The following is a 54,463-nucleotide window of genomic DNA, read 5'->3' as shown; positions in this document are numbered from 1 at the left end:
GTCCTCGATCTTCTTGATCAGCCCCTCGTTGCGGCGGGAAAGCTCCGCAAGGCGCTCGGTCACCGTCTCGTAGGCTTCGGGATTGATATAGCGGAAGGACAGGTCCTCCAGCTCCTCGCGCATGTCCTGCATGCCCATGCGGCCGGCGAGCGGCGCATAGATCTCCATCGTTTCTTCGGAGATGCGGGCGCGCTTCTCGGGCTTCATGTGCTCGAGCGTGCGCATGTTGTGCAGGCGGTCGGCGAGCTTGACGAGCAGCACGCGCACGTCGTCGGAAATCGCCAGCAGGAGCTTGCGGAGGTTTTCCGCCTGTTTGGCCTTCTTGGTGACGAGGTCGAGCTTCTTGAGTTTGGTCAGCCCCTCGACCAGCCGGCCGATGTCCTCGCCGAAGAGCTCGTCGATCTCGGCGCGGGTCGCCGTCGTGTCCTCGATCGTGTCATGCAGCAGGGCGACGGCGATCGTGGATTCGTCGAGACGCATCTCGGTGAGGATCGCGGCGACTTCGAGAGGATGGGAGATATAGGGGTCGCCGCTCGCACGGGTCTGCTTTCCGTGCTTCTGCATCGCATAGACGTAGGCTTTGTTCAGCAGCGCTTCATTGGCATCGGGCTTGTATTTCTGAACCCGCTCCACGAGCTCGTATTGCCGCATCATCCAAAGCCACTCCAACAAACGAAAAGCGCGCCAACCCGTGGGGTCGGCGCACACGAATACATTGTCGTCGGCACAGACTAGGCCGAGATTGCTTGACGATTAGTAATCGTCGCTCTTTTCCGGCGGAACGAGGCCTTCGATGCCGGCCAGAAGATCTTCTTCCGACATCTGGTCGAAGGTCACGGTTTCCGGCATCTCTTCCTCTTCCTCGCTGCGAACCGCGGCGGTGGCAAGAAGTGCGCTTGCATCCTGCTCCGGTTCATCGACTTCGACATGCTTCTGCAGCGAATGGATGAGGTCTTCCTTGAGGTCGCCCGGAGAAAGGGTCTCGTCAGCGATCTCGCGCAGGGCGACGACCGGATTCTTGTCATTGTCGCGATCGACGGTGATCTGCGAACCCTGCGAGATCTGCCGTGCACGATGGCTGGCGAGCAGAACGAGCTCGAAGCGGTTATCTACTTTGTCGATGCAATCTTCAACGGTGACACGGGCCATAGCCTGTCCTTTACGGTCATGATCTTTCGGGATTAACACGCCCGATACAATCAATGGGCGCCGAATTCAAGTTTTTCCTTGATCGCAGCGTGACATTGCACCGCAATCCATGCTGCAATCGACGTGGAAATTTTCACGCCTCAATCAAAACGTGCTTGGAATGTGGTCCGCCGTGGACTACATGATTCTTATATGAACAGTTCATAATTTTATGGAATCGTTCATACATCAAAGGCAACTTCCTGACTTTGCATAGTTTTTCCGCTGTGCTCGTTTAGATCCAAAGGGATATTGCGCATGTTTGATCCACGCGAAAAGCTCGCACTCTTCATCGACGGCGCGAATCTCTACGCGGCCTCCAAGAGTCTCGGCTTCGATATCGACTACCGCAAGCTGTTGAAGGCCTTCCAGAAGCGCGGCTACCTGCTGCGCGCCTACTATTATACGGCGTTGATCGAAGACCAGGAATATTCGTCGATCCGCCCGCTGATCGACTGGCTCGACTATAACGGTTACAAGGTCGTTACAAAGCCTGCGAAGGAGTTCACCGATTCCATGGGCCGCCGCAAGGTCAAGGGCAACATGGACATCGAGCTTGCCATCGACGCGATGGAGCAGGCGGAAACGGCCGATCATCTGGTGATCTTTTCCGGCGACGGCGATTTCACCACGCTGGTCGAGGCGCTGCAGCGAAAGGGCCGCAAGGTCTCCGTGGTATCCACCATGGCCACGCAGCCGCCGATGATCGCCGACGACCTGCGGCGGCAGTCCGACCATTTCATCGATCTCGTCAGCCTCAAGGCGGAGATCGGCCGCGATCCGAGCGAGCGCATGGCCCGTGCGCCGGTCGAACCGGACGCCGGCGAAGACATCGAGGAATAGAGGCTTCGGCTGCTCCGTCAGCCTCCCGAGCCCGGCACCGCGACGTGCCGGGAATTTTGGCGTTTGCACCTTTTTTGGGCATGGAGCCGCGGCACCGATGCTTAGCTCTCACTATATTTATTTGTTTCTTAAGTATTTGAGCGGAGGATCATGTACGGAAGAATGGCTTCCGCTATTCGCCTCGCGGCTCCCCACCGCACGGCATGACAGACAGCAGTGCAGCAATGACCAGTTCCTACCGGACCCGTTCCGACCTCACAGATCGCCTCTCGTTTCTAAAATTTGATAAAGCGCAAATTGAAACGCTGATTGCCCTTCAACCCGTAATCAACACCTCCGTCGGTCCGGCACTCGACGCCTTTTACGCGGCAGCGAAGGCCAACCCCGAAACAGCTCGCCTTTTTTCGAGCGACGCCCACATTTCGCACGCCAAGGACAGGCAGCGCAGTCACTGGTCGCTAATCACCTCCGGCCGGTTCGACGACCAGTATGTGAATGCGGTGACCGCCATCGGCCGCACCCATGCCCGGCTCGGACTCGAACCGCGATGGTATATCGGCGGCTACGCGCTGGTACTCGAAGGCCTGCTCGACGCCGTCGTGAAGAGTGAACTGAAGGGCATGCTTCAGGCAAAGAAGGCAAAGCGCATTTCCGACGGTATCAGCGCGGTCCTGAAGGCCGCCATGCTCGACATGGACTATTCGATCTCCGTCTACCTTGAGGCACTCGCCGAAGAGCGCGAGACGGCAGAGCGGGAGCGCGAAAGACTGGAAGCCGAGCAGGAGGATGCGCTGGCCGCGATCGACCGGGCACTCGACGCTCTGAGAACGGGCGACCTTTCCGTCCGCATCGAAGAGCCGCTTTCGCCGCGCTTCGTGCGCCTGCGCGAGAACTACAACCAGGCGCTTGAAGCCTTGGGGACCGCGTTTGCAGCGATCGTCGACGAGACGCGCCGCGTATCGGGAAGCACACGCGAGCTTACAGCCGCGACCGACAACATGGCGCAACGTACCGAGCAGCAGGCGGCTGCGCTCGAAGAAACGGCCGCCGCGCTCGATGAAATCACGGCCGTCTCGCGACAGGCCACCCAGCGCACCCAGGAGGCGATGACCGCCGTCCACGCCTCGGCGCAGGAAGCCGTGCGTTCCGGAGAGATCGTCGAAGAAGCGATCAACGCGATGGGCGAGATAGAGCAATCGTCGCGCAGGATCACCCAGATCATCAGCGTCATCGACGAGATTTCGTTCCAGACCAATCTGCTGGCGCTCAATGCCGGCGTGGAAGCGGCCCGCGCGGGGGAAAGCGGGCGCGGCTTTGCCGTCGTCGCGCAGGAAGTCCGCGAGCTCGCACAACGCTCCGCCTCGGCAGCAGGCGAAATCAAGAGCCTGATCGACCGTGCGTCGCAGGACGTCGCTCGCGGTGTCTCGCTCGTCAATCGCACCGGCGAGGCCCTGCGCACGATCGGCGGGCAGGTGCACGCGATCAACGAGCACATCACGGCGATCGCCACCTCGTCGCAGGAGCAGTCCTCCGGCATCGGCGAGATCAACAAGGCGATCAACAGCATGGATCAGATGACCCAGCAGAACGCCGCGATGGTCGAGGAAACCAATGCCGCGACGCACGAGCTCAACCAGATCGCCGGGCAGCTGAATGCCCAGCTGTCGCGCTTCAATGTCTCGCGTTCGCAGGTCCACACGCCGGCACCGAGCCAGTATCGCCCGTCCTACGCCGCTTGACGTCACGAACCACGAACCGCCGGAAAAGAGAATCCATGCTCTTTTTCCGGCGGCATTCGTTCTCCGTCCGGGGTAAAACAGATGCATGCTGTTCAACCGCCCCACAGACGACACCCTTTACGATGCGCTCCTGAAGCGCGACGCGGCCTATGAAGGCTTCGCCTATGTCTGCGTCACCACGACGCGGATCTTCTGCCGGCTGACCTGCCCGGCCCGCAAGCCCAAGCGCGAGAACTGCGTCTTTGAAGAGAGCATCGCCGCCTGCCTCGAAGCGGGCTACCGCCCCTGCCTGCGTTGCCGGCCGATGCTGCGCTACAAGGACAACGACCCGACCGTCACTTCGCTTCTCGAAGCGCTGGAGCGCGAGCCGGAGCGGCGCTGGCGGGAGAGCGACCTTCTCGGGATGGGGCTCGATCTTTCCACCGTGAGGCGCGCCTTCAAGCGGCAGTTCGGCATGAGTTTCCTCGAAATCGCGCGCCTGCGCCGCGTCGGACTCGCCGCGGAAACGCTGGCCGAAGGCGCACCGGTCATCGAGGCGCAGCTCGACGCCGGCTTCGAATCCGGCAGCGGCTTTCGCGCCGCGATCAACCAGCTCATCGGCAGCGCGCCGCGTCACCTGCGCGGCAAGGGCCTTCTCAAGGCCGCCTGGATCGAAACGCCGATCGGCCCGATGATGGCGATCGCCGACGAGCACGCGCTGCATCTCCTCGAATTCGCCGACCGCCCTGCCCTGCCGACCGAAATCCGGCGCATCCGGGAAAGGACCGGTTGCGGCATCGTGCTCGGGCGCGCGGCACCGATCGAGATCGTGGAGCAGGAGCTGAACCGGTATTTCGACGGCGACGGTGCTGATTTCCAGGTGCGGATCGCCGGTCACGGCACGCCGTTCGAACGCGAGGTCTGGGACGCGCTTCGCCAGATCCCGCCCGGCACGTCGCAAAGCTACGGCGTGCTCGCCGCCGCGATGGGCAGACCCGGTTCCGTCCGCGCGGTCGGGCGCGCCAACGGCGCCAACCAGATCGCGATCGTCATCCCCTGCCACCGGGTGATCGGCGCCGACGGCGGGTTGACCGGCTACGGCGGCGGACTGTGGCGGAAACGCTGGCTTCTCGAACACGAGCGGCGCATGGCCGCCGGTCAGCGGACGGCCGAAGCCGCCGAGTAGCGACGACGCAGGTTACGCCGAAAGTGCCTCGAACGTGATGGCTTGAGCGCCCTGCCAGAGCACCATGCGGCCCATGGCTTCCAGATGCTCGCGGCCCTCGACCACCGTCAGGAAGTGGTTTCCCGCGAGCACGCCCATCTTGCTCGCGAAATGCGAGCTGCCATAGGCGAAGAGCAGCTCCGTCTCGCTGAACCCGCCCGGATAGAGCAGGATGTCGCCACGCGAGGGGTGGCTCGTATGGTTTTCAAAGCCGGCGCCGAACGCGAAATCGCCGAGCGGCACCCAGACCGCCTCGCCGCTCCAGCGCGAATGGATCGTCTGGTTGCGGAACGGCAGGAAGCTCTTGAAGATACGGCAGGTTTCCGGCGCCTTTTCGGTCTCGAAACGGGCGACGAAGGTGAAGGGACCGACAGTCACCTTCAAGAGTTCGGCAGGTGCTGCGCTCATCAGCCGGCCTTCAGGAGGCGGCTCTTCTGGCGGTTCCAGTCGCGCTCCTTCTCCGTCTCGCGCTTGTCGTGCAGCTTCTTGCCCTTGGCGAGCGCGAGTTCGAGCTTGGCGCGGCCCTTTTCGTTGAAATAGACCTTGAGCGGGACCAGCGTCATGCCCTCTCGGTTGACGGCGGCGCGCAGGCGGTTGATCTCGCGCTTCGACAGCAAGAGCTTGCGACGGCGGCGCGGCTCGTGGTTGAAGCGGTTCGCCTGCAGGTATTCCGGCAGATAGGCATTGATCAGCCAGATCTCGTCGCCCTCGTCGGAGGCATAGGATTCGGCGATGTTGGCCTTGCCTTCGCGCAACGACTTGACCTCGGTGCCGGTCAGGACCAGCCCCGCTTCATAGGTGTCGATGATCTCGTAATTGAAGCGGGCCTTGCGGTTCTCCGCGACAATCTTGTTGACCGTGCGCTGGCTGCCTTTGGGGGCCATAATCTCATCTTCCAATCTGCCCGGACCGTTCTTCTCTTAACCGGCGACGGGCACCCGCCGGCTCTTGTCGCATGGATGTAGTACAGAGCGGCGGGGAAATAAAGGCGGGGGCGTACACACTGATCCCGACGCTGCCATGGAACGTCCTCCGTCAGGAAAGCCACCCCCGAAACTCACGATTGGCGTCATGGCGTCGGCTTCGCGTCACGAGCGGACCTGTGCGGCGTCTTTTAGGACTTTTCCCGCACCTCATCTGTGATCCAGCGACGGAACGCCCGAACCTTCGGATGATCCTGACTTCCCGCCCGGTAAACGAGGTCATAGCCTCACTCGACGTCCAGCCTCGCCTTCGGGAACGGCGCCAAGAGACGGCCTTGGGCAAGGTCTTCGGCGACCAGCACACTTCGTCCCAACGCCACGCCTTCACCTCGGATGGCAGCTTCGATGGACATGCTGCCATGGCTGTAACCCGCGCCACGTGTTTTCGAAAAGGGTAGCCCCACCAGCGCGAACCACCGCTCCCACGTCGCAGTCATGCCGATCTCATGGATGAGCTGACATTTCTCCAGATCGGCTGGGTCGGAAAGGCCGCCGACCCGCTCCAGGTATTGCGGAGCGCATACTGGCGAAACCGTCTCGTTCATGATGCGCTCGGCTGTCGCCGCCGGATAGGAGCCCCCTCCGTAACGAAGCGCAACATCGACCTGGCTTTTTGTGAAGTCCACCCACGTGTCTGTAACTTCGAGATGCACGTCGAGGTCCGGATACTGCGCCATCAACCTGTGGAGACGGGGTGTCAGCCACTTGCTGGCGAACGAGATGCCGGAGCTGATGACGAGGCGCGTCGTATCATTGCGGCTTCGGATCGCCTCTGCCTCGCGGCCAAGCTCGGACAGAAGCCTCGTCACTGTACCGAAGAAGGACGCTCCGGCTTCGGTCAACTCGATCTTTCTTGTCAGCCGACGGAAGAGAGGGACGCCCAGATGGCCCTCCAGCATCTTGATCTGTCGGCTGACGGCGCCGTGCGTCAGATGCAGTTCCTCTGCCGCTCCGGTCATGGAGAGCCGTCGTGCGCTCGCCTCGAAGGCGCGGAGGGTCTGCAGCGGGGGAAGTTGATCGGGCATGGTTCTTATGTGTGATATTTCCTCACGCATTCTGTGAGGAACAATCGTTTGTCATCAGGAGGAAACCTACCATATGGATGACATTAATGCACGCTTATCCCAACGATTGAACGGCCTTTTATGAACCAGAACGTCGCCACTGCCGTCAAAGCGTCAGCCTCGACACGAAACGTTGCGGCGATGCTCCTGCTTGCCGTCATGTGGGGTCTCTCGATCCCGATAACGAAGCTTGGCCTGGAGACTGTCCCGCCGCTGATGTTCACCGCGATGCGTTTCCTGGTCGCGGTTCCCTTGCTGCTTATCCTGGCCGCGGGCCAACTTCGGGTGCCGCTCCGGGCGGTGCCAAGCATCATCACGCTCGGGGTGATGGGCATCACTTTGGGCAATGTCGCCCAGTCGTTCGGCGTGCAGGGAACATCGGCATCCGTCGGCACGATCGTGTCGGCGACGATCCCCATCTTTGTCGTAATCTTTGCCGCACTGCGCCTTGGTCAGTCGGTGGCAGGAAGGCATTGGGTCGGCCTTTTCCTGGCTTTCGGGGGCATCGCGCTGGTGGCGGTCGGAAGCGGATCGGGCGTCGACGACCTGTCGAAGACGACGGTGACGGGGGTCGCCTGGATGCTGGTCTCGGCGGTGGCAATCGCCTTCTATTACATTTGGAGCGCGGAACTGACGGAGAAATACGGCACGTTGCCGGTTGCCGCCTGGAACGCACTGGCGGGTCTGATCGCGATCTTGCCGCTGGCGGGTGTCGAGATGGCAAACACGCCATATCAGGTGACTGTTCAGGCGCTTTGGACAGCAGTCTACCTCGGCACAATGGTGACGGTCGCCGGCCTTCTACTCTGGCTCTATATCCTTCGCGCCGTTCCGGCCCGCGTTGCCGCGAGTGTCCAATATCTTCAGCCCGTATTCGGGATCACCGCCGCGTCGCTCATGTTCGGTGATCGACTCGGTGCCTTGTTCATTGCAGGCGTGATCGTGATCCTGGTGGGCCTGGCTCTCGCAGTCTCCAACAAACGACCCGTTCCGGAACAGGTGGTCACGCACGAGTAGTCTCATATCCCCCCGCTCCGTTACTCCCGGAGCGGCTTTGCCTGCCCCTCGGGGCGGGCCTTTTTTATGTGGCCGCGCCGACCGGATAGGCAAAATCGCCAGCAGGCCGGGCACTCACACCCGGCCTTCAGACTTTCCGGTTTCGGATACTCAGCCCAGCAGACCCGCGTGCTTCAGCGCAGCGTCGATGGCCGCTTCGGTGGCGGGTTCGAGCGTCGGCAGGAGCGGCAGGCGCACCGTGCGGCTCATCCGGCCGAGCTTGGAGAGCGCGTATTTGACGCCGCAGAGGCCGGGCTCGATGAAGATCGCCTTGTGGAGCGGCATCAGCCGGTCCTGGTATTCGAGCGCCTTCTTGTAGTCGCCGGCGAGCGTCGCCGCCTGGAATTCGGCGCAGAGCCGCGGGGCGGCGTTCGCCGTCACCGAGATGCAACCGACGCCGCCATGGGCGTTGAAGCCGAGCGCAGTCGCATCCTCGCCGGAGAGCTGGATGAAGTCCGTGCCACAGGTGATCCGCTGCTCGGAGACGCGCTCGATCTTGCCGGTCGCGTCCTTCACGCCGACGATGTTCTTGTGCGCCTTCGCGAGCTTGCCCATGGTTTCCGGGCTCATGTCGATCACCGAGCGGCCGGGGATGTTGTAGATGAAGATCGGCAGCTTCACCGCATCGGCGACCGCCGCGAAATGGGCGAAGAGGCCCTTCTGGGTCGGCTTGTTGTAATAGGGCGTGACGACGAGAAGCGCGTCTGCGCCGACGGCCTCGGCGTGCTGCGCGAGCTCGATCGCCTCGTTCGTGTTGTTGGAGCCGGCGCCGGCGATCACCGGGACCCGCTTCTTCGCCGCCTCGACGCACAGTTCCACGACCCGTTTGTGCTCCGCATGGGAAAGGGTCGGCGATTCACCCGTCGTGCCGACCGGCACGAGGCCGCTCGAGCCTTCGGCGATCTGCCATTCCACATGCGCTGCAAAGGCTGCCTCATCGACCGCACCGGTTTCGGTGAACGGCGTCACGAGAGCAGGAATGGATCCCTGGAACATGCATAAAACTCCTCACGGCCGGCATTCATGCTTCGGCCGCATTCCTCGGTTACGAACGCGCGCAGCTTATTGCGGCCTCCTGGCCGCGGCAAGCGCACCGGGCGCGGTTTTATGACAGTTTCAGGCGGCGTAAAAGCGGGAAAATCTGGCGCAGCGGTAAGGTTTCGTTAATATGCTCAGCAGCTAATGGAGATATTCCACATCTGCCATCGGGTACGGGGATGAAAAGAGCGCTTCTGCTGACCTCCGCCTTCGGTTTCGGGCTGGCGGCGACTGCCGCCATGGCCGGCCCGCCGGACGGCGGCACCGTACCCTTGCCTCTGTCGAAGCCCGCCACGCGCCCCGTGGAGGCTGCCCTGATGCCAACCTTCGAGATCACCGGCGCAATTCCGCGGATGGGGCGCCTGCCGGTCGCCGATCCGCTGCTGAAGGAAGGGCTCGACGCGCTCTCCAACAAGGACGGTGCCGAGGCGCTCGCCATCCGCGACCGGATGACGGCCTCGCTCGACCGGCACATGCTCACCTGGTCGATCGCCATGTCCGGCCTGCCGGGCATTCCCTCGTCCGCCATCGCCGCCGCGCAACGCGAGCTCGACGGCTGGCCGAGACTTTCCGCCTTCCGGGCCAATTCCGAACGCGCGCTCTATCGGGAAAATCCGCCGGCCGACGCCGTGCTATCCGCCTTCGGCGCGACAAAACCGGAAACGCCGGAGGGCGCGGTGATCCTGGCGCGGGCAGAGCTTGCCACCGGCAACCAGGCTGCGGCCGCCCGCACGCTTCGCGCCGTCTGGCGCGGGGAGGCGCTCGACAAGGCGATGGAAGACAGGATCCTCAAGGAATTTTCGGGGCTTCTCACCACCGCGGACCACAAAGCGCGGATGGACTACCTTCTCTATCGCGGGCGGGTGACGCAGGCCAAACGCTTCTCCACCCTCGGCGAGGCGCAGTCGCTCTACAATGCCTGGACCGCCGTGCTCAACCGCTCGTCGAAGGCTCCGCAACTCTTCAAGGCAGTCGATCCGCGCTGGGCGAAGGATCCGGCCCTGCTCTTCGCGCGGATCGAACATCTCCGCCGCCAGGACAAATATGAGGAAGCCGCGAGCCTGCTGGCGAAGGCACCGCGCGATGCCGCCGCACTCGTCAACACCACCGAATGGTGGAACGAACAGCGCATCGTCGCCCGCGGTCTCGCCGACCAGGGCGACTTCAGGGCAGCCTACCGCGTCACATCGCGCCATACCGCGAGCGAATCGAGCGACATCGTCGATGCCGAGTTCCATGCCGGCTGGTATGCACTGCGCGGGCTCGGCGACGCCGAGACCGCCGCGGGCCATTTCCGCAAGATCCTCACCGTGTCGCAGAAACCGCTTTCGGTTTCGCGCGCCTGGTACTGGCTCGGGCGCGCCGCCGAGGCGAGTGGCAAGGCGGAGGCGAAGGACTTCTTCCTGAAGGCCGCGCGCTATCCGAGCACCTTCTACGGCCAGCTTGCCGCGGCGCGGCTCAAATCGCCGGGGCTCGCCATCCCCTATCCCGCGCCGACGCCCGAGGAGCGGCAGACCTTCGCCAATCGCGAGGCGGTGCAGGCGATCGCGCGCTTCGAAGCGGCAGGCCACGGCTGGCGGGCGGAAAGCCTCTACCGGGCGCTCGCACAACAGCTCGACAGCCCCGGCGAATTGGCTCTTCTCGCCGCCAAGGCCGAGAAGGGCGTCGGCCACCAGCTCTCCTTGCAGATCGGCAAGACCGCCTATTCCCGCGGCATCGACGTGCCGGCGCTCGCCTTCCCGATCGGCGTCATTCCGAGTTCCGCCAATATCGCCGGTTCCGGCAAGGCGCTGGCCTACGCGATCGCGCGGCAGGAAAGCGCCTTCAATCCGGCCGCCGTATCGCCAGCGGACGCCCGCGGGCTCCTGCAACTAATGCCGGGGACCGCGAAGGGCGTCGCCGGACGCTACGGTCTTGCCTATTCGCCGGAAAAGCTCACCTCCGACGCCGGCTACAATGCGACGCTCGGCGCACACTATCTCGGCGAGCAGATCGACAGGTTCGGCGGCTCCTACGTGCTCACCTTCGTCGCCTACAATGCCGGGCCGAAGCGGGTGCCGGAATGGATCGCCCGCTACGGCGACCCACGCGGCAAGCCGATCGACGAGGTCGTCGACTGGATCGAGCGCATCCCCTTCCCCGAGACACGCAACTACGTGCAGCGGGTGATGGAGAACTACCAGATCTACAAGACCCGCCTCGGACAGACGGCTGACATCGTCCACGACCTGCGCTACGGGCGCTAGTATCGCCTGTCGACAACCCTTTGCTTTCGTGTGACTTTTAGACATGGCGGCATCTTGCCGCCGTGCAGGGAAGGCCGGGAGGATGGCATGGTAGCAGACGGAACCGAGGATTTCGCAGTGTTCGAGGTAACGGTTCCCGACGGCCTGACGCTGCGCGGCCGCATCTTCGGAGAGGCGGTCGGCGGAACGCCGGTCGTCTGCCTCGCCGGGCTCACCCGCAACGGCCGCGACTTCGCGCCGCTCGCCCGCTGGCTGGCGAACCATCCCGAGCGTCCCCTCAAGGTAGTGACAATCGATTCGCGCGGCCGCGGTGCATCCGGTCGCGATCCCGACCCGAGCCGCTACACCGTTCCGGTCGAAGCCGGTGATGTGATCGCTGTCTGCGAGACGCTCGGCATCGCCCGCGCCGCCTTCATCGGCACCTCGCGCGGTGGCCTCATCCTCCACATCCTCGCCGCACTCAAACCCGATCTACTCGCGGCCGTCATCCTGAACGATATCGGCCCAGTCATCGAGGCGGAGGGGTTGCGGCACATACAATCCTATCTCGGCCGGACCGTCCGGCTTTCGGGCTTCGCGCAGGCGGCGGAGCATCTGCGGGCCGTGCACGGTTCGCATTTCCCGGCACTCGGCGACGACGACTGGCAGGAGATGGCACGCGCCATCTACCACGATCGGGACGGGGTGATCGAGGCGGACTGCGACCCGGCGATTGCCGCGGCGATGGTCGCTGCGGATGTAAGTGCTCCGCTGCCGGACCTCTGGCCGCAGTTCGAAGCCTTCGCCGCCCTGCCGCTGATGGTGGTCCGCGGCGAGCGCTCGACGCTTCTGTCCGAGGAGACGGTTAGGCAGATGGCGCGGCGGCACCCGGCCCTCAGGTGGTCGACAGCGCACGGTCAAGGACACCCCCCGCTCCTGCATTTCGACGGGCTGCCGCAGGAGATCCACGACTTTCTCGCGGGAAGCGTCGGCTGAGCGGCATTGCCGTCGCAACTCACGAGCGAAGCCTCATCTCCGCCTTTACAAACGAAAAAGCCCGGCACGAATGCCGGGCTTTCCCTATAAGATCGGGTGATCTTATTAGAACGAACGCTGCAGGCGGAAGAAACCACCCCATGCGCCTTCGTCGCCAGCGGCGTCGGAGTCGCCATACTGAACCGAAACCTTGGCAGCGAGACCTTCGGCGATTGCGTAGTCGAGGGTTACGCCAGCCTTCCAAGCGTCGACGTCAACAAAGTCAACGTTCCACCAGTACTGGGCACCGGGGGTCAGGGTCAGCTTGTCGGTGAGCTTTGCAGCGTACGAAGCAGCAACGGTCCATTCAGACGCGCTGTAGTACTGGTTGACGCCGGTCGAGTAGATGGCGGCGACGCCGAGCGTGCCCGGGCCGACTTCAGCTTCTACGATACCACGGACTGCGCCTTCTTCGCGAGCGAAGTCATAGGCGCCGAGCAGGTAGGCGGTAACCGGACCGAAGGTGGCCGAAACCTGACCTTCGATACCGACGCCGTCGGTTTCGCCAGCAGCCGAAGCGTGCAGTTCGTCAACGAAAACGCCGACCTTGAAGGCGTCAGCAGCATATTCGTAACCGATCGAGTTGATCAGGTTCGAGCCGAGTTCGTCGGTTTCGCCAGCGAGACCGGAATCCCAGTAGTTGTAGAAGTAACCAACCTTGAAGCCGCCGACGGAGATCGAAGCTTCGTCGAGCTGGAAGGCGCTGTTGGTGCCGTCTTCTTCACCCCAAGCGTAGAAAACGATCGTCGAGCTGATCGTGCCGACTTCCGAGTCGTTCTTGGCGTCGAACTGAACGAGACCGCGGGTGCGGGCATCCCAGTCGCTGTCGTCGGTGTTGTTGTCATAGCCCCAGTTCAGCTGAGCGCGAACCGAACCGCTGATCTTGAGGCAGGTTTCGGTGCCGGGGATGTAGAAGTAGCCGGTGCCGAAAGCGTCGCAAACGCGAACGTATTCCATCGGCTCGGGCTCGGCAGCAACGATAGCGTCGGCAGCCTGAGCGCCGGAAACTACTGCGAGAGCAGCAGCGGAGCCGAGAAGAAGGCTCTTGATGTTCATATTGACCTCCAGTCAATTTTAAGGGGAGGTCATGATTGATGGAGCGTGATTATGTTTTAAATCAATAGGTTATGGAGATCGACACCTTCCCCTTGTGTAGAAGAGGCATCGTTCGGCGCAGTTTTCGATGACGTCAGAAGCCTGGAATGCGCAGCTTCATGGTCGCTCGAGACAGTGCTCGGCGAGCGTTGCGGTCAAAGGAAAGCGGTGAAGATGAAATGTGCCGTGTGGGGCATCGGGTCGATGGTGTCGACGCAGACATAGTGGCGGAGAGGAAGGGATTCGAACCCTCGATACGCTTTTGACGTATACTCCCTTAGCAGGGGAGCGCCTTCGACCACTCGGCCACCTCTCCGGTGCGGCCTGATTATTTGCATAAGGGTCCGATTGCAAGGCCTTTTCGCCGGATTTCACATTTTCCCCATCGTCCGGTGCCGCCGAGCTGCCCGGGCAGCGAATCGTCCGCCCGAGGGGCACGGCGATTCGGTGCCGATGGTCCGGGACGGCGGATTCGAGCCCCCGGACCAGGTCGTCCGCGTGTCAACTTGGGACACCCGACCACCTACCCCGCGCGTCGCCCGGCCGGAAAACCCCCTGTCCCCAGGCAAGAGAGAAGCAGAATCGGAGAGATCCCCAAGCGGGTCCGCCCGTTGCAAAGCTTCGTTAAGTGCCGCATAAGAAAGGACTTTCTTAACAAAGAGTAAAGAAGATGGCCGGTCCGCTGGCCGGTTTGTGTCCTTTCGGCAACAGCCCGGTGGGAAGGGGCACGCGATCTCTTCCTTTCGGCTGTTTGGTGATTGCATGACCGGTCGCGTTTTGTATTTTCAATCTCGGAAGCGAGGCGGTGGATCGTCCGTCTTCTGAAACCGACGGGGATGGGGCAGGGAATGCTGTCCTTCAGCCAAAGAACCCAGACCCATACGAAACTTGACTGGAGGTCAATATGAACATCAAGAGCCTTCTTCTCGGCTCCGCTGCTGCTCTCGCAGTAGTTTCCGGCGCTCAGGCTGCCGACGCTATCGTTGCTGCCGAGCCCGAGCCGATGGAATACGTTCGCGTTTGCGACGCTTTCGGCACCGGCTACTTCTACATCCCCGGCACCGAAACCTGCCTCAAGATCGGTGGCTACGTCCGCGCTCAGCTGGATTGGATTGATGATCCGAACGTTCCGGCCGGCGTTGACGAGTTCGAGATGGACGCCCGTACCCGCGCCTATCTCTCGGTCGAAGCCAAGAACGATTCCGAAATCGGCACCATCGGCTCCTTCATCGCCCTGCGTACCTGGGCTGAAGAAGACTACAACGGTGGCGCCTTCGAAATCGACGAAGCCTACATCACGGCTGGCGGCTTCAAGGTCGGCTACATGTACAACTACTGGGATGCCGGTCTCGAAGGCGAAACCGACGATCTCGGCTCGAACCGCATCAACGCGATCGGCTACGAGTATGCTTCCGACGCCTTCAAGGTCGGCTTCTTCGTAGACGAACTGTCCGACAGCTACACGGGCTTCCCGATCGACTACAGCGGCACGGACGGCGTCGGTATCGAAGCCCAGGTTTCGGCCACCTTCGGTCCGGTCACCGGCTACCTGCTCGGCGGCTACGACTTCGCAGCTGAAAACGGTGCGATCCGCGGTATCCTCGAAGCTGAAGTCGGCCCGGGCACGCTCGGCCTCGCTGCCATCTGGTCGTCCGGCGCGAATGCCTACTACGACATCTCGGAATGGACCGTTGCCGCTTCGTACTCGGCCAAGCTCACCGACAAGCTGAGCCTGACCCCCGGCTTCCAGTACTGGTGGAACACTGGCCTGATCACTGCAGACGAGTTCTCGAACGACGACGCATGGCGCGCCGGCGTGACCCTCGACTACGCGATCGCGGAAGGCCTGAGCACCAAGGTTTCGGTTCAGTACACCGATGCCGACGGCGTAGACGGCGTCTGGGACGGCTTCTTCCGCCTGGAACGCTCCTTCTGATCGTCAGGCGATCACGTGAAATTGAGGTCCGGCTTTCGAGCCGGACCTTTCCCGATCGTGGGAGGCGTCGGGGCTGAAGATCTTTCCTTTGTTCACAACGATTTTGATATCCGAAAGAAAGAGGGAGGTTTGCAAGAGTCCACAGTCTGCACTGGCATGGAATGACTAACCCGCGCATTTGCATGGTTGTTGAAGATAGATTTTAGGCATAGCTTTATGAGCCCGCCCTTGTGCGGGACGTAGGTTTTTTGCGTTTTTTTGAGGGATTTGAGCGTGAGCAAGGCGGAGACGAAGGCACTCGATTTCGATCAGCAGGTCGAACTACCGTCCTATCTTGTTCATTACCAGTATCGCCTCAACACTCCGATGGAGGTGAAGGAGACCTCGCTACGGGCCATGTTCGGCAAGTACGGCGATCTCCTCTGGCTCAACGGCAGCCATAAATACAATGTCACCAATTTCATTAATGAGCTTCACGATCTTCTGGATACTCCGAGCTTTTCCTCCTTCTCCCAGGAAATGCTCGACCAACTGATTGGTAAGTTGCGCAAGCGCGGTAACAGCAATGCCACCATCAACCGCAAGATGGCGGCCTTAAGCAAACTACTGCGAAAGGCGTACAAGATGGGCGACATACACAGTCTGCCGGAGTTCAAACGGCAGAAAGAAAAGGCCGGACGCATCCGTTTCCTCGACGGAGAGGAAGAAGTTGCGCTGTTCAGCGAGATCCGGGCGCATTCCGAACTCTACTATCGATTCTGCCTCTTCCTCGTCGATACCGGTGCGCGCCTGAGCGAGGGCCTCGACCTGCGCTGGGGCGACATCACCGAAAGCCGCGTCACCTTCTGGGTCACCAAGTCTGGACGCAGCCGCTCGGTCCCCCTCACCCATCGCGCGGCGAAGGCGATCGCTGCTTCCGACAAGCGCAAGCCGGGGCCGTTCAGCGACATCGACCAGCAGCGCTTCCGCATCGCCTGGCACCAGGCGAAGGACGCGATCGGCCTCGGAGACGACAAGGATGTCGTTCCGCACATCCTGCGCCATACCTGCGCCTCGCGCCTCGTGCAGGGCGGCATCGACATCCGCCGCGTCCAGATGTGGCTCGGCCACCAGACCCTGCAGATGACCATGCGCTATGCGCACCTCGCCTCGCATGATCTCGACATGTGCGTTCCGATCCTGGAGCGCGCGGCTTCCGCCAAGTAATCGCCGCGCCCTCTTCCGCAGCGTCGTCCTCCGCCCGTCCGGGCATCGCCCTTCCCAAATTCGCAGATATCTCGAAAGAAGCGCCGCGGTGGTGCCTCGGACGTCGCCTCCCCTGCGGCGTGACCCATGCTGCCGCGTCAATACCCAGCGCGGGTGGCCACGTCGGGGCCCGACTCACCGTCGCGATAGCGCGACCGCAGACTTCGCAGTGCGTCGGAGAATTCTGTGACGTCCGCGCCGACCGCGATGAAGCTCGCGCCGAGTGCGAGATAGCGACGGTTGAGCTCCTCGTTGAAGGTCAGGATGCCGGCGGCCTTGCCGGCCTTCACGATCGTGGCGATCGCGTTTTCGATCACCGACTGGACCTCCGGCGCTTCCATCCGGCCAAGGAAACCCATGTCGGCAGCGAGATCGGCCGGGCCGATGAAGACGCCGTCGACCCCGTCGACTGCGGCGATGTTCTCAAGATCGGCGATCGCCGCCCTGCTTTCCGCCTGCACGAGAAGGCAGATGCCGTCTGAAGCCGTGTCGACATAATCGGGAATGGTGCTGAAGGCCGAGGCGCGAGCGACGGCAGCACCGACACCGCGCACGCCATGCGGCGGGTAACGGACCGCCCGCACCAGCTCACGCGCCTGTTCGGCCGAACCGACCATCGGGATCAGCAGCGTCCGCGCACCGATATCGAGCAATTGCTTGATCACCCATGTCTCGCCAACCGGCGCGCGCACCACCGGCTCGGCGGTCGACGACGAGAGCGCCTGAAGCTGGGCGAGAATGCTGCGCAGGTCGTTCGGCCCGTGCTCCCCGTCAATCACCAGCCAGTCGAAACCGGCGTGACCGGCGATCTCGGCGGCGAGCGCATCGGCCATGTCGAGCCAGAGGCCGATCTGCGGCCGACCTTCTCGGATCGCTTTCTTGAACAGGTTTTCGCGGGCAGCCATCGGTTCACCTCAGGAAAGCAGCGTCTTGAGATCGAAGGCGGGGTCGGCGACCGCCGCCTTGTCGGCGTTGCGGCCGAGTTCCAGCAGCTTCTTGCCGGTCACGTAGGCCTTGGCGTCGTTGATAGCATCCACCGCGACCAACTGTCTTTTTTTATAATACCAGACCGAGAGGCTCTCCTCGCGGGCACCGGGCCGCACCACGGTTTCGTCATAGCCGAGATTGAAGCCGGCGATCTGCAGCTTGACGTCATACTGGTCGGACCAGAACCACGGCTTCGGATCATAGGGATCGTCGCCGCCGGCGATGACCGCGGCAGCCGCCTCCGCCTGATCGACTGCGTTCTGCACCGATTCGAGCCGAACCTGCGCGCCCTTCCAGGTGAAGACCGTGCAGTCGCCGGCCGCGTAGATCGACGGATCGGAGGTACGGGCAAACGCATCGACGACGATGCCGCCGGCCGCGTCGAGACCGGCGTCGACCGCCAGCCGGTCGTTCGGCGTCACGCCGATGCCGACGATCACGAAGTCGACGTCGAGCGCCGAACCGTCGGAAAGCTCGGCGCCCTTGACCCTGCCCGCCTCGCCGATCAGGCGCACGAGCCCTGTCTTCTCGCGGATGTCGACGCCGTTCTTCCGGTGGATGGCGCGCATGGCGTCCGCCGTTTCCTTCGCGGCGACGCGCTGCAGGATGCGGTCGGCCATTTCGATCAGCGTGACCTCGACGCCGAGCTTGCGGGCGACCGCCGCCGCTTCGAGGCCGATATAGCCGCCGCCGACGATGAGAAGCCGACGCCCTTCCTTCATCTCTCCGGCCATCAGGTCCGCATCCTTGCGGTCGCGAACGGTATAGACGCCGTCGAGATCGCCGCCGATCGCAGCCGGCAGTCGCCGTGGCGTCGCGCCGGTCGCCAGCACCAGCGTTTCGTAAGCAATCGTGCTTCCGTCGAAGAGACGGACGACCTTCTCGTCGCGGGCGATCTCCTCGACCGGGGTCGAAAGCCGGATCTCGACCGCATTCTCTGCGAACCAGCTTTCGGGACGGAACAGCAGCCTGTCGAAGGTCATTTCGCCGAGCAGGTATTTCTTGGAAAGCGGCGGGCGCTGGTAGGGAAGGCAATCCTCGGCGCCGAGAATGGTGATCGGCCGCATATCCTTCAGGCTCCGGAGCTTGGCTGCGACGGCAAATCCTGCCTGACCTGCCCCGACGATGACCAGTCTGCCCGTCACGTTGCTCTCCTGCAAAATCCGAAATATGGCGTGGAAAATCGCCAGCGCACCGGCGGAAGAAATGGCTTAAAGGGGTACCGCCAAAGCCGCCGGCCCGTCAAGCAAACAGCGCTCCTGCCACGACAATTCCGCCGTTCAGCCTGCATTCAGCCATGCGAGGCGACTATCCCTGCCAAGCCCGCATCCAGGAGGACATCCCGATGGCAACCAATATCTACGGCACGAGCTACAACGACGTCATCTACCAGGACGGCTACCCTTACGTGAACATCTACGCCTATGGCGGCAACGACCGGATCTATCTCAATCTGGGCGGCTACTATGGCGGCTTCAACTACGTGAACGCCGGTAGCGGCAACGACCGGGTCGAAAACACCTTCGAAGGCGGCAACCGCATCTATCTCGGCCTCGGCGACGACGTCTATCTCGGAACCGGCTTCTCGACCGCGACGGATTACGTCGACCAGGTGAACGCCGGCGACGGCAACGACGCGATCCAGGTCTACACCTACCAGAGCATCTATAACGGCGAGGCCGGGAATGACCGCTTCTATTCGGTCGGCTGGGAGAACACCTTCCACGGCGGCACCGGCACGGACCTGATCAGCTACAAGATCCAGGACGGCGATGCCGACCTCAGGGGCTACGGCATCAAGATCGACCTCGGCAACGGCTATGCCACCGCGACCGGCTATGAGGAAGAAACGCTGATCAGCATCGAGAACGCCGTCGGTACGGGCTACGCCGACACGATCCTCGGATCGAACGTCGCGAACACGCTCTGGGGCGACAACGGCAACGACCTTCTGAACGGCTATGGCGGCAACGACATCCTGATGGGCGGCAACGGCAACGACCGCATCTACGGCGGCTCGGGCAACGACAGGCTCTACGGCGATGCCGGTCGCGACGTCATGACCGGCGGCACCGGCGCCGACATCTTTCATTTCACCAAGCTCACCGACAGCCGCGTTGGTACCTATCGCGACGTCATCACCGACTTCTATCACAGCGAAAGCGACAAGATCGACCTTCGCTCGATCGACGCCGACAGCGGCCTTTCCGGCAACCAGGCCTTCGACTTCATCGGCACGGCGGCCTTCAGCCACACCGAGGGCGAGTTGCGGTTCTCGGGCGGCGTTCTTTCCGGCGACGTGAACGGCGACGGCGTCGCCGACTTCCAGGTGGCGGTCTCCGGCCTCTCGAAAATGTATACGAGCGACTTTTATCTCTGATCCACCAGGGATGAAGCGAAGGCCCGGCACCTTGGAAGAGGTGTCGGGCCTTTTTCGTTTCGCGGTCAAGGGATTGGTCAAGATCATTCCTAAATGGAATGATATCATGCGCCCGGAAATTTCAAACGATTTTGGCTAATCGCCGCAAATTTCAGGCTTTTCCTTCCATGAAAGGTGATGTAGCAATAGACCAAAATCCATCGAATTCATGCAGGGAGGGCGACATGACAGACCACCATCCAGCGACACCGGAACAGGCGCGTGCCAAGATGGCCGCCTTCGTCTGGGACGACCCCTTCCTCCTCGAGGAGCAGTTGACCGACGAAGAGCGCATGATCCGCGACACCGCTCGCGCCTACTGCCAGGACAAACTCGCGAGCCGCGTGACCGAGGCGAACCGTCACGAGATCTTCCATCGCGAGATCATGACCGAAATGGGTGAACTCGGTCTCCTCGGCCCGACCATCCCTGAGGAATTCGGTGGCGTCGGCGCCAACTACGTCTCTTACGGCCTCGTCGCCCGCGAGGTCGAGCGCGTCGATTCGGGCTATCGCTCCGCAATGTCGGTGCAGTCGTCGCTCGTCATGCACCCGATCTTCGCCTACGGCACCGACGAACAGCGCGCCAAATACCTGCCGAAGCTTGCAAGCGGCGAGTGGGTCGGCTGCTTCGGCCTCACCGAGCCCGACCACGGCTCCGATCCGGGCTCGATGATCACCCGCGCGAAGAAGGTCGACGGCGGCTATCTCGTTTCCGGCGCCAAGAACTGGATCACCAATTCGCCGATCGCCGACGTCGCTGTCGTCTGGGCGAAGTCCGACGCGCATGACGGCAAGATCAAGGGCTTCATCCTCGAACGCGGGATGAAGGGTTTTGAAACCCCGAAGATCGAAGGCAAGTTCTCGCTGCGCGCCTCCGTCACCGGCATGATCCAGATGGACGAAGTCTTCGTTCCGGAGGAAAACCTGCTGCCGCACGTCGCCGGTCTCGCCGGCCCGTTCGGCTGCCTCAACCGCGCCCGCTACGGCATCGCCTGGGGTGCATTGGGTGCCGCCGAATTCTGCTGGCATGCCGCACGGCAGTACACGCTCGATCGCAAGCAGTTCGGCAAGCCGCTCGCCGCCACCCAGCTCGTCCAGAAGAAGCTCGCCGACATGGAAACCGAGATCGCCCTCGGGCTTCAGGGCGTGCTGCGCCTCGGACGGCTCTTCGACGAGCATCGCGCACCGGCCGAACTCATCTCGATGATGAAGCGCAACAACTGCGGCAAGGCGCTCGACATCGCCCGCGTCGCCCGTGACATGCACGGCGGCAACGGCGTTTCCGACGAATACGGCGTCATCCGCCACGTCATGAACCTCGAGGCCGTCAACACCTACGAGGGCACGCACGACATCCATGCGCTGATCCTCGGACGCGCCCAGACCGGCCTGCAGGCGTTCCAGTAAGCCTCGGCGACAGTCCCGATCCATGAGAAGCCGTGCCGGGCGACCGGCGCGGCTTCTTCTTTGAGCGTCACGCGAAGCGGCTGAAGACCAGGGCGGCGTTCACCCCGCCAAAACCGAAGGCGTTCGACAGGACATGGTCGACGCGAACCGGCGACGCCTTGCCGGTCAGCAGATTGAAGCCCTCCGCCTCCGGCGCCGGCTCCTCGATATTCAGGCCGGCCGGCAGCAGCCCGTCGCGGATCGCGAGGACCGAGAAGACGGCCTCGATCGCACCGGCCGCTCCGAGCATGTGTCCCGTCGCCGATTTGGTGGAACTCACCGCGACGCCCCCGCCGCGCGGGCCGAAGACCCTTTCCAGGGCTGCCAGTTCCGCTGCATCGCCGACCGGCGTCGATGTCGCGTGTGCATTGACGTAGCCGATCTTATCCGGCGCAAGCCCTGCCGCGGCGAGCGCCAGTTCCATCGCGCGGGCCGCCTCGCGCCCGTCGGGCCAGCCCGCCGTCACGTGATGGGCGTCGGTGGTGGTGCCGTAGCCGGAGAGCACCGCCAGCGGACGGGCACCCCGCGCCTCGGCATGGCCAAGCCGTTCGATGACGAGCATGGCGGCACCCTCGGAAAGGACGAAGCCGTCGTGACGGGCATCGAAGGGACGGGAGGCGCGATACGGCTCGTCGTTGAAGCCGAAAGAGAGCGCCTTTGCCGCGGTAAAGCCCCCGATCGCGACCGGGTCCACGCAGGCCTCCGTGCCGCCGCAGAGCGCGATGTCGGCCTCGCCGTTGCGGATCAGGCGCATGGCATCGCCGATTGCCTGCGCGGAAGCGGCGCAGGCCGTGACCGGAGCGCCTGACGGACCGTGAAAGCCGAAGCGGATGGAAACCTGCCCGGTCGCGAGATTGGGCAAGAAGGAGGGAACGACGAAGGGCGAGAGGCGCCGCGTGCCGGAGGTGCGGATCAGTTCCGTCGCCGCGGTGATCGCCGGCACGCCGCCGACACCGGTGCCGATGATGGTCGCCGTGCGCATGCCGTCGGCCGGATCTTCCGGATGCCAGCCGGCCTGGTCCAGCGCCTCCTTTGCCGCCGCCATGGCATAGTGGATGAAGAGGTCGCTGCGCCGGAGTTCCCGCGGGTCCATCGCCGCCTCTGGATCGAAGCCCTGCGGGTCGTCCGCGCGGTCCGGCACCAGCCCGGCGATCCGGCATTTCCAGCCTTCGGTGTCAAAGCGCGTATTGGTGCGAATGCCGCTCTCGCCGGCCAGCAACCGGCTCCAGGTGGCATCGACGCCGGCGCCCAAAGGTGAGACGGCACCGAGGCCCGTTATGACGATTGGTTCTTGCATGCGCGATCTCCCGCTTGTGCTGTTCTGCGCTCGTGCATTTACACTGTGCATATACACGATACAAGCAGCAACTTGCCGCGGCAAAGCGAAGACTCATCACGCCAGATGGCGGGCAACCTTGAGGTAGGTGGCGATCTCGTCGGCGGAAAGGCCGGTCAGCAGGCCCGGCTGGGCCTTGCGCCATTCGACGATGAGCTGGTCGAGCAGTGCGTCTCCCGCCTCCGTCAGGGCGCAGAACCTGGCATTGCCGGAGGGACCGGCGAGACGGCGGACAAGGCCCTTACGTTCGAGGAGGTCCAGATTGCGGGTCAGGCTGGTGCGGTCGAGCGAGATGCGCTGCGCCAGCGCGGCCACGGGCTCCTCCGGGTGGGCGCGGATTGCCCCGAGAAGCGAGAACTGCTGCACCGTGACGCCGAAGGGCTTCAGCCTGGCGTCGTAGCGGCGCAGCAGCGCGCGCGCCGCGGAGACCGTATTGAGGACGAGGCAGTCGGCGAGTTCTTCGGGCATTGACATGGGCGAACCTTGTGGTGACGACGCGCGCCGTGTCAATGCCGAATGCCGTGGCCGCCACCGCTCAGGCCGGCAGCAAGCCGTAAGGCAGGCCGCGGCGGCGGCCGTGCGTAATCACCAGCGCCGCCAGTGCCAGCATGCCCGTCTCGGCAAAGAGCGCGACCCGCCAGATCCCCGCCTCGCCGAAGAAAAACGGCAAGAGGAAGGTGAGCGGGATCGAGAGCAGATACGGCCGTGCCAGTCCGAAGAGGGCCGCCCGCCCCGCATCGCCGATCGCCTGGAAATAGGCCCCGAGCATCATCACCGGACCGAACAGGATATAGACGGCGAGCATCCAGGGGATGATCCGGACGAATTCGGCCGCCACCAGCGCGTCGGCGGAAAATGCCCGGCCGATCGGCCCGGCCGCCAGCACGACGAGCACCTCGACGGCAAGGCAGTAGAAGAAGGCCGAAATGACGGCGATCGCCAGACTCCCGGCCACCCGCTTCCGCTCTCCGGCGCCGAAATTGTTGCCGCAGATCGTCTGGAAGGCGAGCCCCAGCCCCATCAGCGGCAGGTAGGCGAAGGAGAGGATGCGGGTCACGATGCCATAGGCGGCCACCGTCTCGACGTAGTGCACCGTCTGCCACTGCGCGAGATTGACGATGATCGCCGCCGAGGCGAGCGAGATGCCGAGAAGCCCGAGACTTGCCGGCGCGCCGAGGGCGAGAATGCCGCGCATCTCCCCGAGGCTCGACCGCCCGCCCTCGATCGCCTCACCGGCCGCGTGACGCCTGCGCCACGTGAGGACGGCGGCGAGACATGCCGCCTGGGCGCTGGCGGAACTCAGCGCCGAGCCCGCTGCTTCCAGCCCGAGCACGGCGATCATCAGCCAGTTGAGGAGAATGTTGAGGAGTGCGGCCGCGACCGTGATGCGGGTCATGATTGCGATCCTGCCCTCGCAGCGCAGCCGGTCGATCTCGACGGCCAGCAACATTGCGACCGGATGAGCGACGACGGCGACCGCCATGAAGGCTTGGGCGAGCCTCGCCACCTCGCCGTCGCCACCGGCCGCCTGAGGGATGAGATCCCGGCCGAGCGTCCAGTAGAAGAGGTTGAGAAGGGCCGTGATCGCGAGTGCCAGCCGGCGAGCGGAGGCGACGACCGATGACGCCCCCGCCCCTTCTCCCGCGCCGAGACGCCGGGCGAGGATGCTCGCCATGCCGGAGGCGACGAGCGACTGCAATGCCAGCATGGCCATCAGTGCGGGAAAGAGCAGCGTCACCGCGGAGAGTGCCGCAGCACCCACATAGGCACCGAGGAACCAGGCATCGACGATCACGTAGAGGCCGTTCAGAAGCATGATGACGACGATCGGCGTCGCCGTGCGCAGGAAGAGCCGGGGAATGCTTCCGGCGAGATAGGGATTTCCGAGAGATTGGGATGTCATGGCGAATCCTGACGACGGGCGCCGGACCGGCAATGAAGCCGTTCCGGACCGCGTCTTCGAACTGGATGGATTGGGAACCGGTCGGCGCTATGCGTCGAGCACGATGTGCGGACGGCCGTTCGAAGTGCGCTGGGGTGAGACCCCTCGCCCGTCGATCGTGCCGCTGACGCGCTGGCGAAACGCCGAGAAGCTGTCGAAGGTCACGATGTCGACCGGTTCGTCGAAATGCAGCGTGATCGCGTGATAATCGCTGTTCGACAGCTTGCGCAGCGCGAGCACCTTGCCGCGGAATCGCTGACCGAGATACTCACCGGTCACGACCGCGCCGACGGTCGCAGGCGGTGTAGGGAGGTTGTCGGTTCTGGCAGCAAGTGCCGACAGCGTGTTCCAGTCGCGCGCGCCGTGGCTTTTCGCGACGAGTTCGAGCGCGGCGCTGTGGGTCAGCGGCGTTCCCGCGGCGGACATCGCCTCGCGCAGCCGGCGGGCCTGGGATTTCAGATCGTCAATGGTCAGATGGGCCATGGTCATGGCAGCCTCCTTCTTCCGTCGCACGCGTATTCTTGAACAGGGGGCTCGCATTGCCCCATGACGCATGCACGTGATGGGCTTTCCATGAACGAGGGAGGACTTCACCAAAGGTTTTCACCCGCGAGCGGCCGGCGCCTCAACCGGCCTTTTTAATGGGGTGCCGGAGCCGGTCTGTCAAGGAGAGTGGCCGCACTGCCGCCGGCAAACGGGAAAAACGAGGATCCGCGTTGAGGAAACGTCAGTAATCTTTCGCTAGATTGAAGCCCTGACGTCAATTCAGGGAGGGTGAAATGCCTCTGAAGATCACACCGGACGCCAAAAGGGATATTCCGCAGGACCAGGTCTACGAGAAATACTCGGTCGACCGGCCCGGCAAGATCGTCTTCGTCGGCCATCACCTGAGCACCAAGAACTCGCTGCGCTGCCTCGTCAGGACGATCTCGCTCTACGGGGCCGAGATCGAACTCAGCCCGCACGTGATACTGCCCAACCACTTCTTTCTCGAAATCCTCGGCATTCACGACGAGATCGGCTGCACCTTCATCCGCCGGGAGGAAGAAAAGGTGACTGTCGGCTTCAACATGCTGATCGATCCGGAGTTCCTGCACCACGTGGTGCGGCTCTCGTTCGAAATCTAGAAAACGCCTCTGCGAGCTTACGCAAACGCCTCCGGCCGCAAGACCGGAGGCGTTTTCTTGTCCGCTCGCCGATGGTTATTTCAGCGATGCGAGATGCTTCTCGATTTCCGGGACGGTCTCCTTCACCAGATCCTTGGCCACCTCGGCGCGGATGACGCCGTCCGGCAGTCCGTCCAGTGCATGGCGAAGGATGCCGAGCGCCCTCGGCGGCGCAACGAGGATGAGCGCCGGGATCTCATGTGCCTCGACCAGTTCGGAGATCTTTGCGGCGATGTCCTTCAGGAAGTCCGCCTCGGCCTGCTCGTGCCAGTCGGTCTCGCCCATGGCGCTGCGTCCGGCTCCCGCCGAGGAGAAGGCACGGCCGGGCTGGTCCGTTCCGAGGTCGCGCGTCGCCTCGACATGCTGCCCCATGTGATCGGCGACCGTCAGGTTGACAAGGTCGGCATCCCCGTCATTGCGCAGGAACAGCGCCTTGCCGCCGTCGCATACCACCACCCAGGCTTTCCGACCAATAACGATCCGGCTCATGTCTGCCTCCTTGGTTGCGGGGCCACGCGCCCCTTTTTGATGATTGTAGGCATGTCGTCCGGCCTGTTCAAGCAAGCGCGAATATACTTGCCCCGGTATCGCCCTCCGCACGCGGCGACAAGGACGTCCGTTCTTTGAAAGGTTAGGCCAGTCGGGGCCTCTCAACATTGATTGCGATCAAATAACAACGCGGTGGTCGGCATCCCCATCCCCGGTTATCCGGCAAAACGCCATTTCGCTAAAAAGCGATGAAATCCGTTGACGGCAAGACAATGGTTTTGCTGCAGCCTCGATAAAAGGCACCGTCTTTCGGGGGTTTTGGGACGTGAGCATGCTGCGCGCGACGCATCTGGCAAAGGTGCAATCGGAAATGTACGAACGACGATGGGAACGCTTCTACGTGAAGCGTCCGGCCCGTATCGTCGCGGTGAACCGAGGCCTTTCCGGCATCACCATGCGTCACTGCGAGATCGTCGACATCTCGCAGGGCGGCGCAGGCATCCACCTCGCGACCACCATCGGCCTGCCGGAACATTATTACCTGCAGGTGCTCGGCATCTCCGAACGCATCGGCTGCGCCGAGGTCTATCGCAACGGCAGCCGGGTCGGCGTCAAGTTCATCATGGCCCTGCCGGAAAACATGCTGCACCGGATCGTGCGTGCCGATTTCATGATCGGCGAAAATCTGGGCAAGGCAAAGCGCGGCTGAACCGAAAGCGGTCAATCCGGCCTTGCGCCGGCCACCGTTGTTCCTATTGTACCGGCATTTCGCAACCTGCCGGGAAATTTGCCGAATGACCGCCTTTTCGCGCTTCACGCCGCTGATCAGCGCCCTACCCTCTACCGTTCCCTTCGTCGGCCCCGAGGCCATCGAGCGCCAGCGCGGGCGGCCGGTGCTCGCCCGCATCGGCGCCAATGAAAGCGGCTTCGGCCCTGCACCTTCGGTGCTTGCAACCATCGCCGCCACATCCGGAGAAATCTGGAAGTACAATGACCCGGAAAACCATGCCCTGAAGGCGGCACTCGCCGCCCATCTCGGCACCGCACCGGCAAACATCGCCGTCGGCGAAGGCGTCGACAGCCTGCTCGGACTGATCGTCCGCCTCGTCATCGAGCCCGGAATGCCGGTCGTCACCTCGCTCGGCGGCTATCCGACCTTCAACTTCCACGTCAACGGTTTCGGCGGCCGGCTGGTCACAGTGCCTTATGTCGACGACCGCGAAGATCTCGACGGCCTGCTGGCCGCGGTGAAGCGGGAGAACGCGCCGCTCGTCTATTTCGCCAATCCCGACAATCCGATGGGAAGCTGGTGGGACGCGGCGAGCATCACCGCCTTTGCCCGTGCGCTGCCGGAGACCACGCTGCTGGTGCTGGACGAAGCCTATTGCGAGACTGCACCCGCGGGCTCGGCGCCGCCGATCGCCGACCTCATCGACCTGCCGAACGTGCTGCGCACCCGCACCTTCTCGAAGGCCTACGGTCTTGCCGGCGCCCGCGTCGGCTATGCGATCGGCACGCCCGGCACCGTTTCTGCCTTCGACAAGATCCGCAATCATTTCGGCATGGCGCGGCTTTCGACCGAGGCGGCGCTCGCAGCCCTTGCCGACCAGACCTACCTTTCCGAGGTGCTCGGCCGCATCTTCGCCGCCCGCGACCGTATCAGCGCGATCGCGCGGGCGAACGGGCTCAAGCCGCTGCCGTCGGCAACGAACTTCGTCGCGATCGACTGCGGCGGCGACGGTATCCGCGCGCGCGCCATCGTCGACGGACTGATGGAGCACGGCGTCTTCATCCGCATGCCGGGTGTCGCGCCGCTCAACCGCTGCATCCGCGTGAGCGCCGGCCTCGCCGCCGATCTCGATCTCTTCGAGGAGAGCCTGCCGAAGGTGCTGAAAACGCTCTGAGCGGCCGAGGCTCTCCCGGAGAAACGTAAAGGGTCGCGCCGGCTTGCCGGTCGCGACCCTTTCGTCATGCGGATTCCGTTTCCGAAACCCTCCCACGTACCCCCGTTTCCCCCAGGGTCGTGTCTCAGGTCCCCCGGCGGATGCCGGGGGAGAATTGCTGCCGCTCAGTGCATCGTCATCCATTCGCGGGCTTCGCGAAGGGCCGTGGCGAGATCGGCCTTGCTCATCGACTGCGCAAGATCGGCCCGCAGTTCGGCGGCGCGGTCGCAACCACGGATCGCCGCGATGTTCAGCCACTTGTGGGCCGAGACGAGGTCGGGAGCGCAACCGCGGCCCGTCGCATACATGAGCCCCATGTCGCAGAGCGCTTCGGGGCGCAGGTCGCCTGCCGCGAAGGTCGTTTCGGATGTCTGCATGTCTGAGCGTGCCATCGGTTTTGTCCCTGTCTTGCCTGTCGTTTCTTTTCTTTCCCTGTTTTCCCCTTGCGGGGCTTTCCGTCCGCCTCCCGGCCGTCTTTTTGCGGCGCTTTGTGGAGGCTTCCGGACCGGCAGTTTCCCTGCTCGTTTGATGGCTCCACTATGCCACGGGGCTTTCAACGGGCGCTTAAAGGCCATGCTTAATTTGCTGAAAACAAAGTACAAATGCTTGGTAAAATTGGGTTTTCGTTAAGCATCGGAGACGCTGGAAATTAAGGAATTCCGCGCACCTTTAACCTTTCGTTCAGATTTCGGCGTCAACCGAACGCTAACCACGAAATCCATTGTTTTCTGCGTCCTTCCCCTGCGAGGCACGGCGTCGACATCGCACCGCCCCCCGAGAATTTGGCCAGGAAGCCCTATTTACCTTTACGTCTGCGTAAGATAATTTTCCATGTCGAGACGGCCCCGGCGTGGGCGATGAAGGGAAGAGCGTCCCCCTGTCTTCGCGAAGGCCGGGCCGTCCGCACCGCCTTGGGGCATCATTTCGGGAGGAAGAGTTACATGCGGAAGATCATACTGGCGATTGCGCTGGCGTTCGGAGCCGTCTCGGCCCAGGCCGCCGAGCCGATCGAAGGCAACTGGAAGACGGCAAGCGGCTCCACGGCGCAGATCGCGCCCTGCGGCGGCGCCTTCTGCGTCACGCTGAAGAGCGGAAAGTTCGCCGGCAAGCAGATCGGCAAGATGAGCGGCAACGGCGGGAGCTACAAGGGCGAGATCACCGATCCGGAAACCGACAAGACCTATTCGGGCTACGGCACGGTCTCCGGCAACGCGCTGAAGATGAAGGGCTGCGTGCTCTCGATCCTCTGCAAGAGCCAGACCTGGTCGCGCCTCTGAGCGCACCCGGCGAGAAGCAAAACGGCCCGGCGGTCTCGCGACCTCCGGGCCTCTTTTTTGTTGTTTTCAGAAGGTGACGGTCAGCGAGCCGTCTGGTTGAACAGCACCTTCTTCGCCTCTTCGTCGGTCGCGACGTTGCGGCGCTTCTCCTGGCCGACGGCAATGCCGCGCTCGACGGCGGGACGGGCCATCATCGTCTCGAACCAGCGCTTCAGGTTCGGGAAGTCGTCGAGGTCCTGGCCCTGGTTCTTGTGCGGCACCACCCAGCCGATGCAGGCCATGTCGGCGATCGAGTATTCGCCGGCGAGAAATTCGCGATCGGCGAGCCGCTTGTTCATCACGCCGTAGAGGCGGTTCACCTCGTTGGTGTAGCGGTTGATGCCGTATTCGATCTTCTCCGGCGCATACTGGCGGAAGTGGTGCGCCTGGCCAGCCATCGGACCCAGACCGCCGACCTGCCAGAACAGCCATTGCTCGACCTCGACGCGAGCGCGCTCGTCGGTCGGGTAGAACTTGCCGTACTTGCGGCCGAGATACTGCAGGATGGCACCGGACTCGAAGACCGAGATCGGCGCGCCGCCCGGGCCGTCCGGATCGATGATCGCCGGCATCCGGTTGTTCGGGGAGATCTTCAGGAAGTCGGGCGCGAACTGCTCGCCCTTGCCGATATCGACATAGCGGACCTCGTAGGGCACGCCGAGTTCCTCGAGCATGATGGAGATCTTCCAGCCGTTGGGTGTCGGCCAGTAATAGAGTTCGATCGGTGCGGCCATGAATGTTTCCTTCAAGAGGGTTTGCCGGATCGGCGCAAAGGGATTTCGGATCGTCTTGCCGGACCAGGCGGCCGGCACGCATCGGGAATGCCCCAACAATTTGGGAAGAACACTGCATCGGTCAAGGCCGATCCGTCCTCTTCCACCTCACGTCCGCGTGACTGCCCGCCTGCCGGGCCGCGGCCCCGACGATGAACGGCCGATGAACCGACATCTCAGCGCGCGTTCAGACGCTGCGTGTCAAAACGGCATCATCGAACAACAACAAAGCCATCCTGAGGGAACCGATCATGTCCGCAACGCTCCTCCAGTCCGCTGCCTCCGGCCTCAGGATCGCGCTCTTCGCCGCTCTTATGCTCGGCCCGCTGACGGCCCTCGGGTTCGCCAAGGCCGAGGGCCCAGTGATCGGCAAGGCCGGCGCCGGCTTCGTCCTCTTCGTCAGCCTGCAGCGGCAGTCGATGAGCTGAGGCGGCGGCAGGGGCCGGCCGCTCGATCCACCGCCGGCGGCCTCACGTCGTTTGCTTGTCAGAAAGTCCACTCTATAATGGCGCATGAACAAGCGAATCTCGACACAGACTCCCATCAATTTCGTCAGTCCCGAGTCCTATGAGCCGCGGGTCTTCACCGAAGCGAAGCCGGCAGTCGACGCGCTGACGGCTCTCTACGAACGCAACACCACCTTCCTGATCGACGCCTTCGGCGGGATCGCCAAGGGCGCACCGATCGCCGGGCGCTACCGCGCCTTCTATCCGCAGGTGGCGATCGAGACGACGAGTTTCGGCCATGCCGATTCTCGCCTCTCCTACGGCCACGTCACCTCGCCGGGGCTCTACACCACCACCGTCACGCAGCCGCACCTCTTCCGCCACTATCTCGAAGAGCAGATCGCGCTTCTCATCCGCAATCACCAGGTGCCGGTCCTCGTCTCGGAATCGTCGACGCCGATCCCGCTGCATTTCGCCTTCGGCGAAGGCGCCCATGTCGAGGCGGCGGCGAGCGGCCTCGCCGATCTCTCGCTTCGCGACGTCTTCGACACGCCGGATCTGACGACCACCGACGACGAAATCGCCAACGGCGAATACGAGCCGCGGCCGGGCGAACCGCATCCGCTGGCGCCCTTCACCGCGCAGCGCATCGACTATTCGCTCGCCCGCCTTTCGCACTACACGGCGACGCGCGCGGCGCACTTCCAGAACTTCGTGCTCTTCACCAACTACCAGTTCTACATCGACGAGTTCTGCGCCTTCGCGCGTAACCTGATGGCGGAAGGCGGCGGCGGTTACACCTGCTTCGTCGAGCCCGGCAATATCGAGACGCGCGCCGGCCAGAGCGAGCCGGACGCCGGACAGGGCACGCCGCGTCTGCCGCAGATGCCGGCCTACCACCTGAAGAAGCCCGGTCATGCCGGCATCACCATGGTGAACATCGGCGTCGGCCCGTCGAATGCCAAGACGATCACCGACCACATCGCCGTGCTGCGCCCGCATGCCTGGCTGATGCTCGGCCATTGCGCCGGCCTCAGGAACAGCCAACGGCTCGGCGACTACGTGCTCGCCCATGCCTATGTCCGCGAGGATCACGTGCTCGACGACGACCTGCCGGTCTGGGTGCCGATCCCGGCGCTCGCCGAAGTACAGGTGGCGCTCGAACAGGCCGTCGAGGAGATCACCGGCTACCAGGGTTTCGAGCTGAAGCGCATCATGCGCACCGGCACCGTCGCCACGATCGACAACCGCAACTGGGAACTCCGCGACCAGCGCGGGCCGGTCAAGCGCCTGTCGCAGTCGCGCGCCATCGCTCTCGACATGGAATCGGCGACGATCGCCGCCAACGGCTTCCGCTTCCGCGTACCCTATGGGACGCTTCTCTGCGTCTCCGACAAGCCGCTGCACGGCGAACTGAAGCTGCCGGGAATGGCGACCGCCTTCTACCGGACGCAGGTCAGCCAGCACCTGCAGATCGGCATCCGGGCGTTGCAGAAGCTCGGCGCCATGCCGCCGGAAAGGCTGCATTCACGCAAGCTCAGAAGTTTCTTCGAAACGGCCTTCCAGTAAGGCGAACGGTCGATCAAACAACCGACCGGCCGGGCAGTCCTTGCCCGGCTTCAACCGCCGCGGCGCAGACGGTCGAGCGTCGAGAGGGCCACGGAAAGCAGCGTGCCGAGAAGCGCCGAGATGATCAGGATCAGGTGCAGGTTGACGCTGGCTCGTCCGAGAATATCCATCGCCGGCCGGGCGGTGGAGGCGCCGAGCGAGACGGCTCCGGCGACGATGCCGGCTGGATAGGTGCCGACACCGGCCGGCGCATGGACGGGCAGCACCGAGGAGAGTTCGCCGCCGAGCGCGCCGCCGAAGGCCGCGGCGATCGGCCCGACGCCCATCAGCCCGAGCACCCAGGCGAGCACCAGAACCTTGACGCCCCAGTTGAGCACCGTCATGCCCCAGGCGCGCACGAGGCCGAGGGTCGAGGCCGGCAAGCCGTCCTCAAGGCCTTGCGTGATGCGGAGCAGCTTGCCGGTCAGCCGGCGCTTTGCAAACGCGAGGACCGGCGCCTTGAGCTGGTAGGCGAGAAGCGGCGACAGGAGGAAGGCGAGCCAGACGGCGCCCGCAAGCGCCCGGTTGCCGGAGGCGGCGACGAGGCCGAGCCCGCCGGCTGCCAGCAGCGCATGAAGATCGAGAAGCCGCATGACGAGCAACGCCGAAGTCCCGTGCAGGAGCGGCACGCCGAATTCCGAGCGCATCAGCAGCGGAAAGCTGGTCTCGCCGCTGCGGAAAGGCAGCATGATGTTCAGGAGATTGTGCACCTGCGCCACGTGAAAGAGCTCGACGAAGCGTCCCTTGGCCTCGGAGGGGAAATAGTCGTAGAGCCTATAGGTCCGGGCGAAATAGGTGGAGACGAGGAGCGCCGAGGCAAGCACCGCCGGGCCGTAGCCGATCTCGTTCCACTGGCCGAGGATCTGCCGCCAGCCCCAGAGATACTGCACGAAGCCGAGATAGAAGAGCACGGCGGCGACCGCGACGATCGTCACGCGGTGACGCGCAAGGGCCGACGGCGCTGCGGCTTTCTCGTCTGTCTGCATCGGCCAGGCACTTCCGGATTGCACTCGAAGACCCGTTCCTATAACAACCGCGTCAGCAAACGCCAGAGTTTTCCGGAGCCTCACACCCGCGCCCGAGCGGCCTCGCGCTGCCGCCGCCCTCAGAACCGCCGCCCGGAAGACGCCATGACAAGGACATCCCGGTGCTCGCAACCCTGAGGCAGCGTCCCAATCTCGTTTTCGCGCTGCTCGCCGTCTATTTTGCCGCCAATCTGGCGCTACGGCTCCTGCTGCCGCGCTCGCTCGATCTCGACGAGGGCGAGCAGCTCTTCCTCGCGCAATGGCTCGCCGCCGGCTACAATTCGCAACCGCCGCTCTACAACTGGCTGCAATACGGGGTCGTCGCGCTCTTCGGCCCGACGCTCTTCTCGCTCGCCCTCCTCAAGAACCTGATGCTTTTCGCATCCTACGTCTTCTTCGGCCTCGCCGCGAAGACGGTCCTGCGCAGCCGCGAGCTTGCGATCGTCGCAGTGCTCGGGCTCCTCACCATCCCGCAGGTAAGTTTCGAAGCGCAGCGGGATCTCAGCCACACCGTCGCTGTCATCTTTTCGACGAGCCTCTTCCTCTATGCCTTCCTGCGCACGCTCACGACCGGCACCTCCCTCTCCTACCTGCTGACCGGCCTCGCCGTCGGCCTCGGCGTGATCTCGAAATACAATTTCGTGCTGCTGCCGGCCGCAGCCGCTCTCGCGGTGCTGCCGGAGCCTGCCTTCCGCCGCCGCCTCTTCGACTGGCGCATCCTTCTCGCGGGCATCGTTGCCGTCATCGTCTTCCTGCCGCACGGGCTCTGGTTCCTCGACCATGTCGGGGATGCGACCGGCCGCACGCTCGGCAAGCTCACTTCGGAGGAAACGTCGGGCCGGGCGGAACAGATCCTGACCGGGCTCGTGTCGCTTGTCTTCGCCTTCATCGGCTTCTCGGCGCTCACCCTCCTTCCCTTCGCGCTCATCTTCCGCAAAGTCCTGAAGGCAATCCTTCGCGCCCGCAGCGAATGGACGCGGCTTTTCGTGCGTATCTTCCTGATCTCCGCAGTCGCGCTCGTGCTGATGGTGTTTTTCGGCGCGACCAACATCAAGGACCGCTGGCTGACGCCGCTTTACCTCGCGCTTCCGCTCTATCTCGCGCTGAAGGCCGAGGCCGCGGGAACCGACGTTTCGGCTGCCCTCCGCCGGTTCCTGCCTGTCGCGCTCGCCGTCATGGTGCTGGTGCCGGCGGTTCTCTTCCTGCGCATCCCGCTGCTCGGGATGATCGGCCGCTACGAAAAGATCAACGTGCCCTATGGCCCGGCGATCGAACGCATGCTTGCCGAGGCGCCCGCCACCCCGGCGCTCGTCGTCACCTCCGACCCGCAGATGGCCGGCAATATCCGCCTGCACCGGCCAGACCTGCCCGTCTTCGTGCCCAGACAAGGCCCCGTCGAGCCCGTCGTCGATGCCACCCGTCCGGTGCTCGTCGTCTGGCGCACGCGCGACGGCCGTTCCGAGCCGCGCCAGCCGGAGGCGCTCGCCTCGTGGATCGCCGGCACGAACTTCACCGTCGCCGAGGCGGGCGAGGTCGCCCTGCCCTATCATTACGGACGGGGGGGCGATCTCTACCACGTTGCCTTCTCCTACCTTGTCCCGAGGGAGCAGTAGCGGCGAAACAGCCGGATTTCATGGAGTTTTTCACCAGGTTGTTGCTTTTCCGCCCTATCTGGATAAGGCATTAGGGACTATCACCCGGCGGGAATTGACCGCGATGAGCAGCCGAGGAGCAGAAGAATTGGACGGCCGTACCGTATCCACCGGCGCCCGTGAGGGCGCAGAGAACGCGCTCGAACTTTCGATCGTCGTACCCCTCTTCAACGAGGAAGAAAGCGTCGGTCCGCTGATCGAGCGCATCTGCACCGCGATGGCGGGCTTCGGCAAGCCCTGGGAACTCGTGCTCGTCGACGACGGCAGTGCGGACGCGACCGTCGCCCGGGCGCGCCAGTCGCTCGACCGCGAGGGGCTCGACCTCAAGATCGTCGAATTGCAGCGCAATTTCGGCCAGACCGCCGCCATGCAGGCCGGCATCGACACCGCCACCGGACGCCTGATCGCCACCATGGACGGCGACCTGCAGAACGATCCGAAGGACATTCCCGGCATGGTCGCGGCACTCGAGGAGCGCAAGCTCGACCTTCTCGTCGGCTGGCGCAAGAACCGCCAGGACGACCTGCTGATGCGCAAGATCCCGTCGTGGATCGCCAACTACCTGATCGGCCGCTTCACCGGCGTGAAGCTGCACGACTACGGCTGCAGCCTCAAGATCTACCGCGGCGCCATCATCAAGCAGGTGCAGCTGATGGGCGAAATGCACCGCTTCATCCCGGCCTGGGTCGCCGGCGTCGTGCCCGGCTCGCGCATCGGCGAAATGCCGGTCACCCACCACGCCCGCCAGTACGGCGTGTCGAAATACGGCATCTCCCGCACCTTCCGGGTGATCCTCGACCTGCTCTCGGTGATGTTCTTCATGCGCTACAAGGCGCGGCCGGGCCATTTCTTCGGGTCGCTCGGCCTCGGCATCGGCGCGGTCTCGAGCCTCATCCTCGCCTATCTCTTCGTCGACAAGTTCATCTTCGGCAATGACATCGGCACCCGGCCGCTGTTTCTGATCGCCGTCATGCTGTTCCTGTCGTCGCTGCAGCTCATCACCACCGGCATTCTCGCGGAGATGCTGGCGCGCGCCTATTATCGCGGCGACGAGACGCCGAACTACATCGTCCGGGAGGTCATCACCCGGGAGAGCGCGGAATGAGGGAAACCGGCGGCAGCCGTGCGCTCGGCGTCATGCTCGCCGCCGTCGCCGGCTATTACCTGCTGGCGGTGCTCCTGCGCGTCGCGTTGCCGCCGTCGCTCGAAGTGGACGAGTCCGAACTCGTCTACATCTCGCAGTTTCTCGCACTCGGCTACGGCCGCCAGCCGCCGCTCTACGACTGGCTGCAACACGGCATGATCTCGGCCTTCGGGCTTTCGATTGCGGTGCTGAGCGTGCTGAAGAACCTGCTGCTCTTCCTCACCGCTCTCTTCTACGGGCTCGCTGCCCGCGAGGTGTTGCGCTCGGGGGCGCTGCAGGCGATCGCCGTCGCCGGCATCCTGACCTTCCCGTCGATCTTCCTGATGTCGCAGCGGGATCTTTCCCACACCGTCGCAGCGATCCTCGCGGCCGGGCTCTTCCTGCACGCCTTCTTCCTGACGCTGAAGAGGCCGAGCCTCGCCACCTATCTCTATGCCGGTGTCGCGGTCGCGATGGGACTGCTGTCCAAATACAATTTCACGCTGCTCCCGCTCGCGGCGATCCTCGCCGTGCTGCCGGAGGCGGACTATCGCCGGCGCATCTTCGACTGGCGGATGGCGCTCGCAATCGTCGTCGCGGCCGTCCTCGTGCTGCCGCACGCCGTCTGGTTCCTGCAGAACCTCGATCTGGCGACCGGCGGCACCGTGCGGGAAATGCGCGAAGCCGAAGCGGGCTCTAGGGTTCTCCGCGCGCTGATCGGCGTTGGCGCTCTCGCCTTCGCCCTGCTTCGCGGCATCGTGCCGCTTCTCCTGCTCTTCGGCTTCGTCTTCCGGGGTGATCTCGGCGCCATCCTGCGCGCATCGAGCCCATGGACGCGGATCGTCGGCCGCATGCTGCTGATCCTCTTTGCGATCCTCGCCGTGGTCGTCGTGGCGCTCGATGCCACCAGCATCCGGGAGAAGTGGCTGGTGCTCTATCTGCTGCCGCTGCCGCTCTATCTTGCGCTGAAGGCAGAGGCCGCAGGCGTCTCGCTCGACGGCCGGCTGAAGACCTTCGCCGTTCCCGTCTTCGCGGTTTCGGTCGCGACCCTCGGCTATCTCTTCCTCGGCCCCATGATCGCTCCGCGGATCGGCCAATACACCCGTTTCAACACGCCGATCGCACCGCTCTACGACGCGGTCGTCGCCGAACGGGGTGCGGCACCCGCCCTCGTGATCGGCGGCGACAAGCAGATCGCCGGGAGTATCAGGCTCAACGCGCCGCAGCTGCCGGTGATGATGCCGAATGCGCCGGTCGCCCTGCCGGCCGACGCGCTTCACAAGCGACCGGCCCTGGTCGTCTGGCGCAGCCCCAAGGGCGACATGGCGCCGGTGCCGCCGGCGCTCGTCGAACTCCTGACGAAGAGCGGGCTGATTGCGAGCGGCGAGGACCTGCATCCGGCTTACCGCGCGATGCCCTACCACTATGCCGCCGGCGGCGACACGTTCGAGTTCGGCTACGCCTGGATCGACTGATCAGGCCTTGACGATCACCGGTTCGCAGCGGACCGGGAAATTCACCGAATTGGCGATGAAGCACTTTTCGTGGGCGTCGTGGTGCAGCGACGCCGCGCGCTCGCGGTCACCCGACGAGATCGTCACCCGCGGCCGCAGCACCACTTCGGTGAAGCGCCCGCTGCCGTCCTCCTCCGTTACCATCTGTCCCTCGGCGTGGTCCTCATAGGCAGTGACGACGACGCCGTTCACCGCGCAGAGATGCAGGTACCAGAGCTTGTGGCAGGCCGAGACCGAGGCGACCAGCAGGTCTTCCGGGTTCCAGCGCTCCGCGTCTCCCCGGAAGGCGGGATCGGCCGAGCCCGGAATGTCCGGCTTGGCGCCGGCGGCAATCACGTGGTCGCGGCTGTAATCCCGGTAGCCGGAGGTGCCGGTGCCGCGATTGCCGATCCAGGTCACCGTCGTGCTGTACTCGTGATGTCTTCCGCTCATCTTCCCGATCCTCTTCCACCTTGACCGCAAGCCGTCGCCGGCCGCGACTCTCTTCGTCGGTGGTGAACCATAAGACAAGCGCGACACGCCTCAAAGACGAGAATGCTGTCCCCGCGCATGGCGAAGAATCTTCGTCGCGGCTCTTGCGACGATCGGCTTACGATATATCTTAGATACAGTTTCAACACATCGAAGGAAACCGGGACATGAGACATTTCCATTGCGGTCGTGAGGAACACGGCAATCCCTTCTTCCAGGCCATGCGCCATGGCGGCTTCTTCGGCGGCCGTCCCGAAGGCGGTCCGCGCGGCCGCGGCGAACGCCGGCGGATGTTCGACGCCGGCGAGCTCCGGCTCGTACTGCTGAAGCTGATCGAGGAACAGCCGCGCCACGGCTACGACCTGATCCGCGAGATCGAGACGCTCTCCGGCGGCGCCTATGCTCCGAGCCCCGGGGTCATCTATCCGACCCTCACCCTGCTGCTCGACATGGGGCTTTCCGAGGAACAGGCGAGCGAAGGCCCGCGCAAGCTGATGGGCATCACCGAGGCCGGCCGCCAGCATCTTGCCGAGCGGGCGGACGAGGTCGAGGTCGCAATGGCACGGCTGACGGCGCTCGCCCGCCTTTCCGAGCGAACCGACGCGGCACCGGTGCGCCGGGCCATGCACAACCTGCGCACGGCGCTGCAGGACCGGCTTGCGCAGGAGGGAGCGACGCGCGAGACGCAGCTCGAGGTCGCCCGCATCCTCGACGAGGCGGCAGGCAAGATCGAGAGACTGTGACGACGAACGGACGTCCATAGATCGCCCCTCAGCCCCCTGCCGAGACCTTCTCGCCGTTCTGACGCGGAGGGAGGATCAGGCTGAGGAGCAACGGGACAAAAGGACAAAGACACGAAAGGCCGGTTCGCACCGGCCTTTCGTATTCTCGGATCCCTGCCCTTATTGTTCCGGGCGGTTGTCCTTGAGCCAGTCGAGGCCCTTGCGCAGCGTCTCGACCGTCTGGTCGACCTCGGAGCGGGAGATAACGAGCGGCGGCGAGGCGAGCATGCGGTCGCCGGTCGCCCGAAGGATCACGCCGTTCGCGACGCACTGGTTGCGCACCAGCGTGCCGATGTCGTCCGGCTTCTCGAAGCGGCGGCGCGTCGCCTTGTCGGCGGTGATCTGCACCGCGCCCATCAGCCCGACATTGACCGCCTCGCCCACCATTTCGTGGTCGGCGAGGCTCCGCCAGGCTTCGGTGAAATAGGGACCGATGTCGTCGCGCACGCGCTCGACCAGCCCCTCTTCCTCGATGATGCGGATGTTTTCGAGCGCCGCGGCGGCGCAGACCGGATGACCGGAATAGGTGTAGCCGTGGTAGAAATCGCCGAGTTCGCCGATCATCACGTCGGCCACGCGGTCGCTGACGATCACCCCGCCGATCGGCAGATAGCCCGAGGAAAGTCCCTTGGCGATCGGTGCCAGATCCGGCTCGTAGCCGTAGTGCTGGTGGCCGAACCAGGAGCCGAGCCGGCCGAAGCCGCAAATCACCTCGTCTGAGACGAGCAGGATGTTGCGCGCCTTGCAGATACGCGAGATTTCCGGCCAGTAGGTTTCCGGCGGGATGATGACACCGCCCGCCCCCTGGATCGGTTCGGCGACGAAGGCGGCGACGTTCTCCTCGCCGAGCTCGTCGATCTTCGCTTCCAGTTCGCGGGCGACCTTCAGGCCGAATTCCTCGGGCGAGAGATCGCCGCCCTCGGCATACCAGTAGGGTTGGCCGATATGATGGATGCCGGGGATCGGCAGGTTGCCCTGCTCGTGCATCCACTGCATGCCACCGAGCGAGGCGCCGGCGACGGTGGAGCCGTGATAGGCGTTCTTCCGCGCAATCACCTGCGTCTTGGTTTCATGGCCGAGCACCTTCCAGTAGACGCGCGCCATGCGGAACCAGGTGTCCGAGGCTTCCGACCCGGAATTGGTGAAGAAGACGCGGTTGAGCGTCGGGCCGGTGTGGCTTGCGATCTTCTGGGCGAGCAGCGTGGTCGGCGGCGTCGTCGTGCCGAAGAAGGTGTTGTAGTAGGGAAGTTCCTGCATCTGGCGATAGGCGGCTTCCGCGATCTCGTTGCGGCCATAGCCGACGTTGACACACCAGAGGCCGGCGAAGGCGTCGAGGTATTTCTTGCCGTTCTGGTCCCAGATGTTGACGCCCTCCGCCCGGTGGATGATGCGCGTGCCGTCCGCATTGAGCTTCTTCATGTCGGAGAAGGGATGCAGATGGTGGGCGGCGTCGATGGCGCCGAGATTGGAATGGGCGACGGGCTTGTTCATGGCGAAAGTCCTGTTTGCAGGCCGCAAGACCGAATACGGGCAGACCCTGCGGCCTGCCCGGCATACGTCTCGCTGCCTTGCCTGATTGAAAGGCGGAACGTTATCGGCTACGAAGATGACCTTACGGAATGCGTTTGGCAAGGGCGTCGATTTGGCCGGCCTCGCGCCCCCCGATCATCCCTTCAGCCGAACCGGCGAGAGCTTTTTTCATGACGAATGTTTCCCAGGCCGCCCTCCACTCCGCAGTCGATCCCTCCGCCCGCATCGAAGTCCTGCTCGTCGGCATGAACGGCGACCTGCGCGGCAAGATGATCCCGCTCGGCGCGGAGGAGAAGGTCTGGAAGAACACCGTCCGCCTGCCCGCCTCCACCCAGTCGCTCGACATCTGGGGCGACGACAACGACGACATCACCGGTCTCTCGCTGACGCTCGGCGATCCCGACGGCATCTGCGTGCCCGACCGCCGCTCTCTGACCTCGATGCCGTGGGGACCAGCCGGTTCGAAGCAGGTGCTCGCCACCATGCACACCCTTGCCGGCGAGCCGCATTTCGTCTGTCCGCGCGCCATCCTCGCGCGGGTGCTGGAGCGCTACGCCGAACGCGGCCTCACCCCGGTGGTGGCGACCGAGCTTGAATTCTACGTGATCGATGACGGCTGGCGTGACAGCGACCGGCCGATGCCGCCGAAGGGTCTCACCTATCGCGGCGAGCCGAACGGCTTCCAACTCTACGACATGAGCGCGACGGCGGCGATGGAAGATTACCTGGCAACGATCCGCCGCTACTGCGACGAGATGGGCCTGCCGGCGGATGCCACGACCGCCGAATTCGGCCCCGGCCAGTTCGAGGTGAACCTGTTGCACCGTCCCGACGCCATGGCGGCCGCCGACGACTGCATCTACCTGAAGCGCGTCGTCGATTTCGCCGCCCGTCGCCACGGCCTCAAGGCCACCTGCATGGCCAAGCCCTACGGCGACCAGGCGGGTTCGGGCCTGCACGTCCATGCTAGCATCATCGACAAAAACGGCAAGAACGTCCTCGACGCGAAGGGCGGCGATCCGGTGCGGCTCAAATCGGTGACGGCCGGCATGCTGAAGACCATGCAGGATGCCCAGCTGATCTTCGCGCCGTTTGCCAATTCCTATCGCCGCTTCCAGCCGGGCTCGTTTGCCCCCGACAAGGTCGACTGGGGCTTCGGCAATCGCGGCACCGCGATCCGCATTCCCGACAAGGACGGTCCCGCTGCGCGCGTCGAGCACCGCGTCGCCGGCGCCGACGCCAACCCGCATCTCCTGCTCGCCGCGATCCTCGGCGGCATGCTGCTCGGGCTGGACGCGGACCTCGATCCGGGCCCGGTCACCACGCCCGACAACGCGCCGGAAAATCCGGATATGCTCACCCACGACTTCCTGACGGCCGTCGACCGCTTCCGCGCCTCCGCCTTCATCGCCGACACCTTCGGCGAGGCCTATCGCAAGCTCTACGGCGACACCAAGCGCAAGGAGGCGATCACTTACCTGCGCACCGTCTCGGACTTCGACTACCGCACCTACCTGCCGCGGATCTGAGCCGAGCAATCACCCTTCCGCGACAAGAACGGACGGTCACGGCACGGGCAGCCGTGTGGCGTTCCGGCACCATGACGGCGAATAGCGTTGGGGGAGGATTGCCCGCCCACGCTCTAAGACATAGAAATAAGAATATAATTCAGTGGGAGGAATCGTTTGATGACCAAGAATTTTGCCTGGGCAGTCCTGTTTGCCGCCATGGCGACGCCGGCCACAGCCGCTGACATGTCGGCATCTCTGGAAGCGCCCGTCGCCAGCGACTGGTCTGGCTTCTACCTCGGCGCACATGCCGGCGGTGGCAAATCGATCGTCGACTGGACCTTCGCCGGCATCGGAACGACCGCGGATCACGAGGGCGACGGCGCCTTCGGCGGTGTACAGGCCGGCTACAACTTCCAGTCCGGCAACTGGGTCTTCGGCGCAGAAGCCGATATTTCCGCCTCTGGCATCAAGGGCGACACGGACTGCCCGAACCCGGTCTACACCTGCTCCAGCGACGCCAAGTGGCTGTCCACGGTTCGCGCCCGCGTCGGCTACAGCTTCGACAACCTGCTGGTCTACGGCACCGGCGGTCTCGGCATCGGGCAGTTCGAGATGAGCACCGACGACGGAGCGGGCGACAACGGCGGCGACAGCCGCACCGAAGCCGGCTGGGTTGCCGGTGCCGGCGTCGAATACGCCATTTCGCCGCGCTGGTCGGTCAAGGCGGAATACATGTATTACGACTTCGGCAGCGCGAGGTACGGGGTTTACCCGACGCAGGATGCGGACATCGACCAGCGCTTCCACACAGGCAAGATCGGCGTGAACTTCAGGTTCTGACAGACGAGACTCGGGTGCGAGACATATGGAGCCGCCTTTCAGGGGCGGCTCTTTTCGTATGTGGTGCCGCGCCCCCGCGTGACGTCACCCAGAACTGAAAATACCAACGGCGGCCGGCCAAGTGTTGCACTTTGGATACGCAACCGCAAATAGCGAGCCGGAGCATTGTCTATTAGCGATTCGCTAGATAGAAAGTATTCGACATATCGATGAGAGGGACGACGCAATGATCAAGCACTTCACACGCGCACTCCTGTTTGCGGCCATGGTGAGCCCGGCGACTGCAGCCGACATGGCGGCTCCCCTGGCGGTTCCGGTCTCCAGCGACTGGTCCGGCTTCTACCTCGGCGCCCATCTCGGCGGGGGGAAGTCGATCATCGACTGGACCTATGATCTCGGCGGCACGGCCGATCACGAGGGCGAAGGTGTTCTGGGTGGCGCGCAGGCCGGCTACAACTTCCAGTCCGGCAACTGGGTCTTCGGCGCAGAAGCCGACATTTCCGCCTCCGGCATCGACGGCGACACCGACTGCCCGAATCCAGCCTTCACCTGCTCCAGCGACGCCAAGTGGCTTTCGACGGTTCGCGGTCGCGTCGGCTACAGCTTCGACAAGCTGCTGGTCTACGGCACCGGTGGTCTCGGCATCGGCCGTTTCGAAATGAGCACTGACAACGGCGCCGGCATCAGCGGCAGCACCACCAAGACCGATACCGGCTGGGTCGCCGGTGCGGGCGTCGAATATGCCATTTCGCCGCGCTGGTCGGTCAAGGCCGAATACATGTATTACGACTTCGGCAAGACCAGCTACGAGGTCGACGGCGGGCTCGGTATCGAAGTCGACCAGCGCTATCACACCGGCAAGATCGGCGTGAACTTCAAGTTCTGATCGCCTGCATCGATTGTTCGCCTCGAAAGAGCCGCCCCATCCGGGCGGCTCTTTTCGTATCCGGCAGCGTTCGGATCAGGCGTCCGGAGCGGCTGCCGGCGCCAGGACCTGGAGTTCGCCCGGATGGATACGGATGTCGAGCCGGTCCGGCATCCGCACGAGCTCGCCGTCGACGACGCAGAGCGCCCCGCGCGGATGTCTCGGAAAATGCAGGCGCATTGTCTCGGCGGTGGCCGCGGTGACGGCGGCGTTCTCCTTCATGCGGCCGCGGACGATGTCGAAAGCGAGTTTCGCCACACCCCACGGCTCCAGCGCGTCGGCAAGATAGACCCCCAGTCTGCCCCCGGTCAGCTCGTCGGCGAAGAAGAGCGGCCGCTCGCCGAACGGATTGTTCGAAACCGAGATCGCCGAGACGATTCGGCGCTCGCTGCGGCCGTCGTGATCGAGATCGACAACGACTTCGAAGCGTGGCGGCTTCAGCATCACGCCGAGGGCAGCGCGCACGGTGGCCCCGATCTTGCCGAGGCGTGAGGCGTAGCTCTTCGCCTCGCGCATCCGCACCATGCGGGCGTGAAGGCCGGCGGAGAACTGGTGCACGAACGGCCGGCCGTTGACCGAGGCGATGTCGACGGCGCGCACCGGGCTTGCCGCCAGCGTCTCTAGTGCTGCCCGAAGGTCGAGCGGGATGCGAAGCGAGCGGGCGAAGAGGTTCATGGTGCCGGCAGGCACGACCCCGAGCGGCAGGCCGGCCTCCCAGGCGACACCCGCCGCCGCCGATACCGTGCCGTCGCCGCCACCGGCGAGCAACGCATCGGTGTCACGAACGGCCGCAGCAAGGGCCGGCAGGATCTCGTTGCCGCTGACGACGATGCACTCGAGCTCGTGCCCGCGGACCGAAAAGACCTCGCTCGCCATCGCGCAGACCTGCGCCATGTCCGCGCTTCTGAAAGTCCCGCCGTCGCGGTTGAAGATTGCCTTGATGCGCATGGTCTCCGCTCCGCCCGTATTCCGTTTCCCGGCGTTCATTCCTCGGGGGCTGCGAGACAGGGATCGAGCATGATCCGCCGCGCACCGTACCGCGCATAGCCGCCGGCGAAGAGGACGGTATCACCGACATGCCGCCCTTCCTTGCTGTAGGTGACGCACATGACCTGCACGTCCTTCTCTTCACACATCACCAGATAGGCAAGCGTTCCGTCCCATTGCACCGCCGCCAGCGGGCCGGAGATCGTCAGGGTGATCCGGTCGTCGGTCTGCGGGGCGTGATCGATCCAGTGCTTTATCGTCTCGCAGGTCGCGGGCCGCTCGGCATAGCCCTCGGCCATCCTGAACGGCCCTTCCGGATCGATCACCGTCTCCCCACGCAGAGCCGAAGTGGATCCAGCGAAAATCAGGATGGCGGCGGCAAGGCTTGCCGGAACACGACGGCACGATGGAAACACGAGGCACGACTCCCGGCTTGGTTGGTTGGTCGGTCCGGACTACCACCCCTGATTCGCGCCTTTTTGAGGCCGTTTGCGAAACAGGACTTCAGGCGACCGAGGCGGATCTGTCCGGGCCTACGGCTTCCGCCATCTCTGCGAGAGCGACCATGGAGCGCGTGCCGTTGCGGCAGACGACGTGGGTCTCGCCCCATTGCAGGAGGGCCTGCACCACCGGCTCCAGGCTGCGGCCGAGCGGCGTCAGTGCATAGTCAACCCTCGGCGGGACGACCGGAAACACCGTCCGAGAGACGATCCCCGCCTCCTCCATCTCGCGAAGCTGCTTGGTCAGCATCCGCTGGGTGACGGAGGAGAGGCGGCGCTGCAACTCGCTGAACCGCAAGGTGCCTTCGGTGATGAGGTGGTAGAGGATCACGCCCTTCCACTTGCCGTCGAGCAGGCTCAGCGTCGATTCGACCGGGCAGCCGGGAAAGTTGTTGGTAAGCTTGGCGCGGGGTCGCGACATGGACAGTATCCTTTTTGATCCTACGTACAGTTTTGGTCGGTAGAAACACAAAATGTGCATTCTTGTCGCCGCCGTCCATATGTATCAATTAGACGGCGTGCATCAATCCAGACAGGAGAACGCTCATGCGCGCCATCGGATACAGGACACCCCTTCCCATCGACAACGAGGAATCGCTGCTCGACCTCGAGCTTCCCGTGCCGGAAGCGTCGGGCCACGATCTGCTCGTCGAAGTGAAGGCCGTCTCGGTCAACCCCGTCGACACCAAGCTGCGCGCCGCGGCGGCACCCGAGCCCGGGCATCATCGCATCCTCGGCTTCGACGCAGCGGGCGTCGTGAAGGCGGTCGGCGAAAAGGCCACCCTCTTCAAGCCCGGCGATGCGGTCTACTATGCCGGCGCGATCGACCGTCCCGGCACCAACAGCGAATTCCATCTGGTCGATGAGCGGATCGTCGGCCGCAAGCCGGAAAGCCTCGGCTTTGCCGAGGCGGCGGCGCTGCCGCTCACCGCGATAACCGCCTACGAGATGCTGTTCCATCGTCTGAAGGTTCAGGACAAGCCGGCGCCCGAGAACAACATTCTTCTCGTCACCGGCGGGGCCGGCGGCGTCGGCTCGATGACGATCCAGCTCGCCCGCGTGCTGACCGATCTCACGGTCGTCACCACCGCCTCGCGGCCGGAGAGCATGGAATGGACCCGCGCGCTCGGCGCCCACCATGTCCTCGACCACCGCAATCCGCTGGCGCCGCAATATGCCGGCCTCGGGCTCGACGCCCCGTATTTCGTCTTCTCGGTCACCCGCAGCGACCTTCACACGCCGGGGCTGATCGCCATCATCGCGCCGCAGGGGCGGTTCGGCATCATCGACGACATCAAGGACGGCTTCGACGCGATGCCGTTCAAGGGCAAGTCGCTGTCGATCCACTGGGAGATGATGTTCGCCCGCTCGCTCTACCGGACGCCCGACATGATCGAGCAGCACCGCCTGCTGAACCACGTTGCCGATCTCGTCGACGCCGGCCATATCCGCACGACTCTCGCCGGGACGCTCGGGACGATCACCGCGGCCAATCTGCGCCGGGCCCACGCCCTGGTCGAAAGCGGGCACGTGACCGGCAAGGTGGTGCTGGAAGGCTTCGACGCCTGAGACGGCAATCCCGGCAGCCCGCTGCGGACGACTTTCCGTCCGCGGCGGCAAATTGCGACCACTGTGCCGGACGTAGTAGATAACTCGTTCAACCAATCGCGGAGGAGATGCGGCATGGATCAGGTTACCGGCGGCTGCCTCTGCGGCAACGTCCGATTGGCGGCATCGGGGCGGCCCTACAGGGTCGGCATCTGCCATTGTCTCGATTGCCGCAAGCATCACGGGGCGTTGTTCCATGCCTCGGCGATCTTCCCTGAAGATGCGGTGAAGATCGAGGGCGAGACCCGCGACTATGCCGGGCGGTTCTTCTGCCCGCGCTGCGGCTCGCCGGTCTTCGGGCGCAGCGGCGACGAGATCGAGGTGAACCTCGGCTCGCTCGATGCGCCCGATCAGTTCAGGCCGACCTACGAGCTCTGGACCATCCGGCGCGAGTCCTTTCTGCCGCCGTTTCCGCTCGAAAGACGATACGAGCGGGACCGCGAGGGCTCAGGCCGAACCGAGCCGTAGAACCGCAAGACCTCAGGCCTGCAGCACGAGGACCCGCGCGCCGACGTTGACGCGGTTATAGAGGTCGATGACGTCGTGGTTCATCATGCGGATGCAGCCGCTCGACATCGCCTGGCCGATCGACCAGGGCTGCGTGGTGCCGTGGATGCGAAACATGGTGTCGCCGCCGCCGCGATAGAGGTAGAGCGCGCGGGCGCCGAGCGGGCTCGACAGGCCACCCGGAACGCCACCGGCATAGCGGCGATTGCGCGGATCGCGGGCGATCATCTTGCCGGTCGGGGTCCAGCCCGGCCATTCCGCCTTGCGGCCGACATAGGCATGGCCGGCGAGCGCATAGCCGTTGCGGCCGACGCCGACGCCGTAGCGGATCGCCCGGCCCTCCCCGAGCACGTAGTAGAGCCGGCGGGCCGGCGTATCGACGACGATCGTGCCGGCCGGCTCGTTGGTCGCATAGGCGACCTCCTGGCGGCGCAGGTCCGGCTTGAACTTCTCGAGCGGCACCCGCTTAATCGGGTAAGGCTCGTCGGCGATCGGGCCGTAATTGGCGTAATCGGAATTCGTGGTGCAGCCTGCAAGCAGCAGCGGCAGTCCGGCCAGGAATCCACGGCGAGAGATCGGCATGATCGGTTCCCCAGGTTGCGCTCGTATGAGCAACAACTTAAGGAATTTATGGTTAACGGAGATTTAATGCCGGCCCCGTGGCGCTCTCGACCGGTATCCTGTCGCGCAAGGCCTGAGGGCGGACGAGAAAGCCCGGCCGTGTTGCCGACGACCGGGCTTCGAGCGAGGTCCCGCGGGCAGTCCATCCGCCCGCAGCGAGCGTCAGTTCCATTGCTGGCTGCGCCACTCCCACGGTGTGACCGAGCCATCCTTGTCGGCATCGGCCGCAGCGAAGTGGGCCTTGGCGCCGGCGATGAACTCGGCCTGGCTCACGGTCCCGTTCTTGTCCGCATCGAGCGTGCCGAAGCGGTCCGCCTTCTGCTTTTCGCGTGCTTCCTGGCGTGCCTTGTTCCAGCCGTCCTGCGGGCCCATCCGGACAGCCATGTATTCTTCCTTGGTGAGTTCGCCGTTGTCATCGGCATCCATCGCTGCAAAGACCTCCTCTGCGGCGGAAGCGGCTTCCTCGGCACTGATGACACCGTTGTCGTCGGTATCGATGATCGGAAAGCGTCCACGGCCGGGATTGTTCATCATCATGCCGCCGCCGCTCCAGCCCATGCCGCGACCGTAGAAGGGCTGCGCCTCCACGGCGCTGGCCAAAAGAGTGGACGTCAATGCAAACGCAAGTGCCGAAGCCAAAATGCCTTTCATGGTCAACCTCCTGTCGACACCTGTCGACGCGTGAATTGTTGCGAGCCGCCGGCGTTCTTTCGCCGTCGCGGCAATCGCTACAGTAGTGCATTGGCTCATATGAAACTTGATATGCATCAATATGAAGAAGCGGTAATAAAGATCCCACGGCCGACCGCCGAGGACTTGCCGCTGTTCCGGCCTCGCCTATCTTGGAGTGAGCGGGGGACAGGTCAAGGAGGAGCAATGGCGACGCATCGCATCTATTCGACGAGTTTCGCCAGCGTTTATCCCCTCTACGTCGCGAAGGCGGAAAGGAAGGGGCGCACGAAAGCGGAGGTCGACGAGATCATCGGCTGGCTCACCGGCTACAGCGCCGAAGCGCTCGCCGATCAGCTCGCGAAAAACACCAGCTTTCAGGATTTCCTCGGACAAGCGCCGCGAATGAACCCGGCCCGAACGTCGATCACCGGCGTGGTCTGCGGCGTCCGTGTGGAGGACATCGAAGAACCGACCATGCGGGACATCCGCTATCTCGACAAACTGGTCGACGAACTCGCCAAGGGCAGGCCGATGGCGAAGATCCTGCGCGGCTAGGGCGCTAACAAAAAGGCCTGTCCGCAACGGACAGGCCCTTTTTTCAGTTTCTTCCTGGTCGCGGCGCCGGAGATCAGACGCCTTCGAGCACCTTCAGCCAGCCGTGGGCATCGTCGGTCTGGCCGCGCTGGATTCCGACCAACGCGTCGCGCAGCCGCGTCGTGACCGGACCGGTCTCGCCGCCGCCGATCTGGAATTCGCCTTGCGGATACTTGACCGTGCCGATGGCGGCGACCACGGCGGCGGTGCCGCAGGCAAAGGCCTCCTTCAGCCTGCCACTTGCCGCGTCCGCCTTCCACTCGTCGAAGGAATAGGGCTTCTCGTCAACGGTAATGCCCTCTTCGCGGGCGAGCGCGATCAGCGACTTGCGGGTGATGCCCGGCAGGATCGTGCCGCCGAGCGGCGGGGTGACGATCGAACCGTCCGCCATGACGAAGAAGACGTTCATGCCGCCCAGTTCCTCGACCCATTTGTGCTCGGCGGCGTCGAGAAAGACGACCTGATCGCAGCCCTTGGCATAGGCTTCGGCCTGGGCGACCAGGCTTGCCGCGTAATTGCCGCCGCACTTGGCAGCGCCGGTGCCGCCGGAGGCTGCACGGGTATAGTCCTGGGACACCCAGATGCTGACCGGCTTGGCACCGCCCTTGAAATAGGGTCCGACCGGGGATGCGATGACGCAGAAGATGTATTCCTTCGACGGACGCACGCCGAGGAAGGTCTCGCTGGCGAACATGAAGGGACGCAGATAGAGGCTGCTGCCCTCGGCGGCCGGGATCCACTTGGCATCGGCACGGACGAGCTGCTCGACAGCCTCGAGGAACAGCGCCTCCGGCAGTTCGGGCATCGCCATGCGGCGGGCGGATTCATTGAAGCGGCGGGCGTTCTCCTCCGGACGGAACAGCACCGCGCGACCATCTGCCGTGCGATAGGCCTTCATGCCCTCGAAGATCTCCTGAGCATAGTGCATCACGCTCGATGCCGGGTCGATCGGGAACGGCGCCCGCGCGGTCACTTCCGCGGCGTGCCAGCCCTTGTCGGCACTCCAGCGGATGACCGCCATATGGTCGGAAAAGAGCGTCCCGAAGCCGAGATTCTCGAAGGCCTTGAGGCGGTCCTGCTCGGGCAGGCAGTTGGCACTCGGTTTGATGTCGAAGGTAAGGGGGGCTGTTTCAGCTTGCATCGCGGTGATCTTTCAGCGGATCTCTAGGGTGGGCGCAAACTGCCGCTTTGGCCGCGAATTTTCAAGTCGATATTGTTGGAGATCGGTACGCCACATGCCAATCGCGGTCCGCTCGTCCTCCCGTCAGGCGGATCCGGTCGCCGCAGGCAAGGACGTCACCACGGCAACCGCGGCACACGGCGATCGGTCCCCCCTTTCATCATGCCGCCGCGGCCTCAACCGGGTCCGGCGCCCATGCCGTGCTGCTGCGCTTCGGCCACGCCGGCAAGCAATGTTGCCGCGAGGGTCAAGGGGACCAGGGAATTCACATTCCGTGTCATCTGCAAATCCTCCTGTTGAATGGCTTTCCGGGAAGCCGACGACAGCGGCCGCTCCGCAACTTCGTCGAATGGCGCCAGTCTACCTCGTGAGTACATAGGAAAGTTGACGTGCATAAACACAGGACTGAAATCTGCCGTTCCATCACGCCCGGACACCACGGCGGAGTAGCGCGGCCATCGAAAATTGCGCAGGGCGCGACAGGCCGACGCGCGGTCACGCGTCGGCCTGTCGTTCGGCGTTTCGGTCCGCGGCTTTCAGGGGCAAAGATCAGGCCCGGATGAAGGCCAGGACGTCTGCGTTGAAGCGATCCGCCTCGGTCTGGGCGAGGCCATGCGAACCGCCCTCATAGATGGCAAGCGTCGCATTCGGCACGATCTCGGCGGCGCGATGGGCCGAGGCCTTGATCGGTACGATCTGGTCGTCGTCGCCATGGATGATCAGCGTCGGGCGATCGATGCGGTGAAGGTCCTGCGTATAGTCGACCTCAGAGAATTCGCGGATGCAGTCATATTGCCCCTTGATGCCGCCCTGCAGGCCGATCTGCCGGAAGCTTTCCCGCAGGCCCTCATTGGCCGCGACACCGTCGCGGTTGAAGCCGTAGAAGGGCACGGTCAGGTCGTAGTAGAACTGCGAGCGGTTCTTCGCCGTCGCTTCGCGGATGCCGTCAAAGGCCTCGAGCGGCGTACCGTCCGGATTGGCTTCGGTCTTGAGCATCAGCGGCGGAACCGCGCCGACCAGCACGACCTTTGCGACGCGCGCCGTGCCATGACGCCCGAGATAGTGGGCCACCTCACCGCCCCCGGTCGAATGGCCGACGAGGATGACATCCTTCAGGTTCAGCGCCTCGATCAGCTCCGCCAGGTCATCGGCATACTGGTCCATGTGATTGCCGGTCCAGGTCTGGTCGGAACGACCGTGGCTGCGGCGGTCATGGGCAATGACGCGAAAACCCTGCTGTCCGAAGAACAGCATCTGCTGGTCCCAGGCGTCGGAAGACAGCGGCCAGCCATGCGAAAACAGGATCGGCTGACCCGCGCCCCAATCCTTGTAGAAGAGCCGCGTTCCGTCGGTGGTGGTGAAAAAGCTCATTTCCTATCTCCTTTATGAATGTTGATTGTGCTCGATTTGTTTGTGCGCGATCTAAATAGGCCGAGAAAAAGCGAGCGTCAATAGCTTGCAAATAAATCGTGCACAAATTATCTGGGAGGCATCAGGAGACGCTCATGAGCCACAAGCCCGAACCGGTACCGCCCACCCATCCCGACGTCGATGAAATGCTGTGCTTTTCCATCTATTCTGCGGGACACGCCTTCAACCAGCTCTATCGCCCACTGCTGGATGCGATCGGCCTCACCTATCCGCAATATCTGGTGATGGTGGCGCTGTGGAACCGCGATGGCCGCACGGTCAAGGAACTCGGCGAAACACTGTTCCTCGATTCCAGCACGCTGACGCCGCTCCTGAAGCGGCTGGAGGCGGCCGGCCTGCTGACCCGCACCCGCAATCCGCAGGACGAACGGCAGATTCTGCTTCATGTGAGCGAAAAGGGCCGCGCGCTGCAGCAGGACGCCGCTCCCGTAGCACGCTGCGTCGGCGAAGCCGTCGGCCTCGACGTCGGAACGATCAAGACGATCCAGGCGGCGATCGACGCCATCCGCGACAGCCTGCACAAGCGGGCTTAGGGGCTGGCGCGGCGCCTTTCACGCGCCCAAGAAAAAAGCGTCCCCTGCCGCCATGGACAGGGGACGCCCTCGTGTCTAAGGATCGGGCGAGCCGCCCCGATCACATGTTCGGATAGACCGGACCTTCGCCACCCTGCGGGGGCACCCAGTTGATGTTCTGGTTCGGGTCCTTGATGTCGCAGGTCTTGCAGTGGACGCAGTTCTGCGCGTTGATCACGTAGACCTGCTCGCCGTCCTTCTCGACCCATTCGTAGACGCCGGCCGGACAGTAGCGCGTCGAGGGACCGGCAAAGACGCCGAGTTCCGACGACTTCTGCAGGGCCATATCCTTCACCTTGAGGTGCACCGGCTGGTCTTCCTCGTGGTTGGTGTTCGACAGGAACACCGAGGAGAGGCGATCGAAGGTCAAGACGCCGTCCGGCTTCGGATAGGCGATCGGCTTGTGCCTGGCGGCCGGCTCGAGGCTCGCCGCATCGGTCTTGCCGTGCTTCAGCGTGCCAAAGAGCGAGAAGCCAAACAGCTGGTTCGTCCACATGTCGAGGCCGCCGAGCGCCACGCCGATCGCGGTGCCGAATTTCGACCAGAGCGGCTTGACGTTGCGGACCCGCTTCAGGTCCTTGCCGATGTCGGTTGCACGCCATTCGGTCTCGATCTCGACGACTTCGTCATTGGCGCGGCCATTGGAGATGGCGTCCGCGATCTTTTCCGCCGTCAGCATGCCCGAGAGCACGGCGTTGTGCGAACCCTTGATGCGCGGGACGTTGACGAAACCGGCGGAACAGCCGATCAGCGCGCCGCCGGGGAAGGACAGTTTCGGCACCGACTGGTACCCGCCCTCGGTGATCGCGCGGGCGCCGTAGGAGAGGCGCTTGCCCCCCTCGAAGGTCGGGGCGATCGAGGGATGGGTCTTGAAGCGCTGGAACTCCTCGAAGGGGAAGAGATAGGGATTCTTGTAGTTCAGGTGGACGACGAAGCCGACGGCCACGAGATTGTCTTCGAGATGATAGAGGAACGAGCCGCCGCCGGTCTTCATGTCGAGCGGCCAGCCGAAGGAATGCTGGACGAGGCCGGGCTTGTGGTTCTCCGGCTTCACCTGCCAGAGTTCCTTCAAACCGATGCCGAATTTCTGCGGCTCGCGGTCCTTCTGCAGGTCGAATTTCGCAATGAGCTGCTTGGCGAGCGAACCGCGCACGCCCTCGCCGATCAGCACGTATTTGCCGAGCAGCTCCATGCCGCGGGTATAGTTCGGGCCCGGCTCGCCGTTCTTCTCGATGCCCATGTCGCCGGTCGCGACCCCGATCACCGCGCCCTGGTCGTTATAGAGCACTTCGGTCGCGGCAAAGCCCGGATAGATTTCGACGCCGAGTTCCTCGGCCTTGGTCGCCAGCCAGCGGCAGACGTTGCCGAGAGAGACGATATAGTTGCCGTGATTGTTCATCAGCGGCGGCATGAAGGCGTTCGGCAGGCGGATCGAGCCGGCGGGTCCTAAGAACAGGAACTGGTCGTCGGTGACCTCCGTCCTGAACGGATGCCCCTCGTCTTCGCGCCAGCCGGGCAGCAGCCGGTCGATGCCGATCGGGTCGACGACGGCGCCGGACAGGATGTGCGCGCCGACTTCCGCACCCTTTTCGAGGACGACGACGGTCAGGTCCGGATTGACCTGTTTCAGGCGGATGGCCGCGGAGAGGCCGGCAGGCCCCGCCCCCACGATCACCACGTCGAATTCCATGCTCTCGCGCTCGGGCAGTTCCTGTTCGCTCATCGTCTCTCTCCGCTCGGGCCTGATCCCCATTCAGGCCCCCTTCTCTCAAAAGCCGCGGCCAATGTCGAGCCAGCTTGCGACAGCGGCTGGCCCGAAATTTCGGCACGGCATCATTCCGCGGCAGAATATCTTCCGTTTACGTACACGTCAATGTGATAATCGCGGGAAGGT

54 protein-coding genes and 1 tRNA gene (1 of these 55 running past the window's edge) are annotated in these 54,463 nt (G+C 64.0%); 27 read left to right on the top strand and 28 right to left on the bottom strand.

What is annotated here, in order from left to right:
• Positions 1-654, bottom strand: the beginning of a protein-coding gene (locus ACM6UT_RS03710) for a RelA/SpoT family protein (RefSeq protein WP_416796029.1). The gene continues 1,566 nt to the left of window position 1, outside the view; the window shows 654 of its 2,220 coding nt (coding positions 1-654); its start codon is at positions 652-654; the stop codon falls past the left edge of the window.
• Between the two features lie 99 nt (positions 655-753).
• Complete coding sequence (gene rpoZ / locus ACM6UT_RS03705; RefSeq protein WP_416796028.1) at positions 754-1,149, bottom strand: DNA-directed RNA polymerase subunit omega; 396 nt, start codon at positions 1,147-1,149, stop codon at positions 754-756.
• A gap of 297 nt (positions 1,150-1,446) precedes the next feature.
• On the opposite strand from rpoZ, the gene ACM6UT_RS03700 reads away from it, so the two are divergent.
• From ACM6UT_RS03700 to ACM6UT_RS03690, 3 genes are all read left to right on the top strand, one after another.
• On the top strand, positions 1,447-2,031 hold the full coding sequence (locus ACM6UT_RS03700) for a LabA-like NYN domain-containing protein (protein ID WP_416796027.1): 585 nt from the start codon (positions 1,447-1,449) through the stop codon (positions 2,029-2,031).
• A gap of 224 nt (positions 2,032-2,255) precedes the next feature.
• Positions 2,256-3,770, top strand: coding sequence for a methyl-accepting chemotaxis protein (locus ACM6UT_RS03695; protein WP_416796026.1), 1,515 nt, complete (start codon positions 2,256-2,258; stop codon positions 3,768-3,770).
• 85 nt (positions 3,771-3,855) lie between these two features.
• Positions 3,856-4,935 carry a bifunctional transcriptional activator/DNA repair enzyme AdaA gene (locus ACM6UT_RS03690; RefSeq protein ID WP_416796025.1) on the top strand — a complete coding sequence of 360 codons (1,080 nt, stop codon included), beginning with the start codon at positions 3,856-3,858 and terminating at the stop codon, positions 4,933-4,935.
• A gap of 12 nt (positions 4,936-4,947) precedes the next feature.
• On the opposite strand, the gene ACM6UT_RS03685 is transcribed toward ACM6UT_RS03690, so the two are convergent.
• The 3 genes from ACM6UT_RS03685 to gcvA all read right to left on the bottom strand — a co-directional run bounded on the left by ACM6UT_RS03685 (position 4,948) and on the right by gcvA (position 6,982).
• The gene (locus ACM6UT_RS03685) at positions 4,948-5,382 is read right to left on the bottom strand and encodes a DUF3830 family protein (RefSeq protein ID WP_416796024.1); all 435 of its coding nucleotides are present in this window, start codon (positions 5,380-5,382) and stop codon (positions 4,948-4,950) included.
• Positions 5,382-5,858 (bottom strand): SsrA-binding protein SmpB, encoded by a 477-nt coding sequence (gene smpB / locus ACM6UT_RS03680; protein ID WP_112686763.1) that lies wholly within the window; start codon positions 5,856-5,858, stop codon positions 5,382-5,384. Before smpB ends, ACM6UT_RS03685 begins: the two co-directional genes overlap by 1 nt.
• Before the next feature lie 326 nt (positions 5,859-6,184).
• On the bottom strand, positions 6,185-6,982 hold the full coding sequence (gcvA, locus tag ACM6UT_RS03675) for a transcriptional regulator GcvA (RefSeq protein ID WP_416796023.1): 798 nt from the start codon (positions 6,980-6,982) through the stop codon (positions 6,185-6,187).
• Between the two features lie 120 nt (positions 6,983-7,102).
• Between gcvA and ACM6UT_RS03670 the strand changes: the two genes are divergently transcribed.
• On the top strand, positions 7,103-8,038 hold the full coding sequence (locus ACM6UT_RS03670; RefSeq protein WP_416796022.1) for a DMT family transporter: 936 nt from the start codon (positions 7,103-7,105) through the stop codon (positions 8,036-8,038).
• Positions 8,039-8,188: 150 nt separating this feature from the next.
• Here the strand turns inward: ACM6UT_RS03670 and dapA are convergent, their stop codons facing one another.
• Positions 8,189-9,073 carry a 4-hydroxy-tetrahydrodipicolinate synthase gene (gene dapA, locus ACM6UT_RS03665; protein ID WP_416796021.1) on the bottom strand — a complete coding sequence of 295 codons (885 nt, stop codon included), beginning with the start codon at positions 9,071-9,073 and terminating at the stop codon, positions 8,189-8,191.
• Positions 9,074-9,294: 221 nt separating this feature from the next.
• On the opposite strand from dapA, the gene ACM6UT_RS03660 reads away from it, so the two are divergent.
• The gene (locus ACM6UT_RS03660; RefSeq protein WP_416796020.1) at positions 9,295-11,361 is read left to right on the top strand and encodes a lytic transglycosylase domain-containing protein; all 2,067 of its coding nucleotides are present in this window, start codon (positions 9,295-9,297) and stop codon (positions 11,359-11,361) included.
• Between the two features lie 87 nt (positions 11,362-11,448).
• Positions 11,449-12,336 (top strand): alpha/beta fold hydrolase, encoded by an 888-nt coding sequence (locus ACM6UT_RS03655; protein ID WP_416796019.1) that lies wholly within the window; start codon positions 11,449-11,451, stop codon positions 12,334-12,336.
• 105 nt (positions 12,337-12,441) lie between these two features.
• Here the strand turns inward: ACM6UT_RS03655 and ACM6UT_RS03650 are convergent, their stop codons facing one another.
• Both ACM6UT_RS03650 and ACM6UT_RS03645 read right to left on the bottom strand, forming a co-directional pair.
• Positions 12,442-13,431, bottom strand: a complete 990-nt coding sequence (locus ACM6UT_RS03650) for a porin (protein ID WP_416796018.1) — start codon at positions 13,429-13,431, stop codon at positions 12,442-12,444.
• Positions 13,432-13,695: 264 nt separating this feature from the next.
• A tRNA-Ser gene (locus ACM6UT_RS03645) sits at positions 13,696-13,786 on the bottom strand.
• Between the two features lie 588 nt (positions 13,787-14,374).
• On the opposite strand from ACM6UT_RS03645, the gene ACM6UT_RS03640 reads away from it, so the two are divergent.
• A complete protein-coding gene (locus ACM6UT_RS03640; RefSeq protein WP_416796017.1) occupies positions 14,375-15,406 on the top strand; it encodes a porin in 1,032 nt (343 codons plus the stop codon).
• A 273-nt stretch (positions 15,407-15,679) separates the two neighbouring features.
• A complete protein-coding gene (locus ACM6UT_RS03635) occupies positions 15,680-16,612 on the top strand; it encodes a tyrosine-type recombinase/integrase (RefSeq protein ID WP_416796016.1) in 933 nt (310 codons plus the stop codon).
• A gap of 137 nt (positions 16,613-16,749) precedes the next feature.
• On the opposite strand, the gene ACM6UT_RS03630 is transcribed toward ACM6UT_RS03635, so the two are convergent.
• Together ACM6UT_RS03630 and ACM6UT_RS03625 are read right to left on the bottom strand one after the other, a co-directional pair.
• Positions 16,750-17,556, bottom strand: coding sequence for an aldolase/citrate lyase family protein (locus ACM6UT_RS03630; RefSeq protein WP_416796015.1), 807 nt, complete (start codon positions 17,554-17,556; stop codon positions 16,750-16,752).
• Between the two features lie 9 nt (positions 17,557-17,565).
• Positions 17,566-18,783: an NAD(P)/FAD-dependent oxidoreductase gene (locus ACM6UT_RS03625; protein WP_416796014.1), complete on the bottom strand. Its 1,218-nt coding sequence runs from the start codon at positions 18,781-18,783 to the stop codon at positions 17,566-17,568.
• Positions 18,784-18,983: 200 nt separating this feature from the next.
• Between ACM6UT_RS03625 and ACM6UT_RS03620 the strand changes: the two genes are divergently transcribed.
• Both ACM6UT_RS03620 and ACM6UT_RS03615 read left to right on the top strand, forming a co-directional pair.
• Entirely contained in the window at positions 18,984-20,018 is a 1,035-nt protein-coding gene (locus ACM6UT_RS03620; RefSeq protein WP_416796013.1) for a calcium-binding protein, read from the top strand.
• 224 nt (positions 20,019-20,242) lie between these two features.
• On the top strand, positions 20,243-21,466 hold the full coding sequence (locus ACM6UT_RS03615; RefSeq protein WP_416796012.1) for an acyl-CoA dehydrogenase: 1,224 nt from the start codon (positions 20,243-20,245) through the stop codon (positions 21,464-21,466).
• 67 nt (positions 21,467-21,533) lie between these two features.
• On the opposite strand, the gene fabF is transcribed toward ACM6UT_RS03615, so the two are convergent.
• The 4 genes from fabF to ACM6UT_RS03595 all read right to left on the bottom strand — a co-directional run bounded on the left by fabF (position 21,534) and on the right by ACM6UT_RS03595 (position 25,272).
• Positions 21,534-22,802 carry a beta-ketoacyl-ACP synthase II gene (fabF, locus tag ACM6UT_RS03610; protein ID WP_416796011.1) on the bottom strand — a complete coding sequence of 423 codons (1,269 nt, stop codon included), beginning with the start codon at positions 22,800-22,802 and terminating at the stop codon, positions 21,534-21,536.
• Positions 22,803-22,898: 96 nt separating this feature from the next.
• Entirely contained in the window at positions 22,899-23,315 is a 417-nt protein-coding gene (locus tag ACM6UT_RS03605; protein WP_416796010.1) for a MarR family winged helix-turn-helix transcriptional regulator, read from the bottom strand.
• A gap of 61 nt (positions 23,316-23,376) precedes the next feature.
• Complete coding sequence (locus tag ACM6UT_RS03600; protein ID WP_416796009.1) at positions 23,377-24,744, bottom strand: MATE family efflux transporter; 1,368 nt, start codon at positions 24,742-24,744, stop codon at positions 23,377-23,379.
• Positions 24,745-24,831: 87 nt separating this feature from the next.
• A complete protein-coding gene (locus ACM6UT_RS03595; protein WP_416796008.1) occupies positions 24,832-25,272 on the bottom strand; it encodes a glyoxalase superfamily protein in 441 nt (146 codons plus the stop codon).
• Between the two features lie 290 nt (positions 25,273-25,562).
• Between ACM6UT_RS03595 and ACM6UT_RS03590 the strand changes: the two genes are divergently transcribed.
• Positions 25,563-25,910 (top strand): hypothetical protein, encoded by a 348-nt coding sequence (locus tag ACM6UT_RS03590; protein ID WP_416796007.1) that lies wholly within the window; start codon positions 25,563-25,565, stop codon positions 25,908-25,910.
• A gap of 75 nt (positions 25,911-25,985) precedes the next feature.
• On the opposite strand, the gene ACM6UT_RS03585 is transcribed toward ACM6UT_RS03590, so the two are convergent.
• The gene (locus ACM6UT_RS03585; RefSeq protein WP_416796006.1) at positions 25,986-26,438 is read right to left on the bottom strand and encodes a host attachment protein; all 453 of its coding nucleotides are present in this window, start codon (positions 26,436-26,438) and stop codon (positions 25,986-25,988) included.
• A gap of 331 nt (positions 26,439-26,769) precedes the next feature.
• Here ACM6UT_RS03585 and ACM6UT_RS03580 point away from each other — a divergent pair, with 331 nt between their 5' ends.
• Positions 26,770-27,147, top strand: a complete 378-nt coding sequence (locus ACM6UT_RS03580) for a PilZ domain-containing protein (RefSeq protein ID WP_416796005.1) — start codon at positions 26,770-26,772, stop codon at positions 27,145-27,147.
• Between the two features lie 85 nt (positions 27,148-27,232).
• Entirely contained in the window at positions 27,233-28,342 is a 1,110-nt protein-coding gene (locus ACM6UT_RS03575; protein WP_416796004.1) for a pyridoxal phosphate-dependent aminotransferase, read from the top strand.
• A gap of 164 nt (positions 28,343-28,506) precedes the next feature.
• Here the strand turns inward: ACM6UT_RS03575 and ACM6UT_RS03570 are convergent, their stop codons facing one another.
• Complete coding sequence (locus ACM6UT_RS03570) at positions 28,507-28,773, bottom strand: SEL1-like repeat protein (protein ID WP_416796003.1); 267 nt, start codon at positions 28,771-28,773, stop codon at positions 28,507-28,509.
• Between the two features lie 549 nt (positions 28,774-29,322).
• Between ACM6UT_RS03570 and ACM6UT_RS03565 the strand changes: the two genes are divergently transcribed.
• The gene (locus tag ACM6UT_RS03565) at positions 29,323-29,658 is read left to right on the top strand and encodes a DUF2147 domain-containing protein (RefSeq protein ID WP_416796002.1); all 336 of its coding nucleotides are present in this window, start codon (positions 29,323-29,325) and stop codon (positions 29,656-29,658) included.
• Between the two features lie 80 nt (positions 29,659-29,738).
• Here ACM6UT_RS03565 and ACM6UT_RS03560 read toward each other — a convergent pair whose 3' ends face one another.
• Positions 29,739-30,431: a glutathione S-transferase family protein gene (locus tag ACM6UT_RS03560; protein ID WP_416796001.1), complete on the bottom strand. Its 693-nt coding sequence runs from the start codon at positions 30,429-30,431 to the stop codon at positions 29,739-29,741.
• Positions 30,432-30,721: 290 nt separating this feature from the next.
• Between ACM6UT_RS03560 and ACM6UT_RS03555 the strand changes: the two genes are divergently transcribed.
• The gene (locus tag ACM6UT_RS03555) at positions 30,722-30,898 is read left to right on the top strand and encodes a hypothetical protein (RefSeq protein WP_165351104.1); all 177 of its coding nucleotides are present in this window, start codon (positions 30,722-30,724) and stop codon (positions 30,896-30,898) included.
• Positions 30,899-30,982: 84 nt separating this feature from the next.
• Positions 30,983-32,485 (top strand): AMP nucleosidase, encoded by a 1,503-nt coding sequence (locus tag ACM6UT_RS03550; RefSeq protein ID WP_416796000.1) that lies wholly within the window; start codon positions 30,983-30,985, stop codon positions 32,483-32,485.
• A gap of 50 nt (positions 32,486-32,535) precedes the next feature.
• Here the strand turns inward: ACM6UT_RS03550 and ACM6UT_RS03545 are convergent, their stop codons facing one another.
• Positions 32,536-33,510 carry a lysylphosphatidylglycerol synthase domain-containing protein gene (locus ACM6UT_RS03545; protein ID WP_416795999.1) on the bottom strand — a complete coding sequence of 325 codons (975 nt, stop codon included), beginning with the start codon at positions 33,508-33,510 and terminating at the stop codon, positions 32,536-32,538.
• Positions 33,511-33,671: 161 nt separating this feature from the next.
• On the opposite strand from ACM6UT_RS03545, the gene ACM6UT_RS03540 reads away from it, so the two are divergent.
• The 3 genes from ACM6UT_RS03540 to ACM6UT_RS03530 all read left to right on the top strand — a co-directional run bounded on the left by ACM6UT_RS03540 (position 33,672) and on the right by ACM6UT_RS03530 (position 37,799).
• Positions 33,672-35,162: an ArnT family glycosyltransferase gene (locus ACM6UT_RS03540; protein WP_416795998.1), complete on the top strand. Its 1,491-nt coding sequence runs from the start codon at positions 33,672-33,674 to the stop codon at positions 35,160-35,162.
• A gap of 127 nt (positions 35,163-35,289) precedes the next feature.
• The gene (locus ACM6UT_RS03535; protein ID WP_416795997.1) at positions 35,290-36,306 is read left to right on the top strand and encodes a glycosyltransferase family 2 protein; all 1,017 of its coding nucleotides are present in this window, start codon (positions 35,290-35,292) and stop codon (positions 36,304-36,306) included.
• The gene (locus ACM6UT_RS03530) at positions 36,303-37,799 is read left to right on the top strand and encodes a glycosyltransferase family 39 protein (RefSeq protein WP_416795996.1); all 1,497 of its coding nucleotides are present in this window, start codon (positions 36,303-36,305) and stop codon (positions 37,797-37,799) included. The genes ACM6UT_RS03535 and ACM6UT_RS03530 overlap by 4 nt, the downstream gene beginning before the upstream one ends.
• Here the strand turns inward: ACM6UT_RS03530 and ACM6UT_RS03525 are convergent, their stop codons facing one another.
• Positions 37,800-38,270, bottom strand: a complete 471-nt coding sequence (locus ACM6UT_RS03525; RefSeq protein WP_416795995.1) for an OsmC family protein — start codon at positions 38,268-38,270, stop codon at positions 37,800-37,802.
• A gap of 206 nt (positions 38,271-38,476) precedes the next feature.
• On the opposite strand from ACM6UT_RS03525, the gene ACM6UT_RS03520 reads away from it, so the two are divergent.
• A complete protein-coding gene (locus tag ACM6UT_RS03520) occupies positions 38,477-39,052 on the top strand; it encodes a PadR family transcriptional regulator (protein WP_416795994.1) in 576 nt (191 codons plus the stop codon).
• A gap of 159 nt (positions 39,053-39,211) precedes the next feature.
• On the opposite strand, the gene ACM6UT_RS03515 is transcribed toward ACM6UT_RS03520, so the two are convergent.
• Complete coding sequence (locus tag ACM6UT_RS03515; protein ID WP_416795993.1) at positions 39,212-40,582, bottom strand: aspartate aminotransferase family protein; 1,371 nt, start codon at positions 40,580-40,582, stop codon at positions 39,212-39,214.
• Between the two features lie 209 nt (positions 40,583-40,791).
• On the opposite strand from ACM6UT_RS03515, the gene ACM6UT_RS03510 reads away from it, so the two are divergent.
• From ACM6UT_RS03510 to ACM6UT_RS03500, 3 genes are all read left to right on the top strand, one after another.
• On the top strand, positions 40,792-42,150 hold the full coding sequence (locus tag ACM6UT_RS03510) for a glutamine synthetase family protein (RefSeq protein WP_416795992.1): 1,359 nt from the start codon (positions 40,792-40,794) through the stop codon (positions 42,148-42,150).
• A gap of 159 nt (positions 42,151-42,309) precedes the next feature.
• Positions 42,310-42,972, top strand: coding sequence for an outer membrane protein (locus tag ACM6UT_RS03505; RefSeq protein WP_416795991.1), 663 nt, complete (start codon positions 42,310-42,312; stop codon positions 42,970-42,972).
• Between the two features lie 226 nt (positions 42,973-43,198).
• Positions 43,199-43,858, top strand: a complete 660-nt coding sequence (locus ACM6UT_RS03500; RefSeq protein WP_416795990.1) for an outer membrane protein — start codon at positions 43,199-43,201, stop codon at positions 43,856-43,858.
• Positions 43,859-43,933: 75 nt separating this feature from the next.
• Here the strand turns inward: ACM6UT_RS03500 and ACM6UT_RS03495 are convergent, their stop codons facing one another.
• The 3 genes from ACM6UT_RS03495 to ACM6UT_RS03485 form a co-directional block, all read right to left on the bottom strand.
• Positions 43,934-44,845: a diacylglycerol/lipid kinase family protein gene (locus tag ACM6UT_RS03495; RefSeq protein WP_416795989.1), complete on the bottom strand. Its 912-nt coding sequence runs from the start codon at positions 44,843-44,845 to the stop codon at positions 43,934-43,936.
• Between the two features lie 35 nt (positions 44,846-44,880).
• Positions 44,881-45,300 carry a hypothetical protein gene (locus ACM6UT_RS03490; RefSeq protein ID WP_416795988.1) on the bottom strand — a complete coding sequence of 140 codons (420 nt, stop codon included), beginning with the start codon at positions 45,298-45,300 and terminating at the stop codon, positions 44,881-44,883.
• An 88-nt stretch (positions 45,301-45,388) separates the two neighbouring features.
• The gene (locus ACM6UT_RS03485; RefSeq protein WP_416795987.1) at positions 45,389-45,805 is read right to left on the bottom strand and encodes a winged helix-turn-helix transcriptional regulator; all 417 of its coding nucleotides are present in this window, start codon (positions 45,803-45,805) and stop codon (positions 45,389-45,391) included.
• A gap of 125 nt (positions 45,806-45,930) precedes the next feature.
• Here ACM6UT_RS03485 and ACM6UT_RS03480 point away from each other — a divergent pair, with 125 nt between their 5' ends.
• Positions 45,931-46,953: a zinc-binding alcohol dehydrogenase family protein gene (locus ACM6UT_RS03480; protein WP_416795986.1), complete on the top strand. Its 1,023-nt coding sequence runs from the start codon at positions 45,931-45,933 to the stop codon at positions 46,951-46,953.
• Positions 46,954-47,067: 114 nt separating this feature from the next.
• Positions 47,068-47,460 (top strand): GFA family protein, encoded by a 393-nt coding sequence (locus ACM6UT_RS03475; RefSeq protein WP_416795985.1) that lies wholly within the window; start codon positions 47,068-47,070, stop codon positions 47,458-47,460.
• 12 nt (positions 47,461-47,472) lie between these two features.
• Here the strand turns inward: ACM6UT_RS03475 and ACM6UT_RS03470 are convergent, their stop codons facing one another.
• Together ACM6UT_RS03470 and ACM6UT_RS03465 are read right to left on the bottom strand one after the other, a co-directional pair.
• Positions 47,473-48,081: a L,D-transpeptidase gene (locus tag ACM6UT_RS03470; RefSeq protein ID WP_416795984.1), complete on the bottom strand. Its 609-nt coding sequence runs from the start codon at positions 48,079-48,081 to the stop codon at positions 47,473-47,475.
• A gap of 201 nt (positions 48,082-48,282) precedes the next feature.
• Positions 48,283-48,771, bottom strand: a complete 489-nt coding sequence (locus ACM6UT_RS03465) for an EF-hand domain-containing protein (protein ID WP_416795983.1) — start codon at positions 48,769-48,771, stop codon at positions 48,283-48,285.
• A 225-nt stretch (positions 48,772-48,996) separates the two neighbouring features.
• On the opposite strand from ACM6UT_RS03465, the gene ACM6UT_RS03460 reads away from it, so the two are divergent.
• Complete coding sequence (locus ACM6UT_RS03460; RefSeq protein ID WP_416795982.1) at positions 48,997-49,347, top strand: DUF2200 domain-containing protein; 351 nt, start codon at positions 48,997-48,999, stop codon at positions 49,345-49,347.
• A gap of 73 nt (positions 49,348-49,420) precedes the next feature.
• Here the strand turns inward: ACM6UT_RS03460 and ACM6UT_RS03455 are convergent, their stop codons facing one another.
• Both ACM6UT_RS03455 and ACM6UT_RS03450 read right to left on the bottom strand, forming a co-directional pair.
• Positions 49,421-50,527, bottom strand: coding sequence for a branched-chain amino acid aminotransferase (locus ACM6UT_RS03455; protein ID WP_416795981.1), 1,107 nt, complete (start codon positions 50,525-50,527; stop codon positions 49,421-49,423).
• Between the two features lie 588 nt (positions 50,528-51,115).
• Positions 51,116-51,937, bottom strand: a complete 822-nt coding sequence (locus ACM6UT_RS03450; RefSeq protein WP_416795980.1) for an alpha/beta fold hydrolase — start codon at positions 51,935-51,937, stop codon at positions 51,116-51,118.
• A 134-nt stretch (positions 51,938-52,071) separates the two neighbouring features.
• On the opposite strand from ACM6UT_RS03450, the gene ACM6UT_RS03445 reads away from it, so the two are divergent.
• Complete coding sequence (locus ACM6UT_RS03445; RefSeq protein WP_416795979.1) at positions 52,072-52,530, top strand: MarR family winged helix-turn-helix transcriptional regulator; 459 nt, start codon at positions 52,072-52,074, stop codon at positions 52,528-52,530.
• 100 nt (positions 52,531-52,630) lie between these two features.
• Here ACM6UT_RS03445 and ACM6UT_RS03440 read toward each other — a convergent pair whose 3' ends face one another.
• Entirely contained in the window at positions 52,631-54,292 is a 1,662-nt protein-coding gene (locus ACM6UT_RS03440) for an electron transfer flavoprotein-ubiquinone oxidoreductase (RefSeq protein WP_416795978.1), read from the bottom strand.
• Positions 54,293-54,463 lie beyond the last annotated feature (171 nt).

It is taken from the genome of Ciceribacter azotifigens (assembly GCF_048159625.1).
In the GTDB taxonomy this organism is placed as follows: domain Bacteria; phylum Pseudomonadota; class Alphaproteobacteria; order Rhizobiales; family Rhizobiaceae; genus Allorhizobium; species Allorhizobium azotifigens.
This window is presented reverse-complemented; position numbering and strand designations above follow the sequence as displayed.

Excerpts from the sequence above, each read along its gene's own strand:
- rpoZ (WP_416796028.1), bottom strand. The coding sequence starts at position 1,149 with ATGGCCCGTGTCACCGTTGAAGATTGCATCGACAAAGTAGATAACCGC.
- ACM6UT_RS03700 (WP_416796027.1), top strand. The coding sequence starts at position 1,447 with ATGTTTGATCCACGCGAAAAGCTCGCACTCTTCATCGACGGCGCGAAT.
- ACM6UT_RS03695 (WP_416796026.1), top strand. The coding sequence starts at position 2,256 with ATGACCAGTTCCTACCGGACCCGTTCCGACCTCACAGATCGCCTCTCG.
- ACM6UT_RS03690 (WP_416796025.1), top strand. The coding sequence starts at position 3,856 with ATGCTGTTCAACCGCCCCACAGACGACACCCTTTACGATGCGCTCCTG.
- ACM6UT_RS03685 (WP_416796024.1), bottom strand. The coding sequence starts at position 5,382 with ATGAGCGCAGCACCTGCCGAACTCTTGAAGGTGACTGTCGGTCCCTTC.
- smpB (WP_112686763.1), bottom strand. The coding sequence starts at position 5,858 with ATGGCCCCCAAAGGCAGCCAGCGCACGGTCAACAAGATTGTCGCGGAG.
- gcvA (WP_416796023.1), bottom strand. The coding sequence starts at position 6,982 with ATGCCCGATCAACTTCCCCCGCTGCAGACCCTCCGCGCCTTCGAGGCG.
- ACM6UT_RS03670 (WP_416796022.1), top strand. The coding sequence starts at position 7,103 with ATGAACCAGAACGTCGCCACTGCCGTCAAAGCGTCAGCCTCGACACGA.
- dapA (WP_416796021.1), bottom strand. The coding sequence starts at position 9,073 with ATGTTCCAGGGATCCATTCCTGCTCTCGTGACGCCGTTCACCGAAACC.
- ACM6UT_RS03660 (WP_416796020.1), top strand. The coding sequence starts at position 9,295 with ATGAAAAGAGCGCTTCTGCTGACCTCCGCCTTCGGTTTCGGGCTGGCG.
- ACM6UT_RS03655 (WP_416796019.1), top strand. The coding sequence starts at position 11,449 with ATGGTAGCAGACGGAACCGAGGATTTCGCAGTGTTCGAGGTAACGGTT.
- ACM6UT_RS03650 (WP_416796018.1), bottom strand. The coding sequence starts at position 13,431 with ATGAACATCAAGAGCCTTCTTCTCGGCTCCGCTGCTGCTCTCGCAGTA.
- ACM6UT_RS03640 (WP_416796017.1), top strand. The coding sequence starts at position 14,375 with ATGAACATCAAGAGCCTTCTTCTCGGCTCCGCTGCTGCTCTCGCAGTA.
- ACM6UT_RS03630 (WP_416796015.1), bottom strand. The coding sequence starts at position 17,556 with ATGGCTGCCCGCGAAAACCTGTTCAAGAAAGCGATCCGAGAAGGTCGG.
- ACM6UT_RS03620 (WP_416796013.1), top strand. The coding sequence starts at position 18,984 with ATGGCAACCAATATCTACGGCACGAGCTACAACGACGTCATCTACCAG.
- ACM6UT_RS03615 (WP_416796012.1), top strand. The coding sequence starts at position 20,243 with ATGACAGACCACCATCCAGCGACACCGGAACAGGCGCGTGCCAAGATG.
- fabF (WP_416796011.1), bottom strand. The coding sequence starts at position 22,802 with ATGCAAGAACCAATCGTCATAACGGGCCTCGGTGCCGTCTCACCTTTG.
- ACM6UT_RS03605 (WP_416796010.1), bottom strand. The coding sequence starts at position 23,315 with ATGTCAATGCCCGAAGAACTCGCCGACTGCCTCGTCCTCAATACGGTC.
- ACM6UT_RS03600 (WP_416796009.1), bottom strand. The coding sequence starts at position 24,744 with ATGACATCCCAATCTCTCGGAAATCCCTATCTCGCCGGAAGCATTCCC.
- ACM6UT_RS03595 (WP_416796008.1), bottom strand. The coding sequence starts at position 25,272 with ATGACCATGGCCCATCTGACCATTGACGATCTGAAATCCCAGGCCCGC.
- ACM6UT_RS03590 (WP_416796007.1), top strand. The coding sequence starts at position 25,563 with ATGCCTCTGAAGATCACACCGGACGCCAAAAGGGATATTCCGCAGGAC.
- ACM6UT_RS03585 (WP_416796006.1), bottom strand. The coding sequence starts at position 26,438 with ATGAGCCGGATCGTTATTGGTCGGAAAGCCTGGGTGGTGGTATGCGAC.
- ACM6UT_RS03580 (WP_416796005.1), top strand. The coding sequence starts at position 26,770 with ATGCTGCGCGCGACGCATCTGGCAAAGGTGCAATCGGAAATGTACGAA.
- ACM6UT_RS03575 (WP_416796004.1), top strand. The coding sequence starts at position 27,233 with ATGACCGCCTTTTCGCGCTTCACGCCGCTGATCAGCGCCCTACCCTCT.
- ACM6UT_RS03570 (WP_416796003.1), bottom strand. The coding sequence starts at position 28,773 with ATGGCACGCTCAGACATGCAGACATCCGAAACGACCTTCGCGGCAGGC.
- ACM6UT_RS03565 (WP_416796002.1), top strand. The coding sequence starts at position 29,323 with ATGCGGAAGATCATACTGGCGATTGCGCTGGCGTTCGGAGCCGTCTCG.
- ACM6UT_RS03560 (WP_416796001.1), bottom strand. The coding sequence starts at position 30,431 with ATGGCCGCACCGATCGAACTCTATTACTGGCCGACACCCAACGGCTGG.
- ACM6UT_RS03555 (WP_165351104.1), top strand. The coding sequence starts at position 30,722 with ATGTCCGCAACGCTCCTCCAGTCCGCTGCCTCCGGCCTCAGGATCGCG.
- ACM6UT_RS03550 (WP_416796000.1), top strand. The coding sequence starts at position 30,983 with ATGAACAAGCGAATCTCGACACAGACTCCCATCAATTTCGTCAGTCCC.
- ACM6UT_RS03545 (WP_416795999.1), bottom strand. The coding sequence starts at position 33,510 with ATGCAGACAGACGAGAAAGCCGCAGCGCCGTCGGCCCTTGCGCGTCAC.
- ACM6UT_RS03530 (WP_416795996.1), top strand. The coding sequence starts at position 36,303 with ATGAGGGAAACCGGCGGCAGCCGTGCGCTCGGCGTCATGCTCGCCGCC.
- ACM6UT_RS03525 (WP_416795995.1), bottom strand. The coding sequence starts at position 38,270 with ATGAGCGGAAGACATCACGAGTACAGCACGACGGTGACCTGGATCGGC.
- ACM6UT_RS03520 (WP_416795994.1), top strand. The coding sequence starts at position 38,477 with ATGAGACATTTCCATTGCGGTCGTGAGGAACACGGCAATCCCTTCTTC.
- ACM6UT_RS03515 (WP_416795993.1), bottom strand. The coding sequence starts at position 40,582 with ATGAACAAGCCCGTCGCCCATTCCAATCTCGGCGCCATCGACGCCGCC.
- ACM6UT_RS03510 (WP_416795992.1), top strand. The coding sequence starts at position 40,792 with ATGACGAATGTTTCCCAGGCCGCCCTCCACTCCGCAGTCGATCCCTCC.
- ACM6UT_RS03505 (WP_416795991.1), top strand. The coding sequence starts at position 42,310 with ATGACCAAGAATTTTGCCTGGGCAGTCCTGTTTGCCGCCATGGCGACG.
- ACM6UT_RS03500 (WP_416795990.1), top strand. The coding sequence starts at position 43,199 with ATGATCAAGCACTTCACACGCGCACTCCTGTTTGCGGCCATGGTGAGC.
- ACM6UT_RS03495 (WP_416795989.1), bottom strand. The coding sequence starts at position 44,845 with ATGCGCATCAAGGCAATCTTCAACCGCGACGGCGGGACTTTCAGAAGC.
- ACM6UT_RS03485 (WP_416795987.1), bottom strand. The coding sequence starts at position 45,805 with ATGTCGCGACCCCGCGCCAAGCTTACCAACAACTTTCCCGGCTGCCCG.
- ACM6UT_RS03480 (WP_416795986.1), top strand. The coding sequence starts at position 45,931 with ATGCGCGCCATCGGATACAGGACACCCCTTCCCATCGACAACGAGGAA.
- ACM6UT_RS03475 (WP_416795985.1), top strand. The coding sequence starts at position 47,068 with ATGGATCAGGTTACCGGCGGCTGCCTCTGCGGCAACGTCCGATTGGCG.
- ACM6UT_RS03470 (WP_416795984.1), bottom strand. The coding sequence starts at position 48,081 with ATGCCGATCTCTCGCCGTGGATTCCTGGCCGGACTGCCGCTGCTGCTT.
- ACM6UT_RS03465 (WP_416795983.1), bottom strand. The coding sequence starts at position 48,771 with ATGAAAGGCATTTTGGCTTCGGCACTTGCGTTTGCATTGACGTCCACT.
- ACM6UT_RS03460 (WP_416795982.1), top strand. The coding sequence starts at position 48,997 with ATGGCGACGCATCGCATCTATTCGACGAGTTTCGCCAGCGTTTATCCC.
- ACM6UT_RS03455 (WP_416795981.1), bottom strand. The coding sequence starts at position 50,527 with ATGCAAGCTGAAACAGCCCCCCTTACCTTCGACATCAAACCGAGTGCC.
- ACM6UT_RS03450 (WP_416795980.1), bottom strand. The coding sequence starts at position 51,937 with ATGAGCTTTTTCACCACCACCGACGGAACGCGGCTCTTCTACAAGGAT.
- ACM6UT_RS03445 (WP_416795979.1), top strand. The coding sequence starts at position 52,072 with ATGAGCCACAAGCCCGAACCGGTACCGCCCACCCATCCCGACGTCGAT.
- ACM6UT_RS03440 (WP_416795978.1), bottom strand. The coding sequence starts at position 54,292 with ATGAGCGAACAGGAACTGCCCGAGCGCGAGAGCATGGAATTCGACGTG.